Here is a 56,506-nt window from a genome sequence, read left to right as displayed (position 1 = left end):
GGACGGGAATGCCGTATTTCTGCTCGGTCCGCTCGGCGGCGGACTGCCAGTTGTCGAACCAGCCGTCATTCTGGTCGAAGACGGCGCAGACATCGTTGATGTGGCTGGGCGCGGTCGCGCAGGCCGACAGCGCCAGCAGCACGCAAGCAGCGACAATTTTACTAAAACTCGACCTACGCATTGGAAGACGAATAGGGCGAAATCATAAAAGGAGTCTTGCGCGGTTCCTTAACGCTGACGCGGGAGGCGCGAACACCCAAGTGTCGATATTACGACCTAAAGCGTCGCTATTCTCTTCGTCGATGCAGAAAAATGCCGCCTTGGCTAAAATCACGCCGGCAAATGGCGAATTCCTGACAGCTCGCCTGTGATGTCGGCGCTCTGATGCGCGCATGAGCGAACCAAGACGCAAGCGCGGCGCCGAGCGCACCAGCAACCGAGGACCCGCCGCCATCCCGCAACTGCCGCCGAGTCGCGTGGAGAATCCCTATCCGCCGGTGGCGCTGCTGTCGGCCGACCAGATCGAGGCGATCCACCAGGCGTCGATGCACATATTGGAGAATTTCGGCATCGAGGTGATGAGCCCGCGGGCGCTGTCGCTGTTCGAGCGCGCCGGCGCCAAGGTCGACCACGGATCGATGACTGTGCGCGTCGATCGCGGCATGGTCGAAGAGGCGCTGCGGTCGACGCGCAGCAGCTACACGCTTACCCCGCGCAATCCGGCTCGAGCCATCCATCTCGGCGGCAGCACCATCAACTTCACGCTGGTGGCCGGACCGCCTAATGTGCATGACATGGAGCGCGGCCGCCGCGCCGGCAACATGCCCGACTACCAGGACCTTGTCCGCTTGGCGCAGCATTTCAACTGCATCCACATGCTCGGCAACCAGGTCTGCGCGCCGGTCGAGCTGCCGGCGAACACAAGGCATATGGACACGTATTTCGCCAATCTGACGCTGACCGACAAATGCTTTCATGTTTCGGCGATCGGCCGGGGCAGGGCGCTCGACGGCATCGAGATGATGGCAATCTCGCGTGGGCTGACGCTGGATGAGATGGCGCAGGATCCCGGCGTCACCACCATCATCTCGGTCAACTCGCCGCGCCGCTTCGACGAGATGATGGCGGAAGGGCTGATGACGATGGCCGAATACGGCCAGTCGGTTGCCGTCACCCCGTTCACGCTGATGGGCGCGATGAGCCCGGTGACGCTGGCCGGCGCGCTGGCGCAGCAGAATGCCGAGGCGCTGTTCGGCATCGTGCTGACGCAACTGGTGCGTCCCGGCGCGCCGGTGATGTATGGCGCCTTCACCTCCAATGTCGACATGAAGTCGGGCGCGCCGGCCTTCGGCACGCCGGAAAACACCAAGGCCAACATCGCCTCCGGGCAATTGGCACGGCGCTACAACTTGCCCTATCGCACCACGCCGGGCTCGGCCTCCAATGCCGCCGATGCGCAGGGCGCCTATGAGACGATGATGGCGCTGTGGGGCGCGGTGCTCGGCCACGGCAATCTCGTCTATCATGCGGCCGGCTGGCAGGAGGGCGGACTGACGGCTTCGTTCGAAAAGCTCATCATCGATGTCGAGATGATCCAGCACATGATGGAAGTCCTGCGGCCGATCGTGGTCGACGAGGCGGAACTCGCCGTCGAGGCGCTGGGCGCGGTGCCGACCGGGGGCCATTTCTTCGGCGAGCCACACACGCTGGAGCGCTACGCCACTGCCTTCTACCAGCCGATGCTTTCCAACTGGCAGAATTACGAGGCCTGGCAGGAAGCGGGCGGGCTCGACACGACTGCGCGCGCGACGCGGCTGTGGAAGAAGGCGCTGGAGGAATATGTCCAGCCGGCCATGGACCCGGCGGTGCGCGAGGCGCTCGAAGCCTATATGGCACGGCGCAAGGAAGCGATCGGGCCGGGCGAGCCGTGATGCTTCCCATTTTGAGTCAACGCCCTACCATCCTGAATCCGCTTAGTCGTCTAACATCCTGATATTAGAGAAAACCCATGAAGTCGCATGCAAAGGTCGTGGTCATCGGCGGCGGTGTCGTCGGATGCTCGGTGCTGTTTCATCTTGCCCGCCATGGCTGGACCGATGTCGTGCTTCTGGAGCGCGACGAGCTGACTTCCGGTTCGACCTGGCATGCGGCCGGCGGCATGCACACCATCAATGGCGATCCCAACGTCGCCAAGCTGCAGAAATACACGATCTCGCTCTACAAGGAGATCGAGGAGCTTTCGGGACAGGCGACCGGCGTGCATCTCACCGGCGGTGTGCTGCTGGCGGCGACCGAGGCGCGGCTCGACTGGCTGCGCGGCGTGGTGTCGAAGGGCCGCTATCTCGGCATCGACCTCGAAGTGATCTCGGCGAGGGAAGCGGCGGAATTGATGCCGCTTATCGATCCGAAACAATTCGTCGGCGCGGTGCGCAACAAGGAGGACGGCCATCTCGATCCCTCCGGCGTGACGCATGCTTATGCCAAGGCCGCGCGCAAACTTGGTGCGGAAGTGGAACGCTTCACCAAGGTTGAGGACATCGTGCGCCGGCCCGATGGACTATGGCGCGTTATCACCAACAAGGGCGATGTCATTGCCGAGCATGTGGTCAATGCCGGCGGGCTGTGGGCGCGCGAGGTCGGCCGCATGGTCGGGCTCGAGCTGCCGGTGCTGGCCATGGAGCACATGTACCTGATCACCGAGGACATGCCGGAGGTCGCCGACTGGAACAAGAAGACCGGCACCGAGATCATCCACGCCGTCGACTTCGATGGCGAGCTCTATCTGCGCCAGGAGCGCGGCGGCATGCTGATGGGCACCTACGAGAAGGCCAACAAGGTCTGGTCGGAGTTCACCACACCTTGGAATTTCGGCCATGAGCTGCTGGAGCCGGACATCGACCGCATCGCGCCGTCGCTGGAAATCGGCTTCCGCCATTTCCCGGCCTTCCAGAAGACCGGCATCAAGCAGATCATCAACGGCCCCTTCACCTTCGCGCCGGACGGCAATCCGCTGGTCGGTCCGGTGCGCGGCCTGCCGGGCTTCTGGGTCGCCTGCGGCGTCATGGCCGGCTTCAGCCAGGGCGGCGGCGTGGGGCTCGCGCTCTCCAACTGGATGATCGAGGGCGATCCCGGCGCCGACATCTGGGCGATGGACGTGGCGCGCTACGGCGACTGGGCGACGATGGCCTACACCAACGCCAAAGTGCGCGAGAATTATTCGCGGCGTTTTTCGATCCGCTTCCCGAACGAGGAGCTGCCGGCAGGGCGTCCGCTGAAGACGACGCCTCTCTACGAAACGCTAGCCGGCAAGGGCGCGCAATGGGGCGTGTCCTATGGGCTCGAAGTACCGCTCTGGTATGCGCCGGACGGCGTCAAGGACGAGTTTTCATGGCGGCGTTCGACCGACTTCGAGCATGTCGCCAAGGAAGTCGCGGCGGTGCGCAACGGCGTCGGCCTGTCGGAGATTTCGAACTTCGCCAAATACAGGGTGACCGGCGAGGGCGCGGCTGGATGGCTCGACCGCATCTTCGCCTGCAAGCTGCCCAAGCGCGGCCGTATGACGCTGGCGCCGATGCTGAAGGACGACGGCAGACTGATCGGCGATTTCACTTTGGCCAACATCGACGACGCAGAGTGGTTCGTCGCCGGCTCAGGCATCGCCGAGCAATACCACATGCGCTGGTTCGAGGCGCATCTGCCCAAGGATGGCTCGGTGCGGATCGAGGCGCTGGGACAGAAGCTCACCGGCCTTGCGATTGCCGGGCCAAAGGCGAGGGAGGTGCTCGCCAAGGTCACTCGCGCCGATGTCTCCAACGCGGCGTTCCCCTTCATGGCGGTGGCTCGAATGGATATCGGCATGGCCCCATGTCTCGTCGGACGCGTCAGCTATACCGGCGATCTCGGCTATGAGATCTGGGTGGCGCCGGAATACCAGCGCGCCGCCTACCAGGCGCTGCTGGCTGCGGGAGGGGAATTCGGCATCGGCCTGTTCGGCTCGCGCGCGCTGAATGCGCTGAGGCTGGAAAAGAACTACGGCTCATGGGCGCGCGAATACCGGCCGATCTACGGACCACTAGAGGCCGGGCTCGACCGCTTCGTCGCCTATGGCAAGGACGCCGATTTCATCGGCAAGGAAGCCGCGCTTGCGGAGCGCAGCGGGGGCGGCAAGCTGAGGCTGCGCAGCTTCATCGTTGATGCTGTCGATGCCGATGTGATCGGCGACGAGGCGATCTGGCATGACGGCATCGTGCGCGGCTGGGTCACGTCAGGAGGCCACGCGCACAATTCGAAAAAGTCGGTCGCCATGGGCTATGTGCCAAAGGAGATCGCCGATCGACCGGACGGTTTCGAGATCGAGATCCTCGGCCTGCGTCACGCGGCGCGCATCCAGGCGGCGCCGCTGTTCGACGCCAATTTCGAGCGGATGCGCGGCTAGAGCGACTCCAGGAAAAGTGCGAAGCGGTTTTCCGTCCGGAATTGCGTCAATACAAAAAGCCTCCTGGCGCGCATCCTGCCATCAGGCCTTGGCGCTCTCGCGATTGTCCAGCGCGAAGGCGCCCGAGCCGGCAAAGAACAGATAGAGGAAGACGAAGCAGAACAGGATGGCTGCGTCGCCGCCATTGTTGGCCGGGAAGAAGTCACGCGGGAAATGCGCCATGAAATAGGCGACGGCCATTTCGCCGGCCAGAAGGAAGGCCACCGGGCGGGTGAAGAGACCGAGCGCCAAAAGGATGCCGCCGGCGAATTCGAGGATACCTGCAGCCGTCGTCAGGCCGGTGAGGGCGTGCGGCTGGGCGCTTACCGGGAAGTTGAACAGCTTCTGTGAGCCATGTTCGATGAACTGCAAGGCGGTCATGATGCGCAACACGCCCAGCGCTTGCGGGCGGTACTGAGCAAGGCTTTCGAAAAGCTTCATCCGAAACTCCATTTACCCCCGCTCGGGCCTTAGATTATCGCCCGACAACGGACCACTCACTTCCCTTGGCCAACCATCAACAATCGGTGAGTGGAAATGGTTTCGGTCCCCATATTTCTTCTCTCTATGGTTGCATATGTATCCCTATGGTTGTATAAGAGGGGTGGTGGATCAAACCAAGCGAGTCTCCTTGATCATGAGAAAAGTCGTCATCGGCCTCTTCGCAATCCTCGCAGGTACCAGCTTCGCCATGGCCGCCGATACCGGCTGCGAGACCTTCAAATGGCCGGTCGAGCGCGAGCAGGCGCTGTTTCCGGAGGCGCCCGCCGCGCAGTCCGGCGCTACCCTCACGGTCGGGCAAGCGGCGGATTTCTCGCTCGAGGCTGTGGATACCGTCAGCTTCGAAGTGCCGCCGGAGCGGGCACCGAAAGCCGGCACGTTCGGCGCGACGGCAAACGTGACGGTGCCGCCTGATGGCGAGCTGCAGCTCAGCCTGTCCGACGAGGCCTGGATCGATGTGGTGCAGGATGGCAAGACCGTGAAATCGGCAGCCTTCAGCGGCGTGAAGACCTGCCCGGGCATCCGCAAGAGCGTGCGCTTCAAGCTCGCCGGCGGCGCGGCGATCATCCAGCTCAGCGGCGCGAAGAAGGCCGATCTGAAGCTGGCGGTGCTGACGCCGGAGTGATCAGTTAAGAGGGTGAGGTGGCGGGATGGGCTTTGTCCGTCCTTCGCGGCAATTGCGAGGGCCATCGCACATCTCCCGGGGGAAGGACAATCGCATGTGGCGGTGCTGCCCCTCTCCGTCCGCTTGGGGGCACGCATTGTCCAAAATAGCGCTGATCGACCCCCACTCCGTCTCGGCTTCGCCGAGCCACCTCTCCCCCGATCGACGGGGTAGAGGAAAGGCGCCTAGCTTTTTGCCGTCGACGCTCCTCCAGCAGCGCTCCCTTCCTTTCCCCCCGGAGGGGGGGAAGGTGGCGCTGCGAAGCAGCGACGGATTGGGGGAACCACGTGGCAATCAAGCCTCAGGTCGATCAGTCACGCCAGTCACCGAAGATGTGTCATCCCCTAGCCATTTCATGGGGGCGAGGAAACGCTAACTGCGGATGTCGCGGCCTTGAAAGCTTGGGTTCCTCGCCCCCATGAAATGGGGGAGAGGTGGCTCGGCGAAGCCGAGACGGAGAGGGGGAGCGCCTTATGCGATTGCCCGCTCCGAGGGAGAGAGAATTCTACCTTACCGGTGCCAGCAGGGCGAAATGCGCGCCTTGCGGGTCCTGGCACTGGATGATCCATTGGCCGCTTGGCACGTCCATCGGCCCCATGATGACCTTGCCGCCATTGTCGGTGACGCGCTTGGCGGCGGCGTCGATGGCGTCGACGTTGAAATAGAACTGCCAGACGGGAACCGGGATCTGCGGCGGCTTGTTCATTATGCCGCCGCCGGATTCCGGACCGGCGCCGAAGGTTTTGTAGATGCCCATCTCGCCCATGTCGAACTCGCCGGCGCTCGTCCAACCGAACTGGGTGGAATAGAAATCGAAGGCGGCTTTCCAGTCCGACGTGTAGAGCTCATGCCAGCCGACATGGCCAAGCGTGGTTGCCGGCACCGGCGGCTGGTCAGGCTGATTGGGCTGCAGGAACATGAACGCCGCGCCCTGCGGGTCGGCGACGACCGCGAAGCGGCCGACGCCCGGAATATCGTCGGGCGCGCGGTGCACGGCGCCGCCGGCGTCCTTGAGCGCCTGGGTGGAGGCGTCGACATCCTTGGTGTAGATGTAGCCCAGCCAAGTTGGCGGCATGCCCCTCTTGGCGGGTTCTTCCGGCATGGTCATCAATCCGCCGACGCCGCGCACGGCGGAATTCACCACGATGTAGCGGGGCATGCCGGGAGCCTTGTCGAAGGGCTCGGCCTTCCAGCCGACAACGGCGGTGTAAAAGGCCTCGGCGGCGTCGAGGTCGGTGGTCATCAGTTCGTACCAGAAGAAAGGTTGCGGGGATTTCGGCATGGTCGGTCTCCTCACCGGTTCAGGCAGCGATCGCAGTCGATCCATCCTAAGGTATGTCGAGGTTCAGGTGATGCCGGCCTGCAAACGGTGGTTTCCTGCGCTTCCGGTGCTCACGGACTTAAGTACGCTCCGCTCCGGTTCTCGAAAACCGCCGTTTTCGGCGCGGCCTGACCTAAACCTCAACACACCTTAGGACGATCCTGGCGACAGAAATCCGACATGGGCCGAAAATCCCGGTCGGCAAGGCGCTTTGCTCCTGATCTTGCATAGCCCACTCTTTTCGACTTTGCTGCCGGCAAAGAGGGGTTTGCCTTCCATGCGCCAGATGTCGCTCACGCCCGAGCTTGTGGCTCTTTGCCATCGCGAGGAGATCGATCCCGGTCCGAGCGGGGAGTGGACGCAGCTCAGCGACGACGATTTCGGCGCCCTCGCCACGCGTCTCGCTGGTGAAGCCGAGGAGGGACCGCTTTGGGTGTTCGCCTATGGCTCGCTGATCTGGAAACCGGCCTTCGAGTCGGTCGAGCAGCAGCGCGCCTCGGCGCATGGCTGGCATCGGTCGTTCTGCCTCGACATGGTGCGTTGGCGAGGCAGCGCCGAGCAGCCGGGGCTGATGATGGCTCTGGAACGCGGCGGGCGTTGCGACGGCGTCATCTACCGCCTGCCGGATGGCCAAAAGCCGGCCCAGATCGAGAGGCTGCTGCGGCGTGAAATCGACGACCACGAGAGCGTCGCCTCCGTCAGATGGATTCCAGTGCGGACGGCGCAAGGTCGGGTGCGGGCGCTGGGCTTCTGGGTCGGCGTGACCGGCAGGGGGACGTCGCTCGGGCAGCCGCTGGAGAGGGTAGCGCAGATATTGGCGCGGGCGTGCGGCCATGTCGGCTCAGGTGCTGAATATCTCTACAACACCGTCAGTCATCTCGAGACCTTCGGCATCCATGACCGCAATCTGTGGCGGCTGCAGGAATTGGTGGCGGACGAGATCCGGTCGATACATGGCCACAGGGTCACAAATCATGACGCGGCAGAGATCATTGAGGCGGCGATAACATGACTTCATTTGTCATGTTTTCCTCAACCTTTTCAGGAGTTTGGCCGAAAATTGACCAATTGATAAAAAAATAAAACGTGCTAGCCTTCCCCAAAACGACAACAAGGGGAACTGGAATGGCGACTGGTCATTTCATCGAGGGCATTGCCGGCGGCCGGCTGTCTTCCGAGCAATATGCCGACAATTTTTCCGACCTGCACCCGCCGCTCGATCACCACGAAGCGCTGGTCGAATCCGACCGCTGCTATTTCTGCTACGACGCGCCCTGCATGAATGCATGCCCGACGTCGATCGACATCCCGCTGTTCATTCGCCAGATCGCGACCGGCAATCCGCTGGGCTCGGCCAAGACGATCTTCGACCAGAATATCCTTGGCGGCATGTGCGCCCGCGTCTGCCCGACCGAAACGCTGTGCGAAGAGGTCTGCGTGCGCGAGGTGGCCGAAGGCAAGCCGGTGCAGATCGGCCGGCTGCAGCGTTACGCCACCGATGTCGCGATGAGCGAGGGCAAGCAGTTCTACAAACGCGCCGAGCCGACCGGGAAAAGCATCGCTGTGGTCGGCGCCGGTCCGGCCGGGCTGGCGGCGGCGCACCGCCTTGCCCGCCATGGCCATGAGGTGACGATCCTAGAGGCGCGGCCGAAGGCCGGCGGCCTCAACGAGTATGGCATCGCCGCCTATAAGAGCGTCGACGATTTCGCCCAGGCTGAGGTCGACTATGTCACCGCGATCGGCGGCATCGACATTCAGAACGGCAAGGCGCTCGGCCGCGACTTCCAGTTGGCCGACCTGATGCGCAACTATGATGCGGTGTTCCTCGGCATGGGGCTCGGCGGCGTGAATGCGTTGCGCGCCGAGGGCGAAGACGCCGACGGCGTCGCCAATGCGGTCGAGTTCATCGCCGAACTGCGCCAGGCAAGCGACCTCTCCAGCCTGCGGGTCGGCCGGCGCGTCGTCGTCATCGGAGGCGGCATGACGGCGGTCGATGCCGCGGTGCAGTCGAAGCTGCTCGGCGCGGAAGAGGTGACGATCTGCTATCGCCGCGGCCAGGAGCATATGAACGCTTCGGAGTTCGAGCAGGATCTGGCCGCCGCCAACGGCGTCACCATCCGCCACTGGCTGCAGCCGAAGCGCGTCATTGCCGAGAACGGCAAGGTGTCGGCGATCGAGCTTGAATACACCGCTATGAGCGGCGACAAGCTCGCCGGCACCGGTGAAAGGCTCACGCTCGTCGCCGACCAGGTGTTCAAGGCGATCGGCCAGAGTTTTGTGCCGGCGCATCTCAACGGCAGCGCGGAGGCGATCGAGCTCGAAGGCGGCCGCATCAAGGTCGATGCCGAAGGCCGCACCTCGCTGGCCAAAGTCTGGGCCGGCGGCGATTGCATCTTCGGCGGCGACGATTTGACCGTATCGGCGGTGGCGCAAGGGCGCGACGCGGCCGAGAGCATCCACCGGGCACTGACCTCTAACGGGAGGGCATGAGCATGGCAGACATCCGCAACAACTTCATCGGCATCAAGTCGCCAAATCCGTTCTGGCTGGCCTCGGCGCCGCCGACCGACAAGGCCTACAATGTCGAGCGCGCCTTCAAGGCCGGCTGGGGCGGCGTGGTGTGGAAGACACTGGGCGAAGAGGGGCCGCCGGTCGTCAACGTCAACGGCCCGCGCTATGGCGCGATCTGGGGCGCCGACCGCCGGCTGCTGGGCTTGAACAATATCGAGCTGATCACCGACCGCGACCTGCAGACCAATCTGCGCGAGATGAAGCAGGTGAAGATGAACTGGCCGGACCGGGCGCTGATCGCCTCGATCATGGTGCCTTGCGTCGAGGAAAGCTGGAAGGCGATCCTGCCCTTGGTCGAGGAGACCGGCGCCGACGGCATCGAGCTCAATTTCGGCTGCCCGCACGGCATGAGCGAGCGCGGCATGGGCTCGGCGGTCGGCCAAGTGCCGGAATATATCGAAATGGTGGTGCGCTGGTGCAAGCAGTATACGCGCATGCCCGTCATCACCAAGCTGACGCCCAACATCACCGACATCCGCAAGCCCGCTCGGGCGGCGCATGCGGGGGGCACCGACGCAGTGTCGCTGATCAACACGATCAACTCGATCACCGGCGTCGATCTCGACAGTTTCGCGCCGCAGCCGACCATCGACGGCAAGGGCTCGCATGGCGGCTATTGCGGCCCGGCGGTAAAGCCGATCGCCATGAACATGGTGGCCGAGATCGCGCGCGATCCCGAAACCCGCGGCCTGCCGATCTCGGGCATCGGCGGCATCACCACCTGGCGGGACGCGGCCGAATTCATGGCGCTCGGCGCCGGCAATGTGCAGGTCTGCACGGCGGCGATGACCTACGGCTTCAAGATCGTGCAGGAGATGATCGCCGGCCTGGAAAACTGGATGGACGAGAAGGGCCACGCCTCGCTCTCCGACATCATCGGCCGCGCCACGCCCAACGTCACCGACTGGCAATATCTCAACCTCAACTATGTCGCCAAGGCGCATATCGACCAGGACGCCTGCATCAAATGCGGCCGCTGCCACATCGCCTGCGAGGACACCTCGCACCAGGCGATCACCAGCATGGTCGACGGTGTCAGGCATTTCGAGGTGATCGAGGCCGAATGCGTCGGCTGCAATCTCTGCGTCAATGTCTGCCCGGTGGAGGGCTGCATCACCATGGAGCCGCTGGCCGCCGGCGTCGTGGACCAGCGCACCGGCAAGCCGGTGTCGCCGATCTACGCCAACTGGACGACGCACCCCAACAATCCGATGGCCAAGGTGGCGGCGGAGTAGGGGTTCCTTCGCAGAATTTAGGTTCCTCGCCCCACGAGAGTGGGGAGAGGTGGCCCGGCGAAGCCGGGACGGAGAGGGGTCTCGCGGCGGCTGGAAACGGCCGGAGGTCCTGACTGCCTTTTGCCTTCCTCGCGCCTCGTCCTTGACCGGCTTTGACCTCGCGGAGGGCGTCCCCTCTCCGTCCCGGCTTCGCCGGGCCACCTCTCCCCCGCTTCGCGGGGTGCGAGGAACCCAAGTCCTGCGAAGGCGCCGTTCTCGCAAATTACCGTTGTGACTTAGCGCTGGAATTTCAATTTCCCTATTGCAGATAAAAATTATCAAGGATAAAAGATATCCATGAATTGGAGATCGGCACCATGAAACTGGGCGATGGCGTCGAAGCGGCCATCCACTGCGCGGCGACGCTGGCCAGCCTGGACGGCAACAGCACCATGCCGGGCGCGGCGCTGGCGGAGTGTTTCGGGCTGTCGCCGAGCTATCTGTTGAAGCATCTCAACCAGCTCACGGCGGCGCGCATCCTGGAATCGGTGCCGGGGCCGGCGGGCGGCTACAGGCTGGCGCGGGCGGCGGAACGGATCACGCTGCTCGATATCGTGCTAGCGGTCGAGGGACGGGAGCCGGCGTTCCGTTGCGGCGAAATCCGCCAGCGCGGCCCGGTCAAGATCGACGCGTCGGCCTATGTCAAACCCTGCGGCATCAATGCCGCGATGCTGAAGGCCGAGCGCGCCTATCGGGCAGCACTCGCCGAAGTGAAGCTGTCCGATCTCGTGGCGGAGTACGCCGCCGAAGGCGATCCGCGATCCTATGCCGCGAGCTGCGCCTTCGTCGAGCGCCACCAGCGGCCGCAGAAATCCGCTTCATCCAAACAGACTTAAACCCCTAACCCGCCCAAAAAACTGGAAGGAAAGACAATGAAACAGAGATTGCAGTTCTTTGCCAAGGCCCCCGAGATCATGAAGGCGGTGTCGGCGCTCAACAAGGCCGTCGACGAATGCGGGCTGGAAGTGAGCCTGCTGCACCTGATCAAGCTTCGCGCTTCGCAGATCAATGGCTGCTCATACTGCGTCGAGATGCACAGCCGCGAGGCGCGGCGCGACGGCGAGACCGAGACGCGGCTCTATCTGGTCGCCGCCTGGAAGGAATCGCCGCTGTTTTCCGAGCGCGAGCGCGCCGCTCTCGCATGGACCGAGGCCGTCACGCTGATTGCCGGCAACGGCGTGTCGGACGAGCTCTACGCCCGCACGCTCGAGCATTTCTCGGAAGAGGAACTGGTCAAGCTCTCGGTGGCCCTCGGCATGATCAACACGTGGAACCGGTTGTGCATTCCCTTCCACGCCATTCATCCGATGCCGGCTGCCAAGGCCGCCTGATCGGTAGGGCGCGCGGATGGAAATCCGCGCGCTTCCTCTAGGGCGCGAACCTCAAGCCGCCGTCGCAGGTCAGCACCTGGCCGGTCATGAAGCCGTTGGAGACCAGGAAGGCAATCGCCTCGGCGACATCCTCGGCGCGGCCGATGCGGCCGACCGGCGTCTTGCCGGCATATTCGGCAAACACCGCCTGCCGCTGCTCGTCCGGCAGGAAATCCCACCAAGGCGTGTCGATGACGCCGGGGGCCACGACGTTGACGCGCAGCGGCTTCAGCTCGACAGCGAGGATCGGCGCGACGGTCAAGAGCATGCCGTTGATGGCGCCGATGCCGGCGACGCCGGGCGCCGCGATCTGTGCCGAGACAGCCGAGATGAAGGTGACCGATCCGGTCTTGTTCAGGGTCGGCAGGGCTGCCTGCAGGCAGGACAGTTGCGGCCGGACCTTCTCGTCGACGCCGCTGGCGATATCGGCGAGGTCGAGCGTCGCGAACGGTCCCAGCCCCTTGCCGCCGCTGGCGGCGAGAACCAGGTGATCGAACGGCCCGAGGTCCTTGAAAAACCGCTGCACCTCATCAGCATTGGCGGCATCGAACGCAGCCTTGTCGGCTGAGCCGCCCAGGCTCTTCCACGCAGCCTTGAGTTTTTCTTCATTGCGGCCGGTGATCGTGACTTTCATGGCGGGGCTGACCAGCTTTTTGGCCGTCGCGAGGCCGATGCCGGATGAGCCGCCTATGATGACGCAATGTTCGATGGTCTCGCTCATGAATGTTGTTCCTTGGATGTTGCAGAAGATTGTCCGGTCAATTCGAGGCTCAGCGCCCGCAGCCGGCGGCGCGCCTTTTCGTCATAGGCCTGCGCATCGGCGCGCGATTCCCGCTGGCCGTCGAAATAGCGGCCGCTGCGCCCTTCGAGCGCCGGCGAGGTCGCAAGGTTGAGAATGGCGTCGGCGCCGGTTTCGACCGAGCTCCATGGCGTGACGCCCGCCTGCCGGACCATCGTGGTGTCCATGTAGCTTGCCGGGTGCAAGGCGGCGACGGTGATGCCGGTGCCGTCGAGCTGCTTAGCCAGATCGACGGTGAACAGGATCTGCGCCAGCTTGCTCTGGCAGTAGGCGCGCACGCCGCTATAGCCATGCGTCAGCATGACGTCGTCGAAATCGATCGCCTGCTGGCCGGCCGAGGCGACGTTGACGATGCGCGCCGGCGCGCTTGCCTTGAGAAGCGGCAGAAGCTCGGACGTCAGCAGGAAGCCGGCGAGATAGTTGACGGCGAAGCGCATCTCGTAGCCGTCGGCGCTGACCTGCCGCTTGGCGCCCTGGCCGCCGGTGCCGACGCCGGCATTGTTGATCAGTATGTCGAGCCGATCGGTCCTTGCGCGCACGGCTTCTGCGAGGCGGCGTACTTCGGCAAGCGAAGCGAGGTCGGCGGCGAGGAATTCCGCCTTGCCGCCCTTGGCCTCGATCGCGGCGACCGTCGCCTTGCCGCGGCCTGCGTCGCGGCCATGCACCAGCACGCGGGCGCCGGCGGCGCCGAGCCTCTCCGCGACCACGCGGCCGACGCCGTCGGTCGAGCCGGTGACGAGAATGGTTTTGTCCTTGAGTTCCATGTCCAGAGCCTCCTTGCGCTGCTCTGAACGGAAAGATGGGACACCGCGCGCGTCTCAAACAGTTCAAACTTTATCCTGGTATCAGTACTGCTATAATAGGCACATGGATATCGCGACCCACTCCCCCGAAGATCACCGCCGGCGCGAGTTGGGCGCCTTCCTGCGTTCGCGCCGCGAGAGGATTTCGCCCGATGCGGCCGGCATCGCTTGCGGCGCGCGGCGGCGCACGCCGGGCTTAAGGCGCGAGGAAGTGGCGATGATCGCCGGCGTCGGCACGACCTGGTACACCTGGCTTGAGCAGGGCAGGGACGTGCGGCCCTCGGTCGAGGTGCTGTCGGCGCTCTGCCAGGCGCTGCGGCTCGACGGCGCCGAGCAGCGCCATCTGTTCACGCTCGCCGGCCGCCAGCAGCCGGAGCGGCGGCGCATCGTTCAGACAAAGGTCGAAGGACCGCTGCTGCACATGCTGCAGAGCCTGGTGCTGCAGCCCGCCTATGTCGTCGGCCCGCGCTGGGACGTGCTGGCCTGGAATGACGCGGCGGTCGCCATTTTCGGCGATTATGGCCAGCTGGAGGGCGATGCCCGCAACATCCTCCACGGCGTCTTCACTGATCCGCACCGGCGGCATCTTCTGGTGGACTGGGAACAGCTGGCGCGCGCAACCCTTGCCGCGTTCCGCGCCGAGAGCGCGAAATACACCGGCGATCCGGATTTCGAGCGGCTGATCGCGCTGATGATGCGCTCGAGCCCGGAGTTCCGCGAGTGGTGGCCGCAGCGCGATGTCGTGCACCGGCTTTCCGGCTTGAAGCACCTGCGCCACCCGATCGCCGGCGCGATGACCTTCGAGCATATGAGCCTGTCGATCGACGACGGTTCGGACATGCGATTGATCGTCTATACGCCGCTGGCCGAGCAGAACTCGGTTGCGAAGTTGAAGAAGCTGCTGGACGAGCTTCCAGCCGAGCGGCGCAGCGCCTGAGGCTGTTGGCAGCGGCCTCTCAACTTCGTCATCTACGGGCGGAGCGGGAGCGAAGCGGACGCGCAGACCCGAGGACCCATTCCGTGAGATCGCGCGCAGAGTAAAGACGGCGCAGAACACAGCTCGTTCTACGTCGCCCCAACGCTCACACGTAACGGAATGGATACTCGGGTCTGCGCTGCGTCGCTTCGCTCCCGCTCCGCCCGTTGATGACGAAGTGATGGGCGCCTCGGCCAGTCTCCAAGGTCGGCAACAAGCAGATGGCGGAGGGGTCCCACTCCGCTAGCATCTTGTCGACGCTATCCCTTCGGCTTCAGCCCATCCAGGAACAACTGCTCCAGGAACCGCGCCGCGTCCTCGAAGCGGCCGTCGCCGCCGCGGTCGGCGCCGAGCACGGCGCGCACCTGGACGTCGAAATCGGCATAGTGCTGCGTCGTCGCCCAGATCGAGAAGATCAGGTGCCAGGGATCGGTGCGGGCGATCTTTCCGGCGCGCATCCAGCCCTTGATGACGGCGGCTTTCTCGTCGACCAGCGTCTTCAGCTCGCCTTCCAGCATCGGCTTGATGCGTGGCGCACCCTGCAGGATCTCGTTGGCGAAGAGCCGGCTTTCACGCGGGAAGTCGCGCGCCATCTCCAGCTTCCTGCGGATATAGCTCCTGAGCTCCGTCAGCGGGTCGCCGACGTCGTCCAGCTCGCGCAAAGGCGCCAGCCAGGTGTCGAGCAGGCGCTGCATCAATGTCTCGTGAATGTCTTCCTTGCGGCGGAAGTAATAGAGAAGGTTCGGCTTCGACATGCCGGCGGCTTCGGCGATCTGGTCGATGGTCGAGCCGCGAAAACCGTTGGCGGAGAAGACCTCGAGCGCCGCTTCGAGGATGAGCTCGCGCTTTTCCTGCTGGATGCGGGTGCGACGGGGAGCGGAGCCTTCCATCGAGTCCGTCATCCTTGCGCGGTGCCGCGCCGACCATCTGGACCAATTCTCTGGACCAGTTTTTCCTTGGGCTGTGGAGCGCGCTTTTTATGCGGCATTTCCGCTAGTAATCCTTTGACCGCCGACAGGCGGCGCTAACGTTTGTCCAACCGGTCAAAAATTTGCGTAGCATGAAAACGCAGCAAAGACCAAGCGTTGGCCGCACCGAAACAGGTTACAAGGGGAAGTCCTGGTCATGTCCAACCGGCTGAAAGTCACGCCGAACGATCTCAGCGCATTCTGGATGCCGTTCACGGCAAACCGGCAGTTCAAGCAGGCGCCGCGCATGTTCGTGTCCGCCAAGGACATGCACTACACCACCAGCGACGGCCGCAAGGTGCTCGACGGCACCGCTGGCCTGTGGTGCGTGAACGCCGGCCACTGCCGGCCGAAGATCACCGAGGCGATCCAGCACCAGGCCGCCGAGCTCGACTATGCGCCGGCCTTCCAGATGGGCCATCCCATTGTCTTCGAGCTGGCGAACCGCCTCGTCGACATCGCGCCGAAGGGCATGGACCATGTCTTCTTCACCAACTCCGGTTCGGAATCCGTCGAGACCGCGCTCAAGATGGCGATCGCCTATCATCGCGCGAGGGGCGAGGGCTCGCGCACCCGGCTGATCGGCCGCGAGCGCGGCTATCACGGCGTCAATTTCGGCGGCATCTCGGTCGGCGGCATCGTCACCAACCGCAAGATGTTCGGCACGCTGCTCGGCGGCGTCGACCATCTGCCGCACACGCACCTGCCCGAGAAGAACGCCTTCTCGAAGGGCGTGCCGGAGCATGGCGCCGAACTCGCCAACGAGCTCGAGCGCCTCGTCACGCTGCATGACGCTTCGACCATCGCGGCCGTCATCGTCGAGCCCGTCGCCGGCTCCACCGGCGTCATCCTGCCGCCGAAGGGCTATCTGCAGAAGCTTCGGGAAATCTGCACGAAGCACGGCATATTGTTGATTTTCGATGAAGTGATCACCGGTTTCGGCCGCCTCGGCGCGCCGTTCGCGGCCGACTATTTCGGCGTCACGCCGGATATCATGACGACAGCCAAGGGCGTTTCCAACGGCGTCATCCCGATGGGCGCGGTGTTCGTCAAGAAGGAGATCCACGACGCCTTCATGACCGGCCCGGAGCATATGATCGAGTTCTTCCACGGCTACACCTATTCGGGCAATCCGATCGCCTGCGCCGCCGCGCTCGGCACGCTGGACACCTACAAGGAAGAGGGCCTGCTCACCCGCGGCGAGGAGCTGGCGCCTTACTGGGAAGACGCGCTGCATTCGCTGAAGGGCGAGCCGCATGTCATAGACATCCGCAATATCGGCCTGATCGGCGCGATCGAGCTGGCGCCGATCGCCGGCAGCCCGACCAAGCGGGCGTTCTCGGCGTTCGTGAAGGCCTTCGAGCGCGGCGCGCTGATCCGCACCACCGGCGACATCATCGCGCTGTCGCCGCCGCTGATCATCACCAAGGGCCAGATCAACGAACTGATCGACCATGTCAGGGACGTGCTGAGGTCGATCGACTAAGAAGCCGGGCGGACATCCTTCCCCTCGAGGGGAGGGTGTCCGTAAAGCGGGCTGGGCGAGGTCGGCGGACATGCGCCGGCCTCGACAGCGGTGCGATTCAGGCAGGCTGCGCGCCGATGCCGGTCAGGATCACCCGCTTGATGTTCTCCTTGGCTTCCCGCCATTGCCGGTCGGAGAGCGGCTTGCCGCCGTTCAGCGTCTCGATCTGGTGGCCGAAATCGGCGTAGTGCTGGGTGGTGGCCCAGAGCATGTAGAGCAGATGCCGCGGGTCCACCGGGTCCATCTTGCCTTCCTCGATCCAGCGCCTGACGATCGCGACGCGGCCGTCGGTCCATTCGCGCAGCGTCGATTCCATATAATCCTGAAGCACCGGCGCGCCGTGCATCACTTCCGAGGCCCAGACTTTCGAGCCATCGGGGTGGCGGCGTGATATTTCCATCTTGGCGTCGATATAGGCGCTGATGCCGTCTATCGGTCCGCGCGCGACATCGAAGCAATTGGCGGCCTGCAGCCAGATCTCGAAGATGTTCTGGACGACGGACCGGTAGAGTTCTTCCTTGGTGGCGAAATAATAGTGGAGATTTGCCTTTGGCAGCCCCGCCAGGTCGGCGATCAGCTGCATCGTGGCGCCGCCGAACCCGGCCTCCGCGAACACCTTTTCGGCGGCAAGCAGAATGGCCTTTTCATTCTCCCGCCTTATGTCCTGTCTTCGCATGGGGCGGGTGGTTTCGGTCATGTCTTCCCCAAGATTCTGGCCCAAGATTCTCGTTGACCGGTTGGTCAGGTTGTGTAGTCTGAAAGCTGACCATACGGTCAGGATGCAAACCACTCAAGGGGCGACAAGACCCCTGGTGAAAATGGGAACCGCAAATGGCCGCACCCGGCGAGAATCTGCGAATCAATTCAGACCGTTTGTGGGACTCCCTAATGGAGATGGCGAAGATCGGCCCCGGCATCGCCGGCGGCAACAATCGCCAGACGCTTACCGATTCCGACAAAGAGGGCCGCGCGCTGTTCAAGTCCTGGTGCGACGAGGCCGGCCTCTCGATGGGCGTCGACCAGATGGGCACCATGTTCATGACGCGCGCCGGCACCGATCCGGACGCGCTGCCGGTCTATGTCGGTTCCCACCTCGATACCCAGCCCACCGGCGGCAAGTATGACGGTGTGCTTGGCGTGCTCTCGGGCCTCGAGGTCGTGCGTTCGCTCAACGATCTCGGCATCAAGACGAAGCATCCGATCGTCGTCACCAACTGGACCAATGAGGAGGGCGCGCGCTTCGCCCCGGCCATGCTTGCCTCCGGCGTGTTCGCCGGCGTGCACACCCAGGACTACGCCTATGCCCGCAAGGATCTGGACGGCCTGACCTTCGGCGACGAGCTGAAGCGGATCGGCTGGGTCGGCGACGAGAAGGTCGGCGCGCGCAAGATGCATGCCTATTTCGAGTACCACATCGAGCAGGGACCAATCCTGGAGGCCGAGAACAAGCAGATCGGCGTTGTGACGCATTGCCAGGGCTTGTGGTGGCTGGAATTCACGCTGACCGGCAAGGAGGCGCATACCGGCTCGACGCCGATGAACATGCGCGTCAATGCCGGCCTTGCCATGGCCCGTATCCTGGAGATGGTGCAGACGGTGGCCATTGAGAACCAGCCGGGCGCCGTCGGCGGCGTCGGACAGGTCAAGTTTACACCCAATTCGCGCAACGTTTTGCCGGGCACCGTCGTCTTCACCGTCGACATCCGCTCGCCGGACCAGGCGAAGCTCGACGGCATGCGCGCCCGCATCGAGAAGGAAGCGCCGAAAATCTGTGAGGCGCTCGGCGTCAAGTGCTCGGTCGAGGCAGTCGGCCATTTCGATCCGATAACCTTCGATCCGACGCTGGTCGGCCGCGTGCGCACCGCCGCCGAAAAGCTGGGCTACAGCCACATGAACATCATCTCGGGCGCGGGCCACGATGCCTGCTGGGCTGCCAAGGTCGCGCCCGCGACCATGGTCATGTGCCCCTGCGTGGGCGGTCTCAGCCACAACGAGGCCGAGGAAATCTCCAAGGAATGGGCCGCGGCCGGCGCCGACGTGCTGTTCCACGCGGTGGTCGAGACAGCGGGAATCGTCGAATGACCGACTAGACCAAATCACCTCGCAACGCCGCTCGCAAAGAAGCGCGAAAGAACAGGGGAACAGATATGACCAAAGTCATCAGGAACGGCACCATCGTGACGGCCGACCGCACGTGGAAGGCCGACGTGCTGATGCAGCATGGCAAGATCGTCGCCATCGGCTCCAACCTGCACGGCGACCACGAGTTCGACGCCACCGGCTGCTATGTCATGCCGGGTGGCATCGATCCGCACACCCATCTCGAAATGCCCTTCATGGGCACCTATTCGGCCGACGATTTCGAATCCGGCACCCGCGCGGCGCTTTCCGGCGGCACGACGATGGTGGTCGATTTCTGCCTGCCGGCGCCGCAGCAGTCGCTCTTGGAAGCGCTGCAGATGTGGGACAACAAGACTTCGAAGGCGTCCTGCGACTATTCCTTCCACATGGCGATCACCTGGTGGGGCAAGCAGGTGTTCGACGAGATGGCGACGGTTGTCGACCGGGGCATCACCTCGTTCAAGCACTTCATGGCCTATAAGGGCGCTCTGATGGTCGACGACGACGAGATGTACGCGTCGTTCCAGCGCTGCGCCGATCTCGGCGCGCTGCCGCTCGTCCATGCCGAGAATGGCGATGTGGTGGCCGCGCTGTCGCAAAAGCTTCTGGCCGCTGGCAACAACGGCCCCGAGGGTCACGCCTATTCGCGCCCGCCGGAAGTGGAAGGCGAGGCGACAAACCGCGCCATCATGATTGCCGACATGGCCGGCGTGCCGCTCTATGTCGTGCATGTCTCGTGCGAGCAGAGCCACGAGGCGATCCGCCGTGCCCGGCAGAAAGGCATGCGGGTGTTCGGCGAGCCGCTGATCCAGCACCTGACGCTCGACGAGACCGAATATTTCAACAAAGACTGGGACCATGCGGCGCGCCGGGTGATGAGCCCGCCTTTCCGCAGCAAGTGGCACCAGGATTCGCTGTGGGCCGGCCTGCAGGCCGGCTCGCTGCAGGTGGTGGCGACCGACCACTGCTCTTTCACCACCAAGCAGAAGCGCAACGGCATCGGCGACTTCACCAAGATTCCGAACGGCACCGGCGGCCTGGAGGATCGCTTGCCGGTCTTGTGGACGACCGGCGTCAACACCGGCCGCCTGACGATGAACGAATTCGTCGCGGTGACCTCGACCAACATCGCAAAAATCCTCAACATGTATCCGAAGAAGGGCGCCATCGTCGAAGGCGCCGATGCCGACATCATCGTGTGGGACCCGAAGCGCAAGAAGACGATCTCGGCCAAGAAGCAGCAGTCGGTGATCGACTACAACGTCTTCGAAGGCTTTGAGGTGACCGGCCTGCCGCGCTTCGTCTTCTCGCGTGGCGAGCTCTCGATCGAGGAGGCGGACGTCAAGGCCAGGGCCGGCCATGGCGAGTTCGTGGCGCGTGAGCCGAACGCCGCGGTCAACCGGGCGCTGTCGACCTGGAAAGAGATTTCCGCGCCACGCAAAGTGGAGCGTACCGGCATTCCGGCGACGGGAGTTTGAGATGCGGCGCGGGGGACTATTCTTAGGCGCAGCCTTTGTGCTTGCGGCCGGCCATGCATGGGCCGCCGGCATCGATCTCTCAAAACCTTATGGCGACAAATATGGCTGCATCAATAAAAACGGCCAGGAAGTCGCCGCCGACAAGATGCTGCTTCTGACCGACAAGGAACTGGTCACGGCGGCCAGCGCCTGCACCTTCAGCGACAAGCAGCCTCAGGCCGACGGATCGCTGGTGGTGACGGCAAAATGCGAGGCGGAGGGCGAAGAGGGGCAGGCGCCGACCAAGTTCACCATCAAGCGCAGCGCGAAGAATGCGAAGAAGCTGGTGGTGGCCGACGAGGACGGCAATGTGATGGGCGAAGTCTCCCGGTGCAAATGACGGCGAGAGGTTCTTCCTCCATCTCAGGCAACCAGGCCATCCAGTTCCGGCAGCAGGACGACGCTTTCCTGTTCGTTGGGATCGGTGCGGGCGATCACCGCGGAGGACGGCGCCCCGCTCAGATTGGCCGGCAGATGCGGCACGCCGGGCGGAATGTAGAAGAGGTCGCCGGCCTTGACGACGACGTGATGCTCGAGCCGGTCGCCGTACCAGGTGTGGACTTCGCCAGAGAGCACGTAGATGGCCGTCTCGTGGCTTTCATGCATATGCGCCTTGGCGCGGGCGCCGGGCGGCATGGTGAGAAGATGCATGCAGATGCCGGAGGAGCCGACGGTCTCGGCGGCGATGCCGGCGAAATAGCTCAGCCCCTGCTTGCCCTGATAGGTGCTTTCGGGGCGAACGAGATGACAGGTGGGTTTAGGCGACATCGGCAAGGCTCCGGGCGGCGTCGATCGGGTGGGACAGGACGAGTGGAAAGCAACGCTATCATAAAATCAACTGGATTGCGGACGGCGCGGCAGCGGCTGCGAAAGGCAGGCTGCAGCCAATGAGCGAAAAGCCGCCAGCCGCCGTTTCGGCAAGCAAGCTCGGCCTCACCTTCCAGACCAATGACGGTCCGGTGCAGGCGCTGTCCAATGTCGACCTGACCATCGGCAAGGGCGAATTCGTGTCCTTCATCGGCCCGTCCGGCTGCGGCAAGACGACCTTGCTGCGCGTCATCGCCGACCTGGAAAGGGCGACATCCGGGACCATCTCCGTCAACGGCATGACGCCCGAGCAGGCGCGCGAGAAGCGCGCTTACGGCTATGTCTTCCAGGCGGCGGCCCTGTTCCCATGGCGCACGATCGAGCGCAATGTGGGATTGCCGCTGGAGATCATCGGGCTCAGCCAGGCCGAGCAGGCGGAGCGCATCAAGCGGACGCTGGCGCTGGTCAATCTTTCTGGCTTCGAGAAGAAATATCCCTGGCAGCTTTCCGGCGGCATGCAGCAGCGCGCCTCGATCGCGCGCGCCTTGGCCTTCGACGCGGACCTTTTGTTGATGGACGAGCCGTTCGGTGCGCTGGACGAGATCGTGCGCGACCATCTGAACGAGCAACTGCTCGATCTCTGGGGCCGGACCAACAAGACGATCTGCTTCGTCACCCATTCGATCCCCGAGGCGGTGTATCTGTCGACCCGCATCGTGGTGATGTCGCCGCGGCCCGGCCGCGTCACCGACATCATCGAATCGACGCTGCCGAAGGAGCGGCCGCTCGACATTCGCGAGACGCCGGAATTCCTGGCGATCGCCGCGCGGGTGCGCGATGGGCTGAGGGCTGGGCACAGCTATGATGATTGAGGCGGACGAGTTTCCTCCGCTCCCCCACGGGGGGAGGGTGGCCGCGCAGCGGCCGGGCGAGGGGACGGCCCCCCACGCCTTCGTCATCCTAGGGCGGAGCGACGCGAAGCGGAGCGCAGACCCTAGGATCCATTCCGTGATCTCGGCCGGGAGGTCAAAACGATGCAGAATGGTCGCTAACTGCGTTAAGGCGCAGGGAGCTTTATTCTGCACCGCTGCGGAGCGCAGAAGTAACGGAATGGATCCTAGGGTCTGCGCTGCGTCGCTACGCTCCTTGCTCCGCCCTAGGATGACGAAGCGCGAGGGCGATGCCCGTTCCTCGATGCGGGAGCGCTTGGCGCTGGTCTTGGGAGCGCCTATCCATGGATAGTTTCCGCTCGAAGATCATTCCCGTCACCACCATCCTCGCCGGCGTGGTCGTGCTCTGGTACGTGTTTGCCGTGATCCTCAACGCGCCCTTCCAGCGCGATCTCGATCAGCGAGGCAATGAGACGCCCGGCGCGGTCGAGTTCATCGGCAAGACGCTGTCGCAGCCGAAGCCGACGCTGCCGGCGCCGCATCAGGTGGCGGTGAATTTCTTCGAGAACACCTTCCTGCGGTCCGTCACCTCGAACCGCAGCCTCGTCTACAATGCCTGGGTGACGCTGTCCTCGACGCTGCTCGGCTTTGCCTTCGGCACGGCGCTCGGCATCGTCATTGCGGTCGGCATCGTGCATGTGGCGACGCTCGACCGCAGCCTGATGCCGTGGATCATTGCCTCGCAGACCATTCCGATCCTGGCGGTGGCGCCGATGATCATCGTGGTGCTGGCGGCGATCGGCATTACCGGACTGATCCCCAAGGCGCTGATCTCGACCTATCTGTCGTTCTTCCCGGTCGCCGTCGGCATGGTGAAAGGCCTGCGCTCGCCCGAACTCATGCATCTCGACCTGATGCACACCTACAATGCCAGCGCCTCGCAGACCTTCTGGAAACTGCGCGTACCGGCCTCGGTGCCGTTCCTGTTCACCTCGATGAAGGTGGCTGTGGCGGCAAGCCTTGTCGGCGCGATCGTCGGCGAATTGCCGACGGGCGCCGTCGCCGGCATCGGCGCGAAATTGCTCGCCGGCGCCTACTACAGCCAGACCATCGATATCTGGTCGGCGCTGGTCGCCGGCTCCATCGTCGCGGCGCTGCTGGTGATGGCGGTGGGCATCGCCGGTCGACTCGTCGACCGAGCCATGGGCGGGAGGCCGGCATGACCTGGCTGAAACCGTCCTGGCAATCGGTGGTGGCGATAGCGCTGTGCCTCATCGCCTTTGCTCTCGGCGCAATGACGAAGCCGGAGGCAGCCGCGCTGGCGGACCCGACCGCAACGCTTGCCTATCCCTATATGGGCGCAAAAGGCCTGATCATCGGGCTGCTGCTGATCGCGGCGCTTGTCTCGATGGTGAAGCTCACGCCGATCGTTGAGGCGACCATCCTCTTCGTCGGCGCCCATGCCGCCGCCTGGCTCCTGATCAAGGGCATAGCCGGTTTCGAGGGCACGGCGCTGGCGCCGTATTTCCTGTTGCTTGCCGCTGCCTGGCTGCTTGCCTGGCGCTGCGTTGCCTTGCTCTCTTCATTGCGCCCGAGCCAAAGCGTCGCAAGGAACGCGCTGCGGCTGATCATCCCGGCGATCTTCGGCGCCTGGATCCTGATCATCTGGGAAGCGGTGACGCGTGGGGCCGGCATCCCTTTCATCCTTTTGCCACCGCCGAGCGCCATCGGCGCGCGCATCGCCAACTCGCTGCCGATCCTGGGATCGGATGTGCGGCAGACGATCTTCAAGGCGGTGTTGATCGGCTATGTCGCCGGCAATCTCGCCGGCTTCGCCGTCGCCATCCTCGCCGACCGCGTGCCGTTCCTGCGGCGCGGGCTCTTGCCGATCGGCAACATGGTTTCGGCGCTGCCGATCATCGGCGTCGCGCCGATCATGGTCATGTGGTTTGGCTTCGACTGGCCGTCCAAGGCCGCAGTGGTCATCATCATGACCTTCTTCCCGATGTTGGTGAACACGGTCGCGGGTCTCGCCGCCTCGGGGCATATGGAACGCGACCTGATGCGCACCTATGCTTCCGGCTATTGGCCGACCTTGCTGAAGCTCAGGCTGCCGGCGGCAATGCCGTTCATCTTCAATGCGCTGAAGATCAACTCGACGCTGGCGCTGATCGGCGCCATCGTCGCGGAGTTCTTCGGCACACCAGTGGTCGGTATGGGATTCCGCATCTCGACGGAAGTCGGGCGGATGAACATCGACATGGTGTGGGCCGAAATCGCAGTTGCAGCACTGGCGGGTTCGGTCTTTTATGGCGTGGTCGCTCTCATCGAGAGAGCTGTCACGTTTTGGCATCCCTCTGTCCGAGGTGGATAGGGGCGGTGGGTTTGGGCACTAACTTCAGAGGGTAAAAACATGAAAAGACTGCTGATTTCCGCGTTGGCCGGCGCCATGTCGCTGGCCGCCTTCCAGGCGATGGCCGCCGACAAGGTGACGCTGCAATTGAAATGGGTCACGCAGGCCCAGTTCGCCGGCTATTATGTCGCCAAGGCCAAGGGCTTCTATGACGCCGAAGGCCTCGACGTCGACATCAAGCCGGGCGGCCCGGATATCGCGCCCGAGCAGGTGATCGCCGGCGGCGGCGCCGACGTCATCGTCGACTGGATGGGCGGCGCGCTCGCGGCCCGCGACAAGGGCGTGGGGCTGGTCAACATCGCCCAGCCGTTCAAGAAGGCCGGCATGGAACTGGTCTGCCCCAAGGCCGGGCCGATCAAGACCGAAGCCGACTTCAAGGGCCATACGCTGGGCGTCTGGTTCTTCGGGAACGAATATCCGTTCTACGCCTGGATGAACAAGATCGGTCTCAAGACCGATGGCGGGCCGGACGGCGTCACCGTGCTCAAGCAGAGCTTCGACGTGCAGCCGCTGATCCAGAAGCAGGCCGACTGCATCTCGGTCATGACCTACAACGAATACGGCCAGGTGCTGGACGCCGGCTACAAGCCGGAGGACCTGATCGTCTTCAACTACTCGGCCATGGGCAACGACCTTCTGGAAGACGGGCTCTACACGCTCGAGGACAAGCTCAAGGATCCGGCCTTTGAGGACAAGATGGTGCGCTTCGTGCGCGCCTCGATGAAGGGCTGGAAATACGCTACCGAGAACACCGACGAGGCGGCGGAAATCGTGGTTGACGCCGGCGGCCAGGACGAGAACCACCAGAAGTTCATGATGAAGGAAGTGGCCAAGCTGGTCGACAACGCCGACGGCAAGCTGATCCCGGCCGCCTACGAGCGCACCGCCAAGGCGCTGCTCGACCAGAAGATCATCAGCAAGGAGGCAAGCGGCGCCTACACGACCGCAATCACCGACAAGGCGATCAAGTAAGCTCGGGTCTCTACAACCGATACTGAAAGGGGCGGGCGACCGCCCCTTTTTCATGGCCGCGGTAAAATAATCGTGTGCCGGGATACATCCGGCCGCCCAACCGTTGATTGGCGCATCCGCGCGTGGGGGAGCCGCGAAGGATGCTGCAATCAACGGAGGTCTTCATGCGCATCCTATCCGTGCCGATGCTTTCGGCTTTGGCCGTTTCGACCGCCTTCCTTCTCGCATCGCCGGCTATGGCCGAGACGATGAAGTTCACGGCGACGCTCGACGGCAGCCAACAGAGCCCGCCCGTGACCACCAAGGGCAAGGGAACCGCCACTCTCACCTTCGATACGACAAGCAAGAAGCTCAGCTGGAACGTCAAATATTCCGGTCTCAGCGGGCCTGCCGTGGCCGCTCACATCCACGGCCCGGCGGATAAGGGCGCGAATGCGGACCCCGTCATCCCGTTCAAGAAGCTGAAGAGCCCGATCAAGGGATCGGCGACGCTGACCGACGCGCAGGCGGCCGACCTCGAGGCCGGCAAATACTATGTCAACGTCCACACCGCCAAGAACAAGGACGGCGAGATCCGCGGGCAGATCGAGAAGGCGATGTAGCACGGCGAACTGCATTGGACTTTGAAGGCTGGCGGGACAGCGCCCCCCTCTGTCCTGCCGGCCATCTCCCCCACGAGGGGGGAGATCAGGTGTCACGCCGGCTTTCGCCAATCACCAGCGTTTCAAAAGGGCGGGGCGATGGAACTGCTAATCTCCCCTTGTGGGGGAGATGGCCGGCAGGCCAGAGGGGGGCGCGAAGGATCGCTGCCTTGCAGGCACTTCAGCTCTTGTTGCGGATCTGCGTCAGCGTGCGGGTCGGCGTGATCGCTTCGGGATCGAGCTTGATCTCGACGATCGCCGGCTTGCCGCTGGCCAGCGCGCGTTCAAAGGCCGGCGCGAAGTCGGCGGTCTTTTCTACCGTCTCGCCATGGCCGCCATAGGCGCGAGCCAGCGCCGCGAAATCCGGATTCTTGAGTTCGGTGGCGACGACGCGGCTCGGATATTCCCGCTCCTGATGCATGCGGATCGTGCCGTAAATGCCGTTGTTGACGACGATGACGATGATCGGCAGGTCATACTGAACAGCCGTCGCGAACTCCTGGCCATTCATCAGGAAGCAGCCGTCGCCGGCGAAGGCAATCACGGTACGGTCCGGGAACAGCGACTTAGCGGCGACCGCGGCCGGCGTGCCATAGCCCATCGAGCCGGAGGTGGGCGCCGCCTGTGTGCCGAAGCGCCGGTTGCGGTAGAAGCGATGCACCCAGGTGGCGTAGTTGCCGGCGCCGTTGGTGAGGATGGCGTCCTCCGGCAGGACTTTTCCCAGATGTTCGATGATCGGTCCCATCTGGACGGCGCCTGGGCCGGTCTGCGGCGGCGTCGACCATTCGAGATAGGTGGCATGCGCCTTTTCCGCCTCGGCCGCCCAGGAAGGGCTGGCGGCGGGCTTGCGTTTGGCGAAGGCCTCGACGAAGGCGGCGGGCGAAGCATTGATCGCAATCGTCGGCCGGTAGACACGGCCGAGCTCGCCGGCGTCGGCATGGACATGCACCAGCGCCTGGTCGGGGTAGGGGCTCTTCAGCAGCGTGTAGTCGGAAGACGGCATCTCGCCAAGGCGGCCGCCGATCAATAGCACGACGTCGGCCTGCTTGATCCGCTCCGCGAGCTTGGGATTGATGCCGATGCCGACATCGCCGGCGTAATTCGGATGGAGATGGTCGAACAGCATCTGACGGCGGAAGGAGCAGCCGACCGGTAGCGACCACGTCTCGGCGATCACGCGCATCTGCGCCACGGCTTCCTCGTTCCAGCGCGTGCCGCCGAGGATGACGAAGGGACGCTTGGCGTTGGCGAGCAGCATTTGCGCCGCATCGAGCTCGGCTTCGCCGGGACGGGTCTCGACCGGCGTATGCGGCAGGGCTGCCGGAGCCTCGACCTCGCTGGTCAGCATGTCCTCGGGCAGCGAGATGACCACAGGGCCGGGGCGTCCTGACGTCGCGACGGCGAAAGCGCGGGTGACGAATTCCGGGATGCGCGCGGCATCGTCGATCTCCACCACCCATTTGGCGATGTCGCCGAAGAAGCGCTTGTAGTCAACCTCCTGGAAGGCCTCGCGTTCCTTGGCGTGGCTGGCGACCTGGCCGATGAACAGGATCATCGGCACCGAATCCTGCATGGCGATGTGGACGCCGGCCGAAGCGTTGGTGGCGCCGGGGCCACGGGTGACGAAGCAGATGCCGGGCTTGCTGGTCAACCGTCCCTGGCAGTCGGCCATCATCGCAGCACCGCCCTCCTGACGGCAGACGATGGTGCGGATCGAGGAGTCATGCAGGGCGTCGAGCACCGCGAGATAGGATTCGCCCGGAACGCAAAAGATGCGGTCGGTGCCGTTCGCCTCGAGCGCCTCGACGATCAGTTGTCCGCCGGTCTTCATTTTGCTTTCTCCAGTTCGGCAAGGATTTCTTGTGTGTGCTCGCCAAGGCGCGGCGAGGGACGCTCATAGACGAGCGGTGTGCCCGACATCACCATCGGCGCGCGCACCGAGGGCAGGCGGTTGCCATGGCCGTCGTCAAGGTCGAGCCGCATCCCGCGCGCTATGGTCTGCGGGTCGGCGAACATCTGGCCGATCGTGTTGATCGGACTTGCCGGCACGCCCGCGGCCTCAAGCTTCGCCAGAAGTGGATCGCGATCCCAAGTGGCGAGGGTCTCGATGATGCGTTCGCGCAGCTTCACGCGGTTGGCGACCCGGGCGGGATTGGTGGCGAAATCCGGATCGGTGGGCAGATCGGCGAGACCGACCACGGCGCAGAACTTGCCGAACTGGCCGTCATTGCCGACTGCCAGGATGATGTGGCCGTCCCTGACCGGCAGGACCTCGTAAGGGGCGATGTTCATATGCGCATTGCCCATCTGCACCGGCGACTTGCCGGAGACCAGATAGTTGAGGTTCTGGTTGCCGAGCGCCGAAATCTGGCTGTCGTAGAGCGCCATGTCGATGTGCTGGCCCTCGCCAGTCTTTTCGGCATGGCGAAGTGCGGCCTGGATGGCGATCACCGAATAGAGGCCGGTAAAGAGGTCGGATATCGCGACGCCGGCCTTCTGCGGCTCGCGGCCCGGCTCGCCGGTGATCGACATCATGCCGGCCATGGCCTGGATGATGAAATCGTAGCCGGCGCGCGGCGCATAGGGACCGTCCTGACCGAAGCCGGTGATCGAGCAATAGACGAGGCGCGGATTGATCGCCTTCAGGCTTTCATAGTCGAGGCCGTATTTCTTGAGGCCGCCAAGCTTGAAGTTCTCGATCAGCACGTCGGCGGTGGCGACCAGCTTGCGCAGCGTCTCGGCGCCCTCCGGCTTGGAGAAATCGACGGCAATGGACCGCTTGCCGCGATTGCAGGAGTGGTAATAGGCGGCCGAGAGGTTCTCGCCGTCATGGCTCATGACGAAGGGCGGGCCCCATTTGCGGGTGTCGTCGCCGCCGTCCGGGCTCTCGACCTTGATGACGTCGGCGCCGAGGTCGGCCAGCAATTGCCCGGCCCAGGGGCCGGCCAGGATGCGGGCAAGCTCTATAACGCGGATGCCTTTCAGCGGGGGTTCGGCCATGGATCACCGTGGTTAAACAAAGCGCAGCCTCTAGCAATCGGGGCGGCCTGTGTCACGACCCATGCGATAGGCCACCGCGTCAGGATTTCAGCACGCTGTCCGCCCAGGCGGCGAAATCGTTCATGACGGTGTCGCGGTTGATCTCGTTCAGGCTTTCATGGCGGGTGTCGGCGTAAACCTTTGAAACCAGATTCGAAAAGCCCATCGCCTGAATGCGCTTTGCCAAATGATCGACGGCCTTGCCGTAGTCAGACGCGGGATCCTTCTCGCCACCGACAAGATTGACGGGCAGGTCGCGGCGCACGGCTGCGAAACTTGAATCCTTGCCGGCGTGCTGCGCCATATTGACGACATCGCGCCACATCGAGATCGAGGCGTCCCAGCCGCAGAGCGGGTCGGCGACATATTTGTCGACCTCGGCAGCGTCGCGCGACAACCAGTCGAACAGGGTGCGGTGGTTGGGCACCGCCTTGCCCCAGGCCTGGAAGGTGAGCTTGGGCAGGAGGCGCGACGGCACGTCGGAGCCCAGCCGCATCCGTTCCCAGCCGAGGATGAGCAGCGCCAACTGCCCGAGCAGGCCTTGTGAGAAATTGCCGTTCCAGATCGCCGCGGCATGGACGCGCTGCGAATGGCGCAGCACGAAGTTGAGCGCGATCGAGGCGCCGAGCGAATGTCCAAAAACGATCACCGGCAAGCCCGGATGCTCTTTCGCGATCAGGTCGTGAACGGCGTCGACATCGGCGATCACCTTGGCGATGCCGTCGACAGCTGCGAACTTGCCGAGCGGCGCGTCGGGCGCCTTCGTCGCGCCATGACCGCGGTGATCGTGGGCATAGACGTGGAAGCCGCGCGGCGCGAGGTAATCGGCAAAGCGGGCGTAGCGCGCAGCATGCTCGGCCAGGCCATGGTTGATCTGCACCACGGCGCGTGGCTTCGCCTCAGCGTATTTCACATAGAGGTTGAGCTCGGCCCCGGTGGGTGAGGCCAGGCTGGTTTGCTTGTCGAATGGCATGTCTCGCTCCCTCGGTGACTGTTGGGCGAGGGCGCCACATACGTCAAGTGGACGGGCGCGCCTGCGGACACGCCGATGCGCTCAGCTGGGGATTGTTTTCTCGCACGGTGAAAAAAGATCGCAATTCTGACACGCCGGCTGTTCTAGTGTGACGAATCCAATACGGATCAATGATCGCCGGGAGAGCGGGAATGCGGGTTTGGGCATTGTGGGGTGCGATGGTGCTGGTTCTGGCCGGCGCCGGTGCGGCTAATGCCGACGTCAAGATGAGCGGCACGTTCGTCGCCGACAGCGCCTGTCCGGCGACGCAGGCGATCAAGAGCGGCAAGAACCCCGGCAATATCTCGACCGAGGCTGGCAAGTCCTACGATCTTCTTGCCGGCAATAAGGACGAGCCCACCCACTATCTCATCCAGGTGCCGGGCGCCGATCCGGAGCGGCGCTGGGTGAAGATCAGCTGCGGCCATGTCAGCGGCGGCAGCGCGGCGACCACCCCGGCGCCTGCCGGCCAGACCAAGCCGTCGGCCTCCGGCAAACCGGAATATGTCTTTGCGCTGAGCTGGGAGCCGGCCTTCTGCGAGACCAAGGCAAGCAAGCCCGAATGCAAGGCGCAGAATCCAACCGAGTTCGATGCCTCGCATTTCACGCTGCACGGCCTGTGGCCGCAGCCGAACGGCAATTTCTATTGCCAGGTGCCGGCGGCCGATAAAGCCAATGACAATCCGGCGCATTGGGGAGATTTGCCACCGGTAAAGCTCGACGCGAACACGCGCGCCGAGCTCGACCAGGTGATGCCGGGCACCGCCTCCAAGCTGGAGCGGCATGAATGGATCAAGCACGGCACCTGCTACGGCAAGAGCCAGCAGGAGTATTTCTCCGATGCGCTCAACCTGATGCGGGCGGTGAACGCCTCGGCGGTGCGCGATCTCTTCACCAAGAACATCGGCAAGCAATTGACCTCCGACCAGATCCGCGGCGCCTTCAACGCGGCCTTCGGCGCCGGCGCCGGGGACCGCGTGCGCGTCTCGTGCCTAGTCGACCCGTCGAGCGGCCGGCGTCTGATCGGCGAGATCACGCTCGGCCTGTCAGGCCCGATCGGGCCCGACAGCAAGCTCGCCGACCTCCTCATGGCGTCCGCGCCGACAGCCAAGGCCGGCTGTCCGAAGGGGACGGTCGACGCGATCGGTTTCCAGTAGGCGGGATTGATTGAGCAGGCCGTTCTTGGTCAGGCCGATCTGGGCGTCGCCTGGATGATGATCGGCTCGCTGCCTGGCTCCCCGACCACGCGGTCGCGGCCGCTGAATTTAGCCTTGTAGAGACGCTGATCGGCCAGCGCGAAAATGTCGGCAAGGGAGCGCGTCGTCTCGCTGACGGTGGAGACGCCGGCGCTCACCGTGATGTTGAAGCGGGCAGTATGCCCCGAGGTCTTGGTGGCGTTCCTGATGGTCTCGCCGAGCAGCCTGGCGGGCGCGTGCGACTGTTGCGTCAGTATGGCGAATTCCTCGCCGCCTATCCGGAACACCTGATCGTTGCCGCCGATCGTCTCGGCCAGCAGCACGGCCATCGATTTCAACACCTTGTCGCCCTCGGCGTGGCCGAAGCGGTCGTTGATCGACTTGAAATGGTCGACGTCGACGATGAGAAGGCTAAGCGGCTTGCCCATCCTGATGGCAGCCGTGACCGCGGATTCACCGTCGGCATCGAAGCTGCCGCGATGCAGCAGGCCGGTAAGACCGTCGCGGCCGACATATTTGACCAGGGCCTCATAGCGTTCGCGATAGGTGAGCGTGTCGAAGATGTCAGAGAGGCCGCGCGGTACGGCGACATCATTGTCCTCGACCCATTTGAGATAGGCTATGAGCATGCCGCTATAGGCAAGCGCGGCACCCATCTTGGCGAGCCAGCCGCCAAAGAAGACCTCGATCGGCGCGCCGGCGACGAAATGCAGCGCGGTGAAGAAGCCGGCCTGATCGAAGGTGAGCACGCAGGCGACCGATGCGAGAATGCGCATGAACGGCCTGGCGCGCAGATAGGCGCCGAGCTTCTCGTACAGCAGGATGATCAGGATGGCGTCGATGAACAGCAGCGAGGTGCCCCACACCATGAGCCAGCCCATCTCATCGATGAAGGCGATATCGGGCATCCTGCCGTCGGGAAGCGGCGAAACGGCGTGCAGCCGCAGGATCAGCACCAGGCCGATCATCAGGGCGTTGCCGAGCAAAAGACCGTAGATCGGTTGGCGCACGGTCGCCGCATCCTCCTTCATGTAGAGCAGAAGGATCATCACCAGCTTGCCGGAGAACAGCACGGCGGAGCCCGGCGATACCAGCCCGAACGGCAGCGCGACATAAAAGACGCTGGCGAGGTAGGTTTCGAGGAAGTGCATTACGCCGAGCGCGCAGATGAACACGCCAAGGCCGATGCGTCGCCGGAAGCGGAAAAGCGTGACCATGGCCCCGAAATACAGAACCGCTTCGGCAAGGAGCAGGGCACCGTTCAGCACGTCGTCGATCCGATCTTTCCCCGAAACCGCGGCATGGCCGCCATTTGCCAACCTATTAGCGTTTTGAAGGCGAATGGTTAACCGCTGATTTCAGGCATGGCCGACGGCTGTGAAAAGCTATGGACGGAGTGGGACCGCAAAACCGGCGAATGCGCGCCGTTTGACAGCCTGCGCGCCGAAAGCGATTGCCGTGCAGCGCTTCATCGCCTACATAGCGCGCAACCCCCATTCACTTTGACACTTCAGTTTCCAGGGAAAGCGCGCGTGGCTCGCCAGTTCATCTATCACATGTCAGGCCTGTCGAAGGCCTATGGCACCAAGAAGGTGCTTGATAACGTTCACCTGTCCTTCTATCCGGACGCCAAGATCGGCATCCTCGGCCCCAACGGCTCCGGCAAGTCGACGATCCTGCGCATCATGGCCGGGCTCGACAAGGAATTCCAGGGCGAGGCGTGGCTGGCGGAAGGCGCGACCGTCGGTTACCTGGCGCAGGAGCCGCAGCTCGACAACACCAAGACCGTGCGTGAAAACGTCATGGACGGCGTCGCCAGGAAGACCGCCATCATCGAGCGCTACAATGAGCTGATGATGAACTATTCCGACGAGACGGCCGACGAGTCGGCCAAGCTCCAGGACGAGATGGACCGCCTCAATCTGTGGGATCTCGAACAGCAGGTCGAGATGGCGATGGACGCGCTGCAATGTCCGCCGCCGGAGTCCGAAGTAACCAACCTGTCGGGCGGTGAGCGTCGCCGCGTGGCGCTTTGCCGCCTGCTGCTCGAACAGCCCGACCTCTTGCTGCTCGACGAACCGACCAACCATCTCGACGCCGAGACCACCCAGTGGCTGGAAAAGCATCTGCGCGACTATCCGGGCTCGGTGCTGATCATCACCCACGACCGCTACTTCCTCGACAACGTCACCGGCTGGATCCTCGAGCTCGATCGCGGCCGCGGCATCCCCTATGAGGGCAATTACACCAAATATCTCGATGCCAAGGCCAAGCGCCTGATCCAGGAAGGGCGCGAGGACGACGCTCGCCAGAAGTCGATCTGGCGCGAGCGCGAGTGGATCCAGTCCTCGCCCAAGGCGCGCCAGACCAAGTCGAAGGCGCGCATCAAGGCCTATGAGGAATTGGTCGAGCAGTCGCAGAACCGCAAGCCGACCGACACGCAGATCGTCATCCCGGCGAGCGAGCGCCTCGGCAATGTCGTCATCGAGGTCGAAGGCCTCAACAAGGGCTTTGGCGACGAGCTCCTGATCGAGAACCTGTCGTTCAAGCTGCCGCCGGGCGGCATCGTCGGCGTCATCGGCCCGAACGGCGCCGGCAAGACGACGCTGTTCAAGATGGTAACAGGGCAGGAAAAGCCGGATGCCGGCTCGATCCGCATCGGCGAGACCGTCAAGCTCGGCTATGTCGACCAGAGCCGTGACGCGCTCGACCCGAACAAGACGGTGTGGGAAGAGATCTCCGGCGGCGCCGAGGTCATCAAGCTCGGCAAGCACGAGGTCAACAGCCGCGCCTATTGCTCGTCCTTCAACTTCCGCGGCGGCGACCAGCAGCAGAAGGTCGGCAACCTTTCGGGCGGCCAGCGCAACCGCGTCCATCTGGCCAAGATGCTGAAGGGCGGCGGCAATGTGCTGCTGCTTGACGAACCGACCAACGACCTCGACACCGAAACGCTGGCTGCGCTGGAAGACGCGCTCGAGGCCTATGCCGGCTGCGCGGTCATCATCAGCCACGACCGCATGTTCCTCGACCGCATGGCCACGCACATGCTCGCCTTCGAGGGCGACGCGCATGTCGAGTGGTTCGAAGGCAATTTCGAGGAATATGAGAAGGACAAGCTGCGCCGCCTCGGTGCGGAAGCGGCGGCGCCACACCGCATGACGCACAAGCGGCTGACGCGGTAGCATCGGTCCGAAGGGGCGGCGAACAGAGCGAGGTTGTCCAATGGCTGACTGGTCCGCCGCCCAATATCTGAAGTTCGAGGACGAGCGCACGCGGCCGGCGCGAGATCTAGTTGTACAGGTCCCGGTCGATTTTCCGCGCCGCGTCATCGACATCGGCTGCGGCCCGGGCAACTCGACCGAGCTTCTGGTCGAGCGCTGGCCGGATGCGCAGGTGAGCGGCTTCGACACCTCCCCCGACATGATCGAGAAGGCGCGGGCGCGGCTGCCGAATGTCAATTTCGAGCTGGCGGACGCCGCCAACTGGCAGCCAGAGCATCCCGTCGACGTGATCTTCGCCAATGCCGTCTTCCAGTGGCTGCCGGACCATCCGGCTGTGTTCCAACGGCTGATGGGATTGCTGGCGCCGGGCGGCGCTCTGGCGGTTCAAATGCCGGACAATCTCGGCGAAGCCTCGCATCAGCTGATGCGCGAGACCGCTGCGGAAGTGCCGTTCGCAGCCAAGCTCGAGGGCGCGGCCCGCGGGCCGCTGCCGCCGGTGTCGTTCTACTATGATCTGTTGTCGCCGCTCGCCGACCGGCTCGACATCTGGCACACGATCTATAACCATCCGCTGGCCGACGCCGAAGCGATCGTCGAGTGGGTCAAGTCGACCGGGTTGAAGCCCTTCCTCGATCCGCTCGACGCGGATGAGAAGAAGCTGTTCCTCGACAGCTATACCGCCAAGATCGCCAAGGCCTATCCGAAAACCGCGAACGGCAAGGTGCTGTTGCGCTTCCCGCGTATCTTCATCGTCGCCAAACGCGCTTGAGCATCCACCACCTGAATGCCAGCGCTGGTTGTCGAATTAAGCTGGAATAAACCGGGCAAATGCGACAAGTGTAGCGCCTTGCCTCGGCACCACTTGCCTCCCCTCGGACGGATTGGACATGCATCGCGTCATCATCAGCGGCATCGGCGCCGAAATCCCTGAACCCGTCATCACCAATGAGGAGCTGGTCGCAAGCTTCAACAGTTGGGTCGACACCGAGAATGCGCGCCGTGCCGATACCGGCGAGACGCCCCTGCAGAAATCGGACAGCGACTTCATCGTGCATGCCTCGGGGGTCAAGAGCCGCCATGTCATCGAGCGCGAGGGCATCCTCGATCCGACCCGCATGTCGCCGCGCATTCCGGCGCGGCCGGACGACGCGCTGTCATTGGAGGCGGAGTTCGGCATCGCCTCGGCCAGGAAGGCGCTTGCCCATGCAGGCGTCGATGGGTCAGACATCGACCTGGTGATCTGCTCGGCCTCGCACCATCAGCGGCCCTATCCCGCGATTGCCATCGAGATGCAGGAGGCGCTGGGCACCAAAGGCGCTGGCTTTGACATGGGGCTGGGCTGCTCTTCGGCGGCAGCGGCGCTGCATGTTGCCGTCAACCTGGTGAGGGCAGGGGCGCACAAACGCGTCCTGGTGTCGACGCCGGAGATCATCACCGGCCATCTCAACTTCCGCGACCGGCAGACGCATTTCATCTTCGGCGATGCCTCGGTCGCCATGGTCGTCGAGGGGTTGGCGCAAGGCGAGAAGCGGCCTGGGCGTTTCGAGGTGCTCGACACGCGCACCTGGACGCAGATGTCGAACAACATCCGCACCAATCTCGGCTATTACACGCGCACCGCCCAGGAGGATCCCTACATGATCAACCTAGAAGGCAACCTGATCAAGCAGGTCGGCAACAAGGTGTTCAAGGAAGTCACCGTCGCTGGCCAGAAGTTCATCGTCGAATTCCTGGCCGAGCACGGGCTGACGCCGGAAGGCATCCGTCGCTTCTGGCTGCACCAGGCCAATGCGCGCATGAATGCGATGATCCTGAAATTGTCCTTCGGCCACGACGTCGACCATGACCGCGCGCCCATCGTGCTGGAGCGGCTCGGCAACACCGCCGGCGCCGGCGCGATCGTGGCGCTGTCCGAGAACCATGCCGACATGAAGGCTGGCGATTTCGGCCTGATCTGCGCCTTCGGCGCCGGCTATTCGATTGGGGGCGCGCTGCTCAGAATGCTGTAAAGCCATCCCGCCGCGTCACGCCGGCGCGAACGGCATCAGCATCGGCACGCGCCTGGCATAGTCGTCATAGGCCGGGCCGAGCTCGCCGCGCAGGAAGCTTTCTTCCAGCCTCGCCTTGACGACGACGCCGACGACCAGCAGCGCCGCGCCCGCGATACCCCATATCGTGCCTTTGACGGCCGCCGTGGCGAGGATCGACAGCAGCAGGCCGGTGTAGATCGGGTGGCGGACAAGGCCATAGGGGCCGGTATCGACCACGCGATGATCGGCCTTGGCGGTGACGTTGGCCGACCACAGCCGCCCAAGATGCAGGCGCGCCCACCAGGCGAAGGCGATGCCGAGCGCGATCAGGGCAACGCAGATCCAGGCCTCGGTGAGCGTCGGCGTCCAGAGCCGCAGCCGGCCGATATAGCCATGCGCCGGCACGAACATCAGCACGGTGCCGGTAAGCCAAAGGACACCATAGCGCGCCTCTGATTTGAGATCGGCGCGCTTTTGCGCGGGATCTGCCCAGGCAGCGGCAAGGACCCAGGATACCGCCCAGAAAAGCCAGAGTGCTGCGATTGCGTGTCCAACCTGCAAGATCGGGCCTCCTCCCGATTGCGCGCGCGATCGTCTATTCGGCCAGCGCGGCAGCATTGCGACTTGCCGCGGCCAGCGAAAGGGATTCGCGGTAAGAAGATCGTGATTGCCATCAAGCGGCGTGATCGGATCATCAGCGCTTTCGACTGGACCGCATTCTTCGGCACCTTTAGACCAGCGGCATGCAGGAAACGAAGCTGGACCTTTTTCCCATGGCGGAACCGGCGGTTGACATCGTGCCGGGCCGCAAGCTCGCGGCCAAGGCAACGGCGCTCTATGCTGCCCCGCACGATCATTTCGAGACGAGGGCGGTCGAGGAACTGCGGCTTGGCTTCGACGGTATCGCAGGCGACTTCCATGCGGGGGCAACGCGGCGTTCGGGCGGGCGCGAGCCCTGGTATCCGCGCGGCACCGAGATGCGCAACGAGCGGCAATTGTCGCTGGTCGCCGCCGATGAAGTTGCCATTGTCGCGCAGCGCATGGGCCTCGCGGAAATCAGGCCGGAGTGGATCGGCGCCAATCTCGTGGTCGAAGGCGTGCCGCATCTGTCGATGCTGCCGGCCGGCTCGCTGATGTTCTTCAAGGGCGGTGTGACGCTCAAGGTCGATGGCCAGAACAAGCCGTGCCGCTTTGCCGGACTGTCGATCGCCGAGCATGTCGGCGCCCTGGATAGCGATGCCACCGCGCTGCTCTTTCCCAAGGAGGCGAAACGGCTGCGCGGCCTCGTCGCCTGGGTCGAGAAGCCGGGCATCATTCGGGCCGGTGAAGAGATTTCCGTGCGGGTGCCGGAGCAGTGGATCTATCGCTGAGGCTTGCTGATATTCAGGTGAGGCCGGCCTGCGAACGGCAGGTTCCTGCACTTCCGGTACTCACGTGTCAAAACGCACGCTCCGTCCCGGTTCTCGGAACCTACCGTTCTCGACTCGCCCTGACCTGAACCTCAACATGCCTCGGCCGGTCCAGGTCCAACCCTCGCGGTCAGGCCGCCTTGCGGTTCTTGTTGGCGCCTTGCGCCATCACCGAAACATCATCCCACTCTTCCCAAGTGGCGATGCGATTGGCGTATTCCTGCTTGATCATCGGCAGGCCGCCATCGCCGAAGAAGACCCGGAGCGGCGGCTCGGCGGCATCGACGATCGCCAACATTGCCGGGCCGGTCGCTTGCGGATCGCCGGCGACGGAACGGCTGCGGCGCTCGGCCATCGCCGCGCGGACCGGCTCATAGACGTCCATCGGCTTGGAAATCTTGGCCGATGGCCCGGCCCAGTCTGTGGAGAAGCCGCCGGGCTCGACCAGTGTGACGTGGATCCCGAACTGGCCGACCTCCTGGCTGAGCGACTGGCTGAATGCTTCCAGCGCCCATTTCGAGGCGTGGTAGAGACCGATCGAGGCAAAGGCATTGACGCCGCCGATCGAAGAGATCTGGATGATGTGGCCGGAGCGCTGCGCGCGCATGATGGGCAGCGCCGCCTGGGTGACCCAGAGCGCGCCAAAGACGTTGGTCTCGATCTGGTCGCGGGCCTCCTGCTCGGTGACCTCCTCGATGGCGCCGAAATGGCCGTAACCGGCATTGTTGATGACGACGTCGAGCCGGCCGAACCGCTTGTGCGCTTCGGCGATCGCGGCGTCGACCGCCCGCTTGTCGGTGACGTCGAGCTTCAGGGCGGCGATGTTGTCGCCATATTTCTCGACTAGATCGGCGAGCGTGCCGGCATCGCGTGCGGTGGCGGCGACGCGGTCGCCGCGGGCGAGCGCGGCCTCGGCCCAGACGCGGCCAAAGCCCTTCGACGATCCGGTGATGAACCAAACCTTGCTTGTCATGATCTGTGATCCTTGCCGTTGGAGCGGTGCAGCGCCTCTCAGAATCGCCGGACACTCCAAGTGTTTGTTTTGCGCAATTCCGGACGGAAAACGGCTGTGCGCTTTTCCTGGGATTGCCTTAGGGGCGATGTATTCCGGATGTAAGCGGAGGTTACTCCGCTTGCTGCATGTACGGCGCTTTCGGCTTTTTTCCAGAGGCGGCGCCGGAATTATTTGGCTGGCAGGTCAGGGATAATGCACCGCACTTGACCAGGCGGGATCCTCATGCCTTTTCCAGTAGAGCGCCATCAACCGCTCGGTGATCGGACCGACCTTGCCGCCGGCGACCGGCGCGCCGTCGATCGTGGTGACCGGCACGATGCCGCCGGCGGTCGAGGTGATGAAGACCTCGTCGGCGCCTCTGAGAGCGGCGACGCCGATCGCTTCCGCTTTGACGGCGAGGCCGATTTCGGCGCACAGGTCGAAGACGGTGCGGCGCGTGATGCCGGGCAACACGCCGACGGCGGGCGTCGTGAGCCTGCCGTCCGTGACGCAGAAGACGTTGAAGCCCGGGCCTTCGGCGACATTGCCATTGAAGTCGAGGACGAGCGCGGTGTCGGCGCCACGGTCATAGGCATCGTAAAGGCCACGGACCAGATCGAGCCAATGGTAGTTCTTGATCGAAGGATCGATCGAGGCCGGCGGAATGCGGACCTTGTCGCTGATCGCGACATGAAGGCCGGTGCGCAATTGCTCGGCATTGGCGACCGAGCCGAAGGGGACGGCGAAAGCCATGAAGCGGTTGATCGCCTGGCGCGGGTCGCGGCTGAAGGTCGGCGAGGCGCCGCGCGTGCATAGCATCTCGACATAGGCCGCGCGATGGCCCGACAGCGCGACGCAATTGTGCAGGATCTCCGAAACGCCGTCGCGATCGAACGGGATCGTCATGCGCAGCTTCTCCAGCCCGCCGAAGAACCGGTCGAGATGCAGGTCGAGGCGGAAGAAGCGGCCGTCCCAGACATGGACCGTGTCGTAGGTGGCGTCGGAATGCAGAAATCCCCAGTCCAGCACCGAGATTTTGGCCTGCGACATCGGCAGATATTGCCCGTCGTGGAAGGCGACGCCGTCGGGATAGGCATGCGGGTCGATGTGGCGTTCGGAGAGAAAGGGTAACCGCTTGGCTGGCGTGGCGGCTGCCTGGCTCATTTCATTCCTCCCTCGATCGTCGGCAAGGCAGGCTAGCTTCCGGTTGCGGATGCAGTAGAGCCAGGCAGAAGGCGCCGCTTGGCCTCACTCATCCTCGTCGTCTTCCTCGAGCAGCCTTGTCGCGCGCCAGCGGGTGAGCACCACATTGGTCTGCTCGATAACGAAGAAGCGCGCCGAATCCCGGTCGTAGCCCTCGGCGAGCAGCTTTTCATAATCGGTATGGGCATGGCGGACGTGGGCGATGGTGGCCAGCCACACCGCAATCGTCGGCGGCAGGGTCTTCATGTGCACCGAGCCGGCGTCGGCGCGGATCTTTTCCATGTCGGCATAGGGCGCGAGCGGAAGAAGCGCGGTCAGCGCCTTGGCGATGGCGCGGCGGCGGCCGGTGGGGGCGCTCATTTGTCGTCGCGTCCTGCGATGGTCGCTTCGGGAAAGGCATCGGTTGAAGCGTAATAGGGCTTGATGTCGATGACCGGCGTGCCGTCGAGCACGTCGATGGCGTCGATGGCGATCCGTCCGGCCGCGATGTCGAGCGTGACAAGCTTCGCCACATGCAGGCCGACGGGATTCGGCCGGGCAGGGGAGCGCAGCGAGAAAACGCCTTTCGATTCGGCCGCATGGCGCGGCTTCTGGACGATCAGATTGCGCGGCGCGTGATGCAGCCAGGACAGGATGACGACGTGGCTGGCGCGTTCCAGGTTTCGCAGCCCCGGGCGATAGGGCTCGTCGATCAGGACGGTTGCGGCCCGCCCGGATTCGCGAGCGGCGCGCATGTTCTTGGGGCAGTCCTCGCGGCTGACCCAGGGCGAGACGATGCGGCCGATAAAGACGACGTGGCCGTCCGGCCGCAACTCCGCCGGATCGGCCGCAAGCAGCGTTTCACCTTCGCGCGCCTCAAACATGCTCTTCACTCCGCGCAAGAACCGTCTGCCAGGCGCGGATCACGGCTGCGCCATTTTCTTGTCCGGAAGCGACATAGCGCTTGCCAGGGTTTCAAAATCGACATAAACATATCTTTATATCTTTCAACGAGAGCCCGCTCATGCATGTCTCGCTCGACACAATGGTAGATACATTGAAGGCGGCGGCCGAATCCAGCCGGCTGCGCATCCTCGTGCTGCTTTCGCGGGGCGATCTCACCGTCTCCGACCTCACCGAGATACTCGGACAGTCGCAGCCCCGCGTCTCACGCCATCTGAAGCTGCTGCTCGATGCAGGGCTGATCGGCCGCTACCAGGAAGGGTCCTGGGCCTTCTTCCGGCTGACCGATACGGATAATTCGCGCGATTTCGTGCAGCGTGTGGTCTCCGGCATCAGCGAGGCCGATCCGCAGGTGGTGCGCGATCTCGAGCGGCTGGCGGCAGTGAAGCGCAAGCGGCAGGACCGGGCCGCCGAATATTTCTCCGAGAATGCTGCGAGCTGGGATCATATCCGCTCGCTGCATGTGCCGGACCGCGCGGTCGAAGCGGCGCTCGTCAAGCTTGTCGGCAAGCGGCCGTTCCAGTCGATGCTCGACCTCGGCACCGGCACGGGCCGGCTGCTCGAAATCTTCGCGCCGCTCTACCGGCGCGGTGTCGGCATCGACATGTCGCGCGAGATGCTGACGGTGGCGCGCGCCAATCTCGACAAGGCCGGTATCGCCAATGCGCAGGTTCGCCAGGGCGATATTTTCTCGCCGCCGGTCGAGCGCAACGCCTTCGATCTCGTCACCATTCACCAGGTGCTGCATTATCTCGACGATCCCGCCCGCGCCATCGCCGAAGCGGCGCGGCTGCTCAGGCCATCGGGCCGGCTGATTGTCGTCGACTTCGCGCCGCATAATCTCGAATTCCTGCGCGATCAGCACGCCCATATGCGGCTGGGCTTCTCCGACCGGCAGATGTCCGATTGGTTCGCGGAGGCCGGCCTCGACCTCGAGGACAGCCAAGAATTCGAGCCGCGCGGCGGCAACGAGGCAAGGCTCACCGTCAAGCTCTGGCTCGGCCGCGACCGCCGCCTGCAGATCGCCGATCCGTCCAACGATTCCTTGCCAGTGAGGGAAACAGCCTGATGAACCAGTTCCGCTTTTCCCGTCGCCCCGACATCGGCGAGAAGGTCAGCGTCTCGTTCGAGTTCTTTCCACCGAAGACCGACGAGATGGAATCAAGGCTGTGGGATACAGTCACAAGGCTGGAGCCGCTCAGGCCGGAATTCGTCTCGGTGACCTACGGCGCCGGCGGCTCGACCCGCGAGCGCACGGCGCGCACCGTCAAGCGCATCCTCAACGAGACGTCGCTGACGCCGGCGGCGCATATGACCTGCGTCGACGCCGCGCGCGACCAGGTCGACACGGTCATCCGCGAGTTCGTCGACTTCGGCGTCACCCGTTTCGTCGCGCTGCGCGGCGATCCGGCCGCAGGCGTCGGAACCGCTTATCGCCCGCATCCGGACGGCTACGCCAATGGCGCCGAACTGGTCGGGGCGCTGAAGAGCGTCGGCGATTTCGACATCTCGGTCTCGGCCTATCCGGAAAAGCATCCGGAAAGCCCGGATTTCGCCACCGACATCGACATGCTGAAGCGCAAGGTCGACAATGGCGCGACGCGGGCGATCACCCAGTTCTTCTTCGACAACGATCTCTACGAACGCTATGTCGAGCGGGCGCGCCGCGCCGGCATCTATATCCCGATCGTGCCTGGCATCCTGCCGGTGCATAATTTCACCCAGGTCGCCAATTTCTCGTCGCGCTGCGGGGCGCTGGTGCCGGCATGGCTGGCCGAGCGTTTCGAGGGGCTTGAGAACGACCCGCAGACGCATGCGCTGGTGGCCTCGGCCGTGGCGGCCGAGCAGGTGCTCGACCTCGTCGAGCGCGGCGTCGGCGATTTCCATTTCTACACGATGAACCGTGCCGACCTCGTCTTTGCCGTCTGCCACATGATCGGCATCCGCTCGCATGAGGCGGAGGCGACCGGGTCGGCCGCGGCCTGAGGTCGCCGGAAATGGAAAAGGCCGGGTGGAAACCCGGCCTTTTCGAACTGTTGGACTATTCTCGGTGCTTGGTCTTCCCGGCTTTGGCGGGTCAGGGAAGAACACCTATGATCAGGGCACCGATGAATGCGAATGCGGCACAAATCATCAAAGCGTTGATCGGCCTCGTCAGTCCCATGCCATAGCCTCCTCTTCAGAGCTATGGCAGGAGTCTAGGGGCATTTGGGCCACAGGCAAGCGGAAAACGTGCTGCAATGCGACATGATTGTGGAATTTGCGACCGGGGATTTGCCGTTAGCCGTTGAAACTCTTCGGCAAAAGCCGGCTTCGCCGTTGTGAATAAATTGTGGCGGCGGTGTGGCATGACAGCGCTACCATTTGCCGAACAGCCGTCCGTCGATGGTGATGAGGCCCAATCCGATCAGCGTCATGCCGCCGATCTCGAACAGCGCCAGCCGCTCGCCGAGGAAGAGGAAACCGAGCAACACCGCGCTGACCGGGACGATCAAGGTGACCAGGGAGGCATTGGTGGCGCCGGCCGAGGCGACGAGGTTGAAATAGAGGATATAGGCGAAGGCGGTGGACAAAACCGCCAGGCCCAGCACCGCGGCCCAGACCGGCTGCGAGGCCGAGAACAAGCCCGTCGGCCCATAGGCAATGAGCACGACGGGGATCATGATGATGGTCGAGGCGGTCAGTTGCCCGGTGGCGATGACTGGCGATGGCACGCCTTTGAAGCGGCGCGCGATCATCAAGGCGATCGCATAGGACATCGACGCGCCGATCAGCGCGAATTTGGCCCAGACCGGCCCGCCGAGTCCGGCAACAAGGCCCGGACCGATCATCACCGCGGTGCCGGCGACACCGAGCGCGATGCCGGCCAGCTTGTTCCAGGACAGCTTCTCATCGGTGGTGAGCGCATTGGCCAGGATCAGCGTCCAGAACGGCGTGGTGGCGTTGAGCACCGAGGCGACGCCGGCGCCGAGCTTAGTCTGGCCGGCGAAGATCAGGGAGAAAGGCACGACATTGTTGGTGAGCGCCAGCAGGAAGAACAGGCCGGCATGCGGGAAGGCGAGCCGGAACGAGGGGCCGCGGACCGCCAGATAGAGCTGAAGCGCGATGGCGGCGATGGCGACGCGGAACAGCACCAGCGCAAGCGGGTGGATCTCGGACACTGCAATGCGGGCAAAGAAGAACGAGCCGCCCCAGATCGCGCCGAGCAGAAGAAGCTGCCCCCAATCCTTGACTGTCATCGGTCCGCGCGTCGGCGCGGCGGCGGCCGTACTCGACATGTCTTTCCTCCCCAGGCCGAGCGCAATCTCTGCCTTCACACCTCACCAACCGATAATGCGTTCGCCGGCAAGGGCCACCCGAAACCTGACTGGTGGTTTAGCGTTGGCAAAACATGCAGCCGGCCGCGCCGGGTCGCCAGACACAGAACTGTTTTCTTTGGCGGCTAGCTAGGATTAATTGTGCGCGCTCCAGCCCTGAGGATTCGTCCATGCAGCGATTCGAAAATGCCCGCGATGCGGCACTGGCGCTTCGTCCCGACGATCCGGTCTACTGTTTCCGCCCGCAGGTGCTGAAGGCGGATGCCCTGCAGTTCATGGGCATGTTTCCCGGCAAGACCGCCTATGCGGTGAAGACCAATGGCGAGCAGATCGTGCTGAAGACATTGGTGGAAGCCGGCGTCAGCACCTTCGACGTCGCTTCGCCGGGAGAGTTCGCGGCCGTGCGCGCCGTCTCGGCGGATGCCGAGATGCTCTACATGCACCCGGTCAAGGCGCAGTCGGACATCAAGCTGGCGCTGGAGAAGTACGGCATCCGGGTGATCTCGCTCGACCATGAGGACGAGATCACCAAGCTGACGCGCGTCGTGCGGGCGCTCGATATCGACCCGGGCGCCATCACCGTCTTCGTGCGCATCCAGACCAAGGGCCATGCGGCTTACGAATTGTCGAAGAAATTCGGCGCCGGACCGGCCAATGCGGTCGAGCTTGCAGAGCGGCTGAACCGCACCGGCTACAAGGTTGGCCTCTGCTTCCATGTAGGCAGCCAGATCGAGGATCCCGACACCTATGAGCGGGCGCTGGCCTCGGCCGACTGGGTGCGCAATCGCCTGACCTTCGACATCGCGGGGCTCGATGTCGGCGGCGGTTTCCCCGCCGAATACGGCCACGATCCAAACCGGAAGCAGGTCGAGATGCCTTCGCTCGGCCAGCTGATGTCGCGGCTTGCCGGCGACCTGAAGGAGTATCAGTTCGACCAGATGCCGCTGGTGGCCGAGCCCGGACGCGTGATCGTGGCGCGGTGCCTGTCGCTGATCGTGCGGGTGCTGCTGCGCAAGGGCAAGCGGCTCTACATCAATGACGGCATCTGGGCTTCGCTGTCGGATTCATGGACAGGCAAGATCACCCTGCCGGCCCGCTTCATCCCCGATCCGGCGATCCGCACGCGCAATGGAGACGAGAAAAACATCGTGCCGTTCAAGGTCTGCGGCGCGACCTGCGATTCCGTCGACATCCTGTCCAGGCCGTTCTGGCTGCCGGAAACGGTCGACACCGGCGACTGGATCGAGATCGGCCATATCGGCGCCTACTCGCTGTCGCTGAGGACCCGCTTCAACGGCTTTTACCCCGACACATTCGTCGAGGTGACGACGCCGTTCGACGAAGGCGACGCGCCGCAGGGGTTTGCGAGCCTGGAGACGATGGCGGACTAAGCTCCCCCCTTCTCCCCTTGTGGGAGAAGGTGTCGCCGAAGGCGACGGATGAGGGGTGCTCCAGGGAAAGCCAGCGTCTCACTTCGCTGGAACACCCCTCATCCGTCTCGGCGCTGCGCGCCGATCCACCTTCTCCCACAAGGGGAGAAGGAGAGGGCGCTACAACTTCGCCAGCAGCTCCGGCGTCGGCCAGCCATCCACCGGCAGACCGAGCCGCATCTGCTCCTTGCGGATCGCTTCGCGCGTGTTGGTGCCCAGGATGCCGTCGACCGTGCCGACATCGTAACCCTTGGCTTCGAGCTTGGTCTGCAGCGCCTTCATCTGATCGCCGCTCAGGCCCTGCTCGGGCGCGCGCGGGTCGAATTGCGGCGCGCCGGCAAACCGCGTCGCCATGACGGCGGCGGTCAGCGCATAGGTGAAGGACTGGTTCCACTCCAGATAGACGTCGAAATTGTCATAGGTCAGGAAAGCGGGACCCTTGCGGCCCATCGGCAGGGCCAGGCCGGCTTTCAGACCATTGTCGACAAGCGGGTTGCCGTTGGGCTCGGTGACGCCCCACTGAGCCCACTGCGACAGCGGCAGCTTGTTGGTGCGGCCGGTCTGGTCCCATGGCATCTCATCGGGGACGCGCACTTCCTCGACCCAGGGCTGGTCGCGCTTCCAGCCGCGCGACTGTATCTTGCTGGCGGTCGTCATGATGACGTCCGGCACGCTGTTCCTGAGGTCGACCTTGCCGTCGCCATCGCCGTCGACGCCGTGCGCCAGATAATCGGTCGGCAGGATCTGCGTCTGACCGATCTCGCCGGCCCAGGCGCCCTTGACGTCGGCCGGCAGCACGCCGCGATCGATGAGCGTCAAGAGCGGCACCAGTTGCTGCCGGAAGAGCTGAGGCCGGCGGCAATCATGCGAAAGCGTGACCAGCGCATTCAGGGTGTGGAAGTCGCCCTGCACGGCGCCGAAGTCAGTCTCCAGCCCCCAGAAAGCGGCGATGACGGCCGGCTGGACGCCGAACTGCTTATCGGCGCGGTCGAAGATTTCGGCATATTTCTTCAGATTGGCCGCGCCCTGCTTCAGGCGGTAGGCCGAAATCATGCGGTTGGAGAATTCGGTGAAGGTCTGGGTAAAGACGCCCTGGGCGCGGTCGCGCGCCAGCGCTCGCTCGTCGGTGGTGGCGTCCTCCAGCGCGTCGAGCCCGGTTTCGCCGACGCCGGCCGCCTTGGCTTCGGCCGCCACACCCTGCTTCCAGGTCTCGAAATCGCCACCGCATTCCTGCGCCGCCGCGGGAAGTGCAAACCCGCAGACAAAAAGCGCCGCCAGGATTTCAACGCGCAATCGCATCGCTTTCCTTTCGAGACCGGCGCATGACCTGATCGTGATCCCGGGTCGGGACCGCACAGGCGCATGCGAGGATTTCAAAGCCCAGGAGCCGCGCCAGGTACCCGCACGAGTGCGCCGCTCCGGATTACCAGCGGTTGCATGTTTCGCCGCCCGCCGTGTCGAAAAGCAGGCGGGAGGGCCGATGTCAACGGGTGTTCTGCCGCAGCCACTTCTTCCAGGCGGCTTCCGAGCCGTTGAAGACGTTGATGTCGGACTTGCCGGTCATGCCGGGCACGATGCCGGTGCCGGTGTACTGCCAGAAGGTGAAGGGATGGCTGCCGTATTTCTCACGGGGGTGCCCCGCGACCGAGCGCAGCCAGTAGGGATAGCCGCGGAACGTCGCCAGTTGGTTGTCGTCGAAGAAGTCGACCGAGGTGTAGATGATCGGTTTCTTGCCGTAGTGACGCTCCACCATCTGCAGGAAAACGGTCATTTCGCTGCGCACGGTGGCTGGATCGGGGCGCAGCCTGCAGGTCGGCGACTTCGGGTTCCACTCCATGTCGAGCACCGGCGGCATCGCTGAGGGGTCTCTCGGGACGTTGGCGATGAACCAGCGCGCCTGGGTTTCGGCCGGCGTGCAGAAATAGAAGAAATGATAGGCCGCACGCGGAATTCCAGCCGCCCTGGTGCGCGCCCAGTGCTCGTTGAAGTATTCGTCGAAGCGGTCGCCGCCTTCCGTCGCCTTGATGAAGGCGAAGGAGATGCCGCTGGCCCTCGCCGCCGGCCAGTCGACCGACGTCTGGTATTTGGAGACATCGGTGCCGTGGATGGCGTAGGTCCATGGCGCGCCGCTGTCCCATTCATGCGGCTTGGAGTCCTCGAATTTGGGCGCGCGCACCGTGACCGTCTCCGAGGACGGCGACAACGGAGAAAGGTCGTCAACGGTCGAGCAGGCGCAGAGCAGCGTCAGCATCAGGATGGCCGTGAAACGGCGCATGGCGTTCCCCAGGCCGGGTTCAGCCGGCCGCTGATGGGTCCTCTACTGATGGTGGTCGCTTACGCGGGCCCCCTCCGGACGATCGCCCCACTGGACCGTCCCTGGTCTCACTTGTTTGTCCATGTCGTTGTCCCAAAACCGCTGTGCAATTTTGGGCGACATGGACAAGTTGATCGCCGAACATGGTTGATAATCCATTGACGGCGCTCGACTACGCCGGTGATTTTGCGGAAGCAATGGCGGCAAATCGATGACATAAATCGTGCCGCGAATCCAAAGAGGCGGGGGAAAGATGCGGGCTGTCGTGAAATTCATCAAGTGGCTGCTTGGCCTTGTGATCCTGGCGGTGGTCGCGCTCTTCGCCTGGCTCTATTTCGCGCCGCCGGAACTGATCCGGGTTGGCGCCGGCTATTCGGCCAAGATCGTCTGCTCGAATGTCTTCATCGCCGGCCGTGACGCCAACGAAGTGCTGGCCGTCGACGTGCAGGCGCCGGGCCATCCGCTGCTCAGGCTGATGAAAATCTCCGTCGACAAGGAAAGGGGACTTGTCTCCGCCGGCCTGCTGTGGGTGCTGGGCAAGAGCGTCGCGGTGGAACGCGAGGGCGTCGGCTGCGCCTCGGTTCCCGACGGGGACACCGGGAAGGCGCGACAGACGTCGCTGCGCGCAGCAGCTTCCGCGCCGGCGCAGGCGGACGCGCTTTGGCCCGATGGCGAGCGCGTGGATGCGTCACAAAATCCCGAGGTCGCGAAAATCGTCGACGACGGTGCGATGGCAGGCATCGGCATGCGCGCCATCGTGGTGGTGAAGAATGGCCGCGTCGTCGCCGAGCGTTACGGCGACGGCTTCTCGGCCAAGACGCCGTTGCTCGGCTGGTCGATGACCAAGACGGTGAATGCCGCGATCGTCGGGACACTGGTGAAGGACGGCAAGCTCGCCATCGACAACAAGGGTCTTTTCGCGCCTTGGAAGGCCGACGGCCGCGCCGCCATCAGCCTTGCCGACATGATGGCGATGTCGAGCGGGCTGGCATTCAACGAGGATTATGGCGACGTCGCCGACGTGACGCGCATGCTCTATCTCGAGCCGGACATGGCCGGTTTCGCCGAGGCCCAGCCGCTGACCGGCGAGGTCGGAAAGGTGTTTTCCTATTCGAGCGGCACGGCGGTGATGCTGTCGCGGCTGTGGCAGGACGCGATCGGCGACAAGGCCAAGGCGCTGGCCTGGCCGCGCACGGCGCTGTTTGAGCCGCTCGGCATGCATACCGCGGTGCTCGAGACCGACGAGCAGGGCACCTTCGTCGGCTCGTCCTATCTCTACGCCACCGCGCATGACTGGGCGCGCTTCGGCCAGTTCCTGCTGCAGGGCGGAACCTGGAACGGCAACCAGATCCTGCCTGCCGGTTTCGTCGACTGGATGCGCGAGCCGGCGCCGGCCTCGAAGGTGTATGGCAAAGGCCAGCTCTGGATCGAGGGACCGGGCGATGAGGGAAAGCCTGGGGCGGGCGCCGCAGCCGGCCTGCCCAAGGACACAGTTTGGATGGAAGGGCATGACGGCCAGACGGTGGCGATCATTCCGTCGGAGCAGTTGGTCGTGGTGCGGCTTGGGCTGACGCCGGCCAAGCTCGGCTATCATCCGCAGATCATGGTGGGAGCGGTGGTCAAGGCGCTGCATTAGAGCGCTTGCTATTTGGGGGATCCAATCACGCCCAGATATGCATAGCCGCGATAAAGCGTTTTGAAACGGAAGGTTGCGCCGGCGCGTTGCGATTCCGATTCAAGCACGTCACGCAGCGAGGCACGCGGTGAAACATGGAATTTGCGCAGCCAACCGCGCAGGAGGGACCGGAACCAGCGCGGCAGGCCTTCCTGCTGGCCGAAATCGACGACATGCAGCGAGCCGCCTGGCACGAGCGCGGCCAGCGCCGCCGAAACCGTCTTTTCCCACCCCGGTATCATCGACAGCGAATAGGACACGAAGACGCGGTCGAAATGCTCGACGCCGAACAACACCTTGGCGTCGAAATCGGTGGCGTCGCCCCGCGCCAGACTGACCTTGCCGGACAGACCATCGCGCGCGATGGCGGCGCTTGCCGTCTCCAGCATCTCGGCCGAGATATCGAGGCCGAAGAAGCGCGCGTTGGGGTAGCGGCGGGCAGCGAGCACGATGTTGCGGCCAGTGCCGCAGCCGAGCTCCAGCACCGTGCCGCCTTGCGGCACATCCAGCCCGTCGATCAGCCGGTCGCGGCCGAGCAGGTAGTATTTGCGGGTCAGGTCGTAGATGTGGCGCTGCCAGCGGTAGACGCCGTCCATCAGTTCGGCATGGCTGGCCGGCAGCTCCGTCGTGCTCATGCGGCGCGCTTCACGTAAAGGTGGAAGCCGCCATAGATCGCCGAGCGGTCTTTTGCCGAGAATTCGCGCGAGGCGTCGGCCTCGTAGGTCCATTGGTCGAGCAGCGAGCCGGAAACGCGGCCAGGCAGCAGGCTGGGTTCTGCCGCGGTGCGGAAGATGACACGCGCGCCAATCGAAGCGGTACGGGTGATCTCGGTCCACAGCGCGTTGAGCAGGTCGTCGGTCATCCAGTCCTGCGCGTCGAGCAGCACGAAGCGGTCGACGGTGCCCGCGTCCTTGGCGGCCAGGAACTTGATCAGGTTGGCGTGGTGGATGGCGACGCGATCGATATTGTCGCGGATCGTCTTGTAATTGCGTTGTTCCAGATAGGCCGGCAGCGCTGCCTCGCCGGGCTGCGGATAGCGGCGGGCAAAGGCCTGCCAGGCGAAGTAGTTGTTCTTCAGCGGGAAGTCGCAGGCGAGCTTTTCGAGCCGAGCCTTCAAGACGCTCGCCATCGAGCCGTCGCCGGAGGTGATCAGCGAATCGTACTGCGCCGGCGGGATGCCAAGGCCGAACAGCGAAGCCTTGCGCGAGGTCGCCCAGCGCAGCAGCTTCTTGTCGAAGACTGGCGCCAGCTCCTCGTTGAAGAAGCGGCGCTGCTCGCCGATATTCTGCGCCTTCATGATGCCGGCCGGGTCGACACCAAACAGCTTGCCGACGCGATGGCCCATGGCGATGAAGAGCCCGAGCAGACCGGTCTGGTAGAAGTTGCGGTCGAAGACCGAGATGCGGCGGCGGCCGCGCCAGTTGCGGCGCTCCCAGTAGTGGCGGCTTACCGCATCGAGATGCGGCGCGATGAAGCGATCATAGGCATCGGAATTGTGGCTGGTGTCGGCGGCGCCGAAGAAGCGGAACAGGTCGCCCTGCGACGGCAGATGGCGCACCGCTTCCAGCTTCATGCGGTTCAGCGCGATGTGCGCGGCATTGAGATCGACGGCGTCGATCCTGGCCGGCGAGCGGGTCAGGTAAGCCAGAATGTTGCAGCCGCCCGAGGCGATCGTGACGACGCGATGACCGGCGCCGAGCTGCATGGCCTCCATGTCGACATCCGGGTCTTCCCAGATCTGCGGATAGACCAGACCGGAGAACAGGAAGGCGAAGAGCCGCTCGGAAATGCCGTCCTTCGACAATGCGCGGTTCTGGTAGACGGCCTTTCCGACTTCCTTGCCTCGACGATAAACGAGTTCTCCGGATACGTCCGACATGGAAAGGTGATTCCCCGTTTGCGTTGGCGCAAGCGGGTAGCGCAGCGTCATGACAGGCAGGTGACAGCCTGTTGACGTCGACCTGCCGTGTGTAGCGCGCAAGATCGCCAGGCATCTTCGCCCGAGCTCGCTTAGAAACATGGCGGAGGTTCATTCACCCATCTGGAAGCCGTGGGTCAGGGACTGCTCCTTCTGGCGGGGTTGGCGCGGCAGCTTGTGAAGCTCCTTTCGGCTTAGGCCATCGCCATTACTTCATCGGGACTTGTCTTTGCCAATCAAGTCCGCTCAATATTATTCAGTTTGTTTAAAGGAAAAATAGGAGATTTCCTGCCTATAACAATATTCCGTACGTACTGAGTTTTGTTTGCGGATATGATTCGCCGCCAACTTACCTGATACAGGATGATACTATTGTTTAGCTACAGCTACATTAGTAGATTATGATCTGGTCGCTTCAAACGCTGCGGTTTGCAGCCGCGTCGATGGTCCTGTTTCTGCATGCGGTGCAATCCGCGATGCGGATTTCGGGCGTTGGAGCAGTTCCCTACCAATACGCACTCGTGGGCTCGGCCGGCGTCGATATCTTCTTCGTCATTTCCGGTGTCATCATGGCGACGGTGGCCCCTGGCAGAACAGCCGCCGAGTTCATCCAGGCGCGAGTGCTCAGGGTCGTCCCGATCTACCTGTTGTGCAGCATTCCGGCGCTGCCGATGATGGCCATTGGCCCTGGGTTGGGCTGGCGCAATATCCTTGCCACGCTGTTCCTGTGGCCGGCCACGGACCAGATGGCGGCACCTGCGCTCGGCGTCGCGTGGACACTATGCTTTGAGATGCTGTTTTATGCCGCGGTTGCGCTCGTCCTGTGCGACCGGCGATGGCTATATGCCCTTGCGGCCATTTTCACCGGCGCATTTCTGCTTCGTTGGGCTGGCCCCGTTTTTCAATTTCTTGGCAACCCGATCATCCTCGAATTCGTCGCAGGCGTGGCGATCGCCAGGATAGGCAAGGTTCGGTGGGGCTTTGGCATGCTGCCATTGGGGGTTGCCGCCCTTTTCTTAACAGCCTGGTTGGAGGTCATTCCAAACGGCCATACCGGGCTCTTTCTGACCGGTGAGGAAAATCTCCTGCGCATAGCGATTCTCGGGATCCCCGCCGTCCTTATCGTATACGGCGCCATGCATTTGCGGGCTCAACAGAGCGTTTGGACCTATCTCGGCGAAGCTTCGTATTCGCTCTACCTTGTGCATCCGATATTGATATCCGCGCTTGCGATCATGTGGGTCTTCCATCCAGTTGACCCGAATGTGATCATCGTGGTCGCCATCCTTGTCTCGCTGGTGACGTCTTGGCGTGTTCATGAGCGGATAGAGAAGCCCATGAATGCCTGGATAAAGCGGCGAAAGCCATCAGCGGCGGGCTGGGCGAATGCCACCGTCACCGCATTTCCAGGCGGCCATTTGCTAGGTGTCGAGAAGCCTGGGTCGTTCGCAAACGCACCCTCCGCCGCGGCCTGCGAAGCCGCCAGCGCGCGCGAAGGCTGACAGTTTGCGCCGGGTCGGCGACTTGCTCACGCCTTGCCGAACCCTCCAGGCGTCGGCGTGGTGACGATGACGGCTTCGCCGGCATCGAGCGTGGTCTGGTCGCAGGCCTTGAGGACATCGACCGAACCGTCCTTGCGCCTGACCTTGGTCGAGCCGGCCTCGCCATCGCCGCCGCCTTCGAGGCCTTGGGGCGGTCGGTTGCGGTGCGAGGACAGAATCGCGCATTCCATCTTTTCGAGGAAGCGGATGGTGCGCCTGGTGCCGTCGCCGGCATTCCACTTGCCCTTGCCGCCGGAATTTTCACGGATGCGGAAATCTTCCAGCACGACGGGGAAGCGCAGTTCCAGCACCTCCGGATCGGTAAGGCGCGAGTTGGTCATATGGGTATGGACGCCGGAGGTGCCGGCAAAGCCGCGGCCCGAATTCATCCGGCCGGGCGGCGAGCCCGAGCAGATCGTCTCGTAATACTGGTATTTCTTGTTGCCGAAGGTGAGGTTGTTCATCGTGCCTTGCGCATTGGCCATGGCGCCCATCGCGCCGAACAGCGCGTTGGTGACATGCTGCGAGGTCTCGACATTGCCGGCGACGACGGCGGCAGGGTAGGCGGGTTTCAGCATCGAGCCGTCGGGGATGACGATGTTGATCGGCCTGAGGCAACCGGCGTTCATCGGGATCATGTCCTCGACCATGACGCGGAAAGCGTAAAGCACGGCAGCGCGCGCGACCGGCTCCGGCGCGTTGAAATTGTTCTTCATGACAGGCGAGGTGCCGGTGAAATCGACAGTCGCCTCGCGCTTTTGCCGGTCGACGGTGATCTTCACCCTGATCACCTGGCCGGTGTCGGTCGGGTATTCGTAGGCCGCGCTGTCGGGAAGCCGCTCGATCACGCGGCGCACGCTCTCGGCGGCGTTGTCTTGGACGTGGCCCATATATGCCTCGACGACATCGAGGCCGAAATGCGCGACCATCTTGCGCAGTTCCGCCACGCCCTTTTCGTTGGCGGCGATCTGCGCCTTGAGGTCGGCGATGTTCTGAGTTGGGTTGCGCGCGGGATAAGGATGGTCGGTAAGCAGCGCCTCCAGTTCCTTCTCGCGGAAGCGGCCGCGATCGACGATGCGGAAATTGTCGAACAGCACGCCTTCCTCATCGACCGTCGTCGCAAGCGGCGTCATCGAGCCGGGCGCGGTGCCGCCGACATCGGCGTGATGGCCGCGCGAGGCCGTCCAGAACAGGATCTCCTTCAGCGCATCGTCGAAGACAGGTGTCACCACCGTGATGTCGGGCAGATGCGTGCCGCCATTATAAGGGGCATTGAGCGCGAAGACGTCGCCCGGATGGATATCGCCGGAATTCAGGCGGATGATGGTTTCAACGGAACGGTCCATGGAGCCCAGATGCACCGGCATGTGCGGCGCGTTGGCGACCAGCGCGCCATGGCGATCGAACACGGCGCAGGAGAAATCGAGACGTTCCTTGATGTTGACCGAATAGGCGGTGTTCTGCAGCGTCACGCCCATCTGCTCGGCGATCGACATGAAGAGGTTGTTGAACACCTCCAGCATCACAGGATCGGCCTCGGTGCCCAGCGCCGCGGCACGCGCTTTCCGTTCCGTGCGGCGGATCACGACGTGGTTGAGACCGGTGATTTCGGCGCGCCAGCCCGGCTCGACGACGATGGTCTGGTTCGGCTCGATGATCAGAGCGGGTCCGGCAACCGTGTTGGATGGCTGCAGGTTCTCACGGCGGTAGACGCCGGCCTCGTGCCAGCGGCCCTCGGTATAGATGCGCCGGCTTTCCGAAGGCTTGGGCTCGACTCCTGCCGCTCCGTCAGGGGCGGAGGCTTCAGCCCTGTCCTCTCGAGCGGTCTCCATGCCTTCGACGGCGACGGTTTCTACGACGATCGGCTTGTCGTCATAGACGAACCCGAACTGCGCCCTGTGCGCGGCCTCGAAATCGCTTCTGGCGCGGAAGATCGAGCTATGCTCGAAATTCACCGGCAGCGCGGTGTCGGTGCCGTCGTAGCGGATATGCAGGACGGGCCTCGTCGAAAGCGCCTCCTCGGCAACGCCCTGCTCGCCGAGTTCGGCGACGACCTCGCTGCGCAAGGCCGCGATAAGCGCCTCGATCGCGGCTCGCGATCCCTCAGCAAGCGGCTGCAGCAGGCCCTGCTGGCGCGAGGCGAAGACCGACGAGAGGCCGATCCCGTAAGCGGAAAGCAGGCCGGAAAAGGGATGGATCAGCACGGCTTCCATGCCGAGCGCGTCGGCGACAAGGCAGGCGTGCTGGCCGCCGGCGCCGCCAAAGCAGTTCAAGAGATATTCCGTGACATCGTAGCCGCGCTGCACCGAGATCTTCTTGATGGCGTTGGCCATGTTCTCGACGGCGATGGTGACAAAGCCTTCGGCGACCGCCTCGGGCGAACGGCCGTCGCCGATCTGGGCGGCAAGTGCCACGAATTTCTCGCGAACCGCGCCGGCGTCGAGCGGCTGGTCCTGGCCGGCACCGAAGATCGCCGGGAAGAAATCGGGCCGCAATTTGCCGAGCATGACATTGGCGTCGGTCACGGCGAGCGGGCCGCCGCGCCGGTAGGCGGCGGGGCCGGGATTGGCGCCGGCCGAATCCGGGCCGACGCGGAAGCGTCCCGCCTCGTAATGCAGGATCGAGCCGCCGCCGGCGGCGACGGTGTGGATGCGCATC

The 56,506-nt window shown here is 63.9% G+C and carries 51 protein-coding genes (2 of these 51 only partly in view); 28 read left to right on the top strand and 23 right to left on the bottom strand.

The window, feature by feature from the left end:
- Window positions 1-181, bottom strand: the 5' portion of a protein-coding gene (locus E5X34_RS17530; protein WP_292567204.1) for a transglycosylase SLT domain-containing protein. It extends 410 nt beyond the left edge of the window; only the first 181 of its 591 coding nucleotides appear in the window; its start codon is at window positions 179-181; the stop codon falls past the left edge of the window.
- Between the two features lie 211 nt (window positions 182-392).
- On the opposite strand from E5X34_RS17530, the gene E5X34_RS17525 reads away from it, so the two are divergent.
- Both E5X34_RS17525 and E5X34_RS17520 read left to right on the top strand, forming a co-directional pair.
- Window positions 393-1,931: a trimethylamine methyltransferase family protein gene (locus E5X34_RS17525; RefSeq protein WP_292567201.1), complete on the top strand. Its 1,539-nt coding sequence runs from the start codon at window positions 393-395 to the stop codon at window positions 1,929-1,931.
- Between the two features lie 77 nt (window positions 1,932-2,008).
- Window positions 2,009-4,435 carry an FAD-dependent oxidoreductase gene (locus tag E5X34_RS17520; protein ID WP_292567199.1) on the top strand — a complete coding sequence of 809 codons (2,427 nt, stop codon included), beginning with the start codon at window positions 2,009-2,011 and terminating at the stop codon, window positions 4,433-4,435.
- An 81-nt stretch (window positions 4,436-4,516) separates the two neighbouring features.
- Here the strand turns inward: E5X34_RS17520 and E5X34_RS17515 are convergent, their stop codons facing one another.
- Complete coding sequence (locus E5X34_RS17515; protein ID WP_292567198.1) at window positions 4,517-4,915, bottom strand: DoxX family protein; 399 nt, start codon at window positions 4,913-4,915, stop codon at window positions 4,517-4,519.
- 196 nt (window positions 4,916-5,111) lie between these two features.
- Here E5X34_RS17515 and E5X34_RS17510 point away from each other — a divergent pair, with 196 nt between their 5' ends.
- A complete protein-coding gene (locus tag E5X34_RS17510) occupies window positions 5,112-5,600 on the top strand; it encodes a hypothetical protein (protein ID WP_292567196.1) in 489 nt (162 codons plus the stop codon).
- 544 nt (window positions 5,601-6,144) lie between these two features.
- Here the strand turns inward: E5X34_RS17510 and E5X34_RS17505 are convergent.
- Window positions 6,145-6,921: a VOC family protein gene (locus tag E5X34_RS17505; protein ID WP_292567193.1), complete on the bottom strand. Its 777-nt coding sequence runs from the start codon at window positions 6,919-6,921 to the stop codon at window positions 6,145-6,147.
- A gap of 316 nt (window positions 6,922-7,237) precedes the next feature.
- Here E5X34_RS17505 and E5X34_RS17500 point away from each other — a divergent pair, with 316 nt between their 5' ends.
- From E5X34_RS17500 to E5X34_RS17480, 5 genes are all read left to right on the top strand, one after another.
- The gene (locus E5X34_RS17500; protein WP_292567190.1) at window positions 7,238-7,972 is read left to right on the top strand and encodes a gamma-glutamylcyclotransferase; all 735 of its coding nucleotides are present in this window, start codon (window positions 7,238-7,240) and stop codon (window positions 7,970-7,972) included.
- Window positions 7,973-8,085: 113 nt separating this feature from the next.
- A complete protein-coding gene (locus tag E5X34_RS17495; RefSeq protein ID WP_292567187.1) occupies window positions 8,086-9,450 on the top strand; it encodes an NAD(P)-dependent oxidoreductase in 1,365 nt (454 codons plus the stop codon).
- A gap of 2 nt (window positions 9,451-9,452) precedes the next feature.
- The gene (preA, locus tag E5X34_RS17490; protein ID WP_042637264.1) at window positions 9,453-10,766 is read left to right on the top strand and encodes an NAD-dependent dihydropyrimidine dehydrogenase subunit PreA; all 1,314 of its coding nucleotides are present in this window, start codon (window positions 9,453-9,455) and stop codon (window positions 10,764-10,766) included.
- 356 nt (window positions 10,767-11,122) lie between these two features.
- Window positions 11,123-11,641: an Rrf2 family transcriptional regulator gene (locus E5X34_RS17485; RefSeq protein ID WP_292567184.1), complete on the top strand. Its 519-nt coding sequence runs from the start codon at window positions 11,123-11,125 to the stop codon at window positions 11,639-11,641.
- A 36-nt stretch (window positions 11,642-11,677) separates the two neighbouring features.
- On the top strand, window positions 11,678-12,136 hold the full coding sequence (locus E5X34_RS17480) for a carboxymuconolactone decarboxylase family protein (protein ID WP_292567181.1): 459 nt from the start codon (window positions 11,678-11,680) through the stop codon (window positions 12,134-12,136).
- 37 nt (window positions 12,137-12,173) lie between these two features.
- Here the strand turns inward: E5X34_RS17480 and E5X34_RS17475 are convergent, their stop codons facing one another.
- Entirely contained in the window at window positions 12,174-12,896 is a 723-nt protein-coding gene (locus E5X34_RS17475; protein WP_292567178.1) for an SDR family oxidoreductase, read from the bottom strand.
- A complete protein-coding gene (locus E5X34_RS17470; protein ID WP_292567175.1) occupies window positions 12,893-13,738 on the bottom strand; it encodes an SDR family oxidoreductase in 846 nt (281 codons plus the stop codon). Before E5X34_RS17470 ends, E5X34_RS17475 begins: the two co-directional genes overlap by 4 nt.
- A 103-nt stretch (window positions 13,739-13,841) precedes the next feature.
- Between E5X34_RS17470 and E5X34_RS17465 the strand changes: the two genes are divergently transcribed.
- Entirely contained in the window at window positions 13,842-14,714 is an 873-nt protein-coding gene (locus E5X34_RS17465) for a helix-turn-helix transcriptional regulator (protein ID WP_292567172.1), read from the top strand.
- A gap of 299 nt (window positions 14,715-15,013) precedes the next feature.
- On the opposite strand, the gene E5X34_RS17460 is transcribed toward E5X34_RS17465, so the two are convergent.
- Window positions 15,014-15,643, bottom strand: a complete 630-nt coding sequence (locus tag E5X34_RS17460; RefSeq protein ID WP_042637345.1) for a TetR family transcriptional regulator C-terminal domain-containing protein — start codon at window positions 15,641-15,643, stop codon at window positions 15,014-15,016.
- A 235-nt stretch (window positions 15,644-15,878) separates the two neighbouring features.
- Here E5X34_RS17460 and E5X34_RS17455 point away from each other — a divergent pair, with 235 nt between their 5' ends.
- Complete coding sequence (locus E5X34_RS17455; RefSeq protein WP_292567170.1) at window positions 15,879-17,207, top strand: aspartate aminotransferase family protein; 1,329 nt, start codon at window positions 15,879-15,881, stop codon at window positions 17,205-17,207.
- A gap of 97 nt (window positions 17,208-17,304) precedes the next feature.
- Here the strand turns inward: E5X34_RS17455 and E5X34_RS17450 are convergent, their stop codons facing one another.
- The gene (locus tag E5X34_RS17450) at window positions 17,305-17,943 is read right to left on the bottom strand and encodes a TetR/AcrR family transcriptional regulator (RefSeq protein WP_292567168.1); all 639 of its coding nucleotides are present in this window, start codon (window positions 17,941-17,943) and stop codon (window positions 17,305-17,307) included.
- Window positions 17,944-18,077: 134 nt separating this feature from the next.
- Here E5X34_RS17450 and E5X34_RS17445 point away from each other — a divergent pair, with 134 nt between their 5' ends.
- From E5X34_RS17445 to E5X34_RS17435, 3 genes are all read left to right on the top strand, one after another.
- Window positions 18,078-19,328 (top strand): Zn-dependent hydrolase, encoded by a 1,251-nt coding sequence (locus E5X34_RS17445; protein ID WP_292567165.1) that lies wholly within the window; start codon window positions 18,078-18,080, stop codon window positions 19,326-19,328.
- Between the two features lie 65 nt (window positions 19,329-19,393).
- Complete coding sequence (gene hydA / locus E5X34_RS17440; protein ID WP_292567161.1) at window positions 19,394-20,845, top strand: dihydropyrimidinase; 1,452 nt, start codon at window positions 19,394-19,396, stop codon at window positions 20,843-20,845.
- Between the two features lies 1 nt (window position 20,846).
- Window positions 20,847-21,224, top strand: coding sequence for a hypothetical protein (locus E5X34_RS17435; protein WP_366664884.1), 378 nt, complete (start codon window positions 20,847-20,849; stop codon window positions 21,222-21,224).
- A 23-nt stretch (window positions 21,225-21,247) separates the two neighbouring features.
- On the opposite strand, the gene E5X34_RS17430 is transcribed toward E5X34_RS17435, so the two are convergent.
- The gene (locus E5X34_RS17430) at window positions 21,248-21,658 is read right to left on the bottom strand and encodes a cupin domain-containing protein (protein ID WP_292567156.1); all 411 of its coding nucleotides are present in this window, start codon (window positions 21,656-21,658) and stop codon (window positions 21,248-21,250) included.
- A 113-nt stretch (window positions 21,659-21,771) separates the two neighbouring features.
- On the opposite strand from E5X34_RS17430, the gene E5X34_RS17425 reads away from it, so the two are divergent.
- The 5 genes from E5X34_RS17425 (at window position 21,772) to E5X34_RS17405 (ending at window position 26,568) form a co-directional block, all read left to right on the top strand.
- Window positions 21,772-22,563 carry an ABC transporter ATP-binding protein gene (locus tag E5X34_RS17425; protein WP_292567153.1) on the top strand — a complete coding sequence of 264 codons (792 nt, stop codon included), beginning with the start codon at window positions 21,772-21,774 and terminating at the stop codon, window positions 22,561-22,563.
- Between the two features lie 362 nt (window positions 22,564-22,925).
- Window positions 22,926-23,804, top strand: a complete 879-nt coding sequence (locus tag E5X34_RS17420) for an ABC transporter permease (protein ID WP_292567150.1) — start codon at window positions 22,926-22,928, stop codon at window positions 23,802-23,804.
- On the top strand, window positions 23,801-24,955 hold the full coding sequence (locus E5X34_RS17415) for an ABC transporter permease (protein WP_292567148.1): 1,155 nt from the start codon (window positions 23,801-23,803) through the stop codon (window positions 24,953-24,955). The genes E5X34_RS17420 and E5X34_RS17415 overlap by 4 nt, the downstream gene beginning before the upstream one ends.
- A gap of 39 nt (window positions 24,956-24,994) precedes the next feature.
- Window positions 24,995-25,966 (top strand): ABC transporter substrate-binding protein, encoded by a 972-nt coding sequence (locus E5X34_RS17410; protein WP_042637338.1) that lies wholly within the window; start codon window positions 24,995-24,997, stop codon window positions 25,964-25,966.
- A gap of 164 nt (window positions 25,967-26,130) precedes the next feature.
- Window positions 26,131-26,568: a CHRD domain-containing protein gene (locus E5X34_RS17405; RefSeq protein WP_292567229.1), complete on the top strand. Its 438-nt coding sequence runs from the start codon at window positions 26,131-26,133 to the stop codon at window positions 26,566-26,568.
- Window positions 26,569-26,788: 220 nt separating this feature from the next.
- Here E5X34_RS17405 and E5X34_RS17400 read toward each other — a convergent pair whose 3' ends face one another.
- The 3 genes from E5X34_RS17400 to E5X34_RS17390 all read right to left on the bottom strand — a co-directional run bounded on the left by E5X34_RS17400 (window position 26,789) and on the right by E5X34_RS17390 (window position 30,619).
- On the bottom strand, window positions 26,789-28,438 hold the full coding sequence (locus E5X34_RS17400) for a thiamine pyrophosphate-binding protein (RefSeq protein WP_292567145.1): 1,650 nt from the start codon (window positions 28,436-28,438) through the stop codon (window positions 26,789-26,791).
- Window positions 28,435-29,607, bottom strand: a complete 1,173-nt coding sequence (locus E5X34_RS17395; protein WP_292567142.1) for a CaiB/BaiF CoA-transferase family protein — start codon at window positions 29,605-29,607, stop codon at window positions 28,435-28,437. Before E5X34_RS17395 ends, E5X34_RS17400 begins: the two co-directional genes overlap by 4 nt.
- A 79-nt stretch (window positions 29,608-29,686) precedes the next feature.
- Window positions 29,687-30,619: an alpha/beta hydrolase gene (locus E5X34_RS17390; RefSeq protein ID WP_292567139.1), complete on the bottom strand. Its 933-nt coding sequence runs from the start codon at window positions 30,617-30,619 to the stop codon at window positions 29,687-29,689.
- Between the two features lie 191 nt (window positions 30,620-30,810).
- Here E5X34_RS17390 and E5X34_RS17385 point away from each other — a divergent pair, with 191 nt between their 5' ends.
- A complete protein-coding gene (locus tag E5X34_RS17385; RefSeq protein WP_292567136.1) occupies window positions 30,811-31,815 on the top strand; it encodes a ribonuclease in 1,005 nt (334 codons plus the stop codon).
- 29 nt (window positions 31,816-31,844) lie between these two features.
- Here E5X34_RS17385 and E5X34_RS17380 read toward each other — a convergent pair whose 3' ends face one another.
- Entirely contained in the window at window positions 31,845-33,122 is a 1,278-nt protein-coding gene (locus E5X34_RS17380) for a GGDEF domain-containing protein (protein WP_292567133.1), read from the bottom strand.
- 264 nt (window positions 33,123-33,386) lie between these two features.
- Here E5X34_RS17380 and ettA point away from each other — a divergent pair, with 264 nt between their 5' ends.
- The 3 genes from ettA to E5X34_RS17365 all read left to right on the top strand — a co-directional run bounded on the left by ettA (window position 33,387) and on the right by E5X34_RS17365 (window position 37,084).
- A complete protein-coding gene (gene ettA / locus E5X34_RS17375) occupies window positions 33,387-35,036 on the top strand; it encodes an energy-dependent translational throttle protein EttA (RefSeq protein WP_126060051.1) in 1,650 nt (549 codons plus the stop codon).
- Window positions 35,037-35,076: 40 nt separating this feature from the next.
- Window positions 35,077-35,844 carry a trans-aconitate 2-methyltransferase gene (tam, locus tag E5X34_RS17370; protein ID WP_292567130.1) on the top strand — a complete coding sequence of 256 codons (768 nt, stop codon included), beginning with the start codon at window positions 35,077-35,079 and terminating at the stop codon, window positions 35,842-35,844.
- Window positions 35,845-35,962: 118 nt separating this feature from the next.
- Window positions 35,963-37,084, top strand: a complete 1,122-nt coding sequence (locus tag E5X34_RS17365) for a beta-ketoacyl-ACP synthase III (protein ID WP_292567128.1) — start codon at window positions 35,963-35,965, stop codon at window positions 37,082-37,084.
- A gap of 15 nt (window positions 37,085-37,099) precedes the next feature.
- On the opposite strand, the gene E5X34_RS17360 is transcribed toward E5X34_RS17365, so the two are convergent.
- Complete coding sequence (locus E5X34_RS17360) at window positions 37,100-37,666, bottom strand: isoprenylcysteine carboxylmethyltransferase family protein (protein ID WP_292567125.1); 567 nt, start codon at window positions 37,664-37,666, stop codon at window positions 37,100-37,102.
- A 182-nt stretch (window positions 37,667-37,848) separates the two neighbouring features.
- Here E5X34_RS17360 and E5X34_RS17355 point away from each other — a divergent pair, with 182 nt between their 5' ends.
- Complete coding sequence (locus E5X34_RS17355; RefSeq protein WP_292567122.1) at window positions 37,849-38,475, top strand: MOSC domain-containing protein; 627 nt, start codon at window positions 37,849-37,851, stop codon at window positions 38,473-38,475.
- A 169-nt stretch (window positions 38,476-38,644) separates the two neighbouring features.
- On the opposite strand, the gene E5X34_RS17350 is transcribed toward E5X34_RS17355, so the two are convergent.
- The 4 genes from E5X34_RS17350 to tsaA form a co-directional block, all read right to left on the bottom strand.
- Entirely contained in the window at window positions 38,645-39,487 is an 843-nt protein-coding gene (locus tag E5X34_RS17350) for an SDR family oxidoreductase (protein ID WP_292567119.1), read from the bottom strand.
- Window positions 39,488-39,712: 225 nt separating this feature from the next.
- Window positions 39,713-40,672, bottom strand: coding sequence for a D-amino acid aminotransferase (locus E5X34_RS17345; protein ID WP_292567116.1), 960 nt, complete (start codon window positions 40,670-40,672; stop codon window positions 39,713-39,715).
- A gap of 84 nt (window positions 40,673-40,756) precedes the next feature.
- The gene (locus tag E5X34_RS17340; RefSeq protein WP_040988087.1) at window positions 40,757-41,071 is read right to left on the bottom strand and encodes a DUF2293 domain-containing protein; all 315 of its coding nucleotides are present in this window, start codon (window positions 41,069-41,071) and stop codon (window positions 40,757-40,759) included.
- Window positions 41,068-41,574, bottom strand: a complete 507-nt coding sequence (tsaA, locus tag E5X34_RS17335) for a tRNA (N6-threonylcarbamoyladenosine(37)-N6)-methyltransferase TrmO (RefSeq protein WP_292567112.1) — start codon at window positions 41,572-41,574, stop codon at window positions 41,068-41,070. The genes E5X34_RS17340 and tsaA overlap by 4 nt, the downstream gene beginning before the upstream one ends.
- 140 nt (window positions 41,575-41,714) lie before the next feature.
- Between tsaA and E5X34_RS17330 the strand changes: the two genes are divergently transcribed.
- Together E5X34_RS17330 and metF are read left to right on the top strand one after the other, a co-directional pair.
- Window positions 41,715-42,722 carry a metalloregulator ArsR/SmtB family transcription factor gene (locus E5X34_RS17330; protein ID WP_292567110.1) on the top strand — a complete coding sequence of 336 codons (1,008 nt, stop codon included), beginning with the start codon at window positions 41,715-41,717 and terminating at the stop codon, window positions 42,720-42,722.
- Complete coding sequence (metF, locus tag E5X34_RS17325) at window positions 42,722-43,639, top strand: methylenetetrahydrofolate reductase [NAD(P)H] (RefSeq protein WP_292567107.1); 918 nt, start codon at window positions 42,722-42,724, stop codon at window positions 43,637-43,639. The genes E5X34_RS17330 and metF overlap by 1 nt, the downstream gene beginning before the upstream one ends.
- 371 nt (window positions 43,640-44,010) lie before the next feature.
- Here metF and E5X34_RS17320 read toward each other — a convergent pair whose 3' ends face one another.
- Entirely contained in the window at window positions 44,011-44,931 is a 921-nt protein-coding gene (locus tag E5X34_RS17320; RefSeq protein ID WP_292567105.1) for a DMT family transporter, read from the bottom strand.
- Window positions 44,932-45,140: 209 nt separating this feature from the next.
- Between E5X34_RS17320 and E5X34_RS17315 the strand changes: the two genes are divergently transcribed.
- On the top strand, window positions 45,141-46,361 hold the full coding sequence (locus E5X34_RS17315) for an alanine racemase (RefSeq protein ID WP_292567103.1): 1,221 nt from the start codon (window positions 45,141-45,143) through the stop codon (window positions 46,359-46,361).
- Between the two features lie 159 nt (window positions 46,362-46,520).
- On the opposite strand, the gene E5X34_RS17310 is transcribed toward E5X34_RS17315, so the two are convergent.
- Together E5X34_RS17310 and E5X34_RS17305 are read right to left on the bottom strand one after the other, a co-directional pair.
- Window positions 46,521-47,699 carry a lytic murein transglycosylase gene (locus tag E5X34_RS17310; RefSeq protein WP_292567101.1) on the bottom strand — a complete coding sequence of 393 codons (1,179 nt, stop codon included), beginning with the start codon at window positions 47,697-47,699 and terminating at the stop codon, window positions 46,521-46,523.
- A 184-nt stretch (window positions 47,700-47,883) separates the two neighbouring features.
- Window positions 47,884-48,675, bottom strand: coding sequence for a GH25 family lysozyme (locus tag E5X34_RS17305; protein ID WP_292567098.1), 792 nt, complete (start codon window positions 48,673-48,675; stop codon window positions 47,884-47,886).
- Window positions 48,676-48,967: 292 nt separating this feature from the next.
- On the opposite strand from E5X34_RS17305, the gene E5X34_RS17300 reads away from it, so the two are divergent.
- Window positions 48,968-50,350, top strand: a complete 1,383-nt coding sequence (locus E5X34_RS17300) for a serine hydrolase (RefSeq protein ID WP_292567096.1) — start codon at window positions 48,968-48,970, stop codon at window positions 50,348-50,350.
- Between the two features lie 8 nt (window positions 50,351-50,358).
- Here E5X34_RS17300 and E5X34_RS17295 read toward each other — a convergent pair whose 3' ends face one another.
- Window positions 50,359-51,024 carry a class I SAM-dependent methyltransferase gene (locus E5X34_RS17295; RefSeq protein ID WP_292567093.1) on the bottom strand — a complete coding sequence of 222 codons (666 nt, stop codon included), beginning with the start codon at window positions 51,022-51,024 and terminating at the stop codon, window positions 50,359-50,361.
- Window positions 51,021-52,319, bottom strand: a complete 1,299-nt coding sequence (locus tag E5X34_RS17290) for a DUF3419 family protein (RefSeq protein ID WP_292567091.1) — start codon at window positions 52,317-52,319, stop codon at window positions 51,021-51,023. Before E5X34_RS17290 ends, E5X34_RS17295 begins: the two co-directional genes overlap by 4 nt.
- Before the next feature lie 389 nt (window positions 52,320-52,708).
- Between E5X34_RS17290 and E5X34_RS17285 the strand changes: the two genes are divergently transcribed.
- Complete coding sequence (locus E5X34_RS17285; protein WP_292567088.1) at window positions 52,709-53,809, top strand: acyltransferase; 1,101 nt, start codon at window positions 52,709-52,711, stop codon at window positions 53,807-53,809.
- A 26-nt stretch (window positions 53,810-53,835) separates the two neighbouring features.
- Here E5X34_RS17285 and E5X34_RS17280 read toward each other — a convergent pair whose 3' ends face one another.
- Window positions 53,836-56,506, bottom strand: the 3' portion of a protein-coding gene (locus tag E5X34_RS17280; RefSeq protein WP_292567086.1) for a hydantoinase B/oxoprolinase family protein. Its footprint extends 962 nt past the window's final position; the window shows 2,671 of its 3,633 coding nt (coding positions 963-3,633); its start codon lies off the right edge, out of view; the stop codon is at window positions 53,836-53,838.

Source organism: Mesorhizobium sp. (assembly GCF_004963255.1).
Classification (GTDB): Bacteria; Pseudomonadota; Alphaproteobacteria; order Rhizobiales; family Rhizobiaceae; genus Mesorhizobium.
Note: the sequence above shows the minus strand (reverse complement) of the source record. Positions and strands in the feature narration are given on the sequence as shown.

Bases quoted from the DNA above. Each gene is read 5' to 3' on its own strand.
- E5X34_RS17355 (WP_292567122.1), top strand. From the start codon at position 37,849: ATGCAGGAAACGAAGCTGGACCTTTTTCCCATGGCGGAACCGGCGGTT.
- E5X34_RS17290 (WP_292567091.1), bottom strand. From the start codon at position 52,319: ATGACGCTGCGCTACCCGCTTGCGCCAACGCAAACGGGGAATCACCTT.
- E5X34_RS17525 (WP_292567201.1), top strand. From the start codon at position 393: ATGAGCGAACCAAGACGCAAGCGCGGCGCCGAGCGCACCAGCAACCGA.
- E5X34_RS17305 (WP_292567098.1), bottom strand. From the start codon at position 48,675: ATGCGCCGTTTCACGGCCATCCTGATGCTGACGCTGCTCTGCGCCTGC.
- E5X34_RS17500 (WP_292567190.1), top strand. From the start codon at position 7,238: ATGCGCCAGATGTCGCTCACGCCCGAGCTTGTGGCTCTTTGCCATCGC.
- tam (WP_292567130.1), top strand. From the start codon at position 35,077: ATGGCTGACTGGTCCGCCGCCCAATATCTGAAGTTCGAGGACGAGCGC.
- E5X34_RS17520 (WP_292567199.1), top strand. From the start codon at position 2,009: ATGAAGTCGCATGCAAAGGTCGTGGTCATCGGCGGCGGTGTCGTCGGA.
- E5X34_RS17405 (WP_292567229.1), top strand. From the start codon at position 26,131: ATGCGCATCCTATCCGTGCCGATGCTTTCGGCTTTGGCCGTTTCGACC.
- E5X34_RS17465 (WP_292567172.1), top strand. From the start codon at position 13,842: ATGGATATCGCGACCCACTCCCCCGAAGATCACCGCCGGCGCGAGTTG.
- E5X34_RS17365 (WP_292567128.1), top strand. From the start codon at position 35,963: ATGCATCGCGTCATCATCAGCGGCATCGGCGCCGAAATCCCTGAACCC.
- E5X34_RS17400 (WP_292567145.1), bottom strand. From the start codon at position 28,438: ATGAAGACCGGCGGACAACTGATCGTCGAGGCGCTCGAGGCGAACGGC.
- E5X34_RS17455 (WP_292567170.1), top strand. From the start codon at position 15,879: ATGTCCAACCGGCTGAAAGTCACGCCGAACGATCTCAGCGCATTCTGG.
- E5X34_RS17435 (WP_366664884.1), top strand. From the start codon at position 20,847: ATGCGGCGCGGGGGACTATTCTTAGGCGCAGCCTTTGTGCTTGCGGCC.
- E5X34_RS17310 (WP_292567101.1), bottom strand. From the start codon at position 47,699: ATGCGATTGCGCGTTGAAATCCTGGCGGCGCTTTTTGTCTGCGGGTTT.
- E5X34_RS17460 (WP_042637345.1), bottom strand. From the start codon at position 15,643: ATGGAAGGCTCCGCTCCCCGTCGCACCCGCATCCAGCAGGAAAAGCGC.
- E5X34_RS17475 (WP_292567178.1), bottom strand. From the start codon at position 12,896: ATGAGCGAGACCATCGAACATTGCGTCATCATAGGCGGCTCATCCGGC.
- E5X34_RS17470 (WP_292567175.1), bottom strand. From the start codon at position 13,738: ATGGAACTCAAGGACAAAACCATTCTCGTCACCGGCTCGACCGACGGC.
- E5X34_RS17480 (WP_292567181.1), top strand. From the start codon at position 11,678: ATGAAACAGAGATTGCAGTTCTTTGCCAAGGCCCCCGAGATCATGAAG.
- E5X34_RS17485 (WP_292567184.1), top strand. From the start codon at position 11,123: ATGAAACTGGGCGATGGCGTCGAAGCGGCCATCCACTGCGCGGCGACG.
- E5X34_RS17395 (WP_292567142.1), bottom strand. From the start codon at position 29,607: ATGGCCGAACCCCCGCTGAAAGGCATCCGCGTTATAGAGCTTGCCCGC.
- E5X34_RS17315 (WP_292567103.1), top strand. From the start codon at position 45,141: ATGCAGCGATTCGAAAATGCCCGCGATGCGGCACTGGCGCTTCGTCCC.
- E5X34_RS17510 (WP_292567196.1), top strand. From the start codon at position 5,112: ATGAGAAAAGTCGTCATCGGCCTCTTCGCAATCCTCGCAGGTACCAGC.
- E5X34_RS17345 (WP_292567116.1), bottom strand. From the start codon at position 40,672: ATGAGCCAGGCAGCCGCCACGCCAGCCAAGCGGTTACCCTTTCTCTCC.
- E5X34_RS17450 (WP_292567168.1), bottom strand. From the start codon at position 17,943: ATGACCGAAACCACCCGCCCCATGCGAAGACAGGACATAAGGCGGGAG.
- E5X34_RS17495 (WP_292567187.1), top strand. From the start codon at position 8,086: ATGGCGACTGGTCATTTCATCGAGGGCATTGCCGGCGGCCGGCTGTCT.
- E5X34_RS17285 (WP_292567088.1), top strand. From the start codon at position 52,709: ATGATCTGGTCGCTTCAAACGCTGCGGTTTGCAGCCGCGTCGATGGTC.
- E5X34_RS17385 (WP_292567136.1), top strand. From the start codon at position 30,811: ATGCGGGTTTGGGCATTGTGGGGTGCGATGGTGCTGGTTCTGGCCGGC.
- preA (WP_042637264.1), top strand. From the start codon at position 9,453: ATGGCAGACATCCGCAACAACTTCATCGGCATCAAGTCGCCAAATCCG.
- E5X34_RS17340 (WP_040988087.1), bottom strand. From the start codon at position 41,071: ATGAGCGCCCCCACCGGCCGCCGCCGCGCCATCGCCAAGGCGCTGACC.
- E5X34_RS17515 (WP_292567198.1), bottom strand. From the start codon at position 4,915: ATGAAGCTTTTCGAAAGCCTTGCTCAGTACCGCCCGCAAGCGCTGGGC.
- E5X34_RS17390 (WP_292567139.1), bottom strand. From the start codon at position 30,619: ATGCCATTCGACAAGCAAACCAGCCTGGCCTCACCCACCGGGGCCGAG.
- E5X34_RS17425 (WP_292567153.1), top strand. From the start codon at position 21,772: ATGAGCGAAAAGCCGCCAGCCGCCGTTTCGGCAAGCAAGCTCGGCCTC.
- E5X34_RS17445 (WP_292567165.1), top strand. From the start codon at position 18,078: ATGGCCGCACCCGGCGAGAATCTGCGAATCAATTCAGACCGTTTGTGG.
- tsaA (WP_292567112.1), bottom strand. From the start codon at position 41,574: ATGTTTGAGGCGCGCGAAGGTGAAACGCTGCTTGCGGCCGATCCGGCG.
- E5X34_RS17300 (WP_292567096.1), top strand. From the start codon at position 48,968: ATGCGGGCTGTCGTGAAATTCATCAAGTGGCTGCTTGGCCTTGTGATC.
- E5X34_RS17295 (WP_292567093.1), bottom strand. From the start codon at position 51,024: ATGAGCACGACGGAGCTGCCGGCCAGCCATGCCGAACTGATGGACGGC.
- E5X34_RS17330 (WP_292567110.1), top strand. From the start codon at position 41,715: ATGCATGTCTCGCTCGACACAATGGTAGATACATTGAAGGCGGCGGCC.
- metF (WP_292567107.1), top strand. From the start codon at position 42,722: ATGAACCAGTTCCGCTTTTCCCGTCGCCCCGACATCGGCGAGAAGGTC.
- E5X34_RS17420 (WP_292567150.1), top strand. From the start codon at position 22,926: ATGGATAGTTTCCGCTCGAAGATCATTCCCGTCACCACCATCCTCGCC.
- E5X34_RS17415 (WP_292567148.1), top strand. From the start codon at position 23,801: ATGACCTGGCTGAAACCGTCCTGGCAATCGGTGGTGGCGATAGCGCTG.
- E5X34_RS17505 (WP_292567193.1), bottom strand. From the start codon at position 6,921: ATGCCGAAATCCCCGCAACCTTTCTTCTGGTACGAACTGATGACCACC.
- E5X34_RS17320 (WP_292567105.1), bottom strand. From the start codon at position 44,931: ATGTCGAGTACGGCCGCCGCCGCGCCGACGCGCGGACCGATGACAGTC.
- hydA (WP_292567161.1), top strand. From the start codon at position 19,394: ATGACCAAAGTCATCAGGAACGGCACCATCGTGACGGCCGACCGCACG.
- E5X34_RS17410 (WP_042637338.1), top strand. From the start codon at position 24,995: ATGAAAAGACTGCTGATTTCCGCGTTGGCCGGCGCCATGTCGCTGGCC.
- E5X34_RS17350 (WP_292567119.1), bottom strand. From the start codon at position 39,487: ATGACAAGCAAGGTTTGGTTCATCACCGGATCGTCGAAGGGCTTTGGC.